The 56,676-nt window shown below is 53.8% G+C and carries 48 protein-coding genes, 16 pseudogenes and 1 other annotated feature; of the genes and pseudogenes, 26 read left to right on the forward strand and 38 right to left on the reverse strand.

From position 1 onward, the window contains the following. From AC4ANK_RS28555 to AC4ANK_RS28565, 3 genes are all read left to right on the forward strand, one after another. A partial coding sequence (locus AC4ANK_RS28555; protein WP_080719000.1) for a replication protein A occupies positions 1-441 on the forward strand: 441 nt, incomplete at its 5' end. 233 nt (positions 442-674) lie between these two features. Continuing rightward, positions 675-956, forward strand: coding sequence for a hypothetical protein (locus tag AC4ANK_RS28560; RefSeq protein ID WP_015062535.1), 282 nt, complete (start codon positions 675-677; stop codon positions 954-956). Then, positions 937-2,166, forward strand: coding sequence for an IS91 family transposase (locus tag AC4ANK_RS28565; protein WP_460383579.1), 1,230 nt, complete (start codon positions 937-939; stop codon positions 2,164-2,166). The genes AC4ANK_RS28560 and AC4ANK_RS28565 overlap by 20 nt, the downstream gene beginning before the upstream one ends. Positions 2,167-2,457: 291 nt before the next feature. Here the strand turns inward: AC4ANK_RS28565 and AC4ANK_RS28570 are convergent, their stop codons facing one another. From AC4ANK_RS28570 to AC4ANK_RS28630, 13 genes and pseudogenes are all read right to left on the reverse strand, one after another. Further along, a complete protein-coding gene (locus AC4ANK_RS28570; protein ID WP_489980879.1) occupies positions 2,458-3,111 on the reverse strand; it encodes a pentapeptide repeat-containing protein in 654 nt (217 codons plus the stop codon). After that, positions 3,071-3,793, reverse strand: a complete 723-nt coding sequence (locus AC4ANK_RS28575; protein ID WP_054082463.1) for an ATP-binding cassette domain-containing protein — start codon at positions 3,791-3,793, stop codon at positions 3,071-3,073. Before AC4ANK_RS28575 ends, AC4ANK_RS28570 begins: the two co-directional genes overlap by 41 nt. After that, positions 3,790-4,515 (reverse strand): hypothetical protein, encoded by a 726-nt coding sequence (locus tag AC4ANK_RS28580; protein ID WP_004661047.1) that lies wholly within the window; start codon positions 4,513-4,515, stop codon positions 3,790-3,792. Before AC4ANK_RS28580 ends, AC4ANK_RS28575 begins: the two co-directional genes overlap by 4 nt. Positions 4,516-4,562: 47 nt before the next feature. Beyond that, positions 4,563-5,765 (reverse strand): YcaO-like family protein, encoded by a 1,203-nt coding sequence (locus AC4ANK_RS28585; protein WP_235658850.1) that lies wholly within the window; start codon positions 5,763-5,765, stop codon positions 4,563-4,565. Between the two features lies 1 nt (position 5,766). Further along, positions 5,767-6,570 carry a SagB/ThcOx family dehydrogenase gene (locus AC4ANK_RS28590; RefSeq protein ID WP_460385258.1) on the reverse strand — a complete coding sequence of 268 codons (804 nt, stop codon included), beginning with the start codon at positions 6,568-6,570 and terminating at the stop codon, positions 5,767-5,769. A 3-nt stretch (positions 6,571-6,573) separates the two neighbouring features. Further along, positions 6,574-7,455, reverse strand: a complete 882-nt coding sequence (locus tag AC4ANK_RS28595; RefSeq protein WP_058886746.1) for an McbB family protein — start codon at positions 7,453-7,455, stop codon at positions 6,574-6,576. Positions 7,456-7,536: 81 nt separating this feature from the next. Then, the gene (locus AC4ANK_RS28600; RefSeq protein WP_128650807.1) at positions 7,537-7,737 is read right to left on the reverse strand and encodes a microcin B-related gyrase-targeting bacteriocin; all 201 of its coding nucleotides are present in this window, start codon (positions 7,735-7,737) and stop codon (positions 7,537-7,539) included. Between the two features lie 290 nt (positions 7,738-8,027). Then, the gene (locus tag AC4ANK_RS28605; protein ID WP_460385259.1) at positions 8,028-8,264 is read right to left on the reverse strand and encodes a hypothetical protein; all 237 of its coding nucleotides are present in this window, start codon (positions 8,262-8,264) and stop codon (positions 8,028-8,030) included. Next, positions 8,239-8,355 (reverse strand): annotated as a pseudogene (locus AC4ANK_RS28610) (IS30 family transposase); the annotation flags it as partial. The gene AC4ANK_RS28605 and the pseudogene AC4ANK_RS28610, both read right to left, overlap by 26 nt. 43 nt (positions 8,356-8,398) lie before the next feature. Next, positions 8,399-8,632 (reverse strand): annotated as a pseudogene (locus AC4ANK_RS28615) (Tn3 family transposase); the annotation flags it as partial. Positions 8,633-9,072: 440 nt separating this feature from the next. Then, positions 9,073-9,882, reverse strand: coding sequence for an IS21-like element ISPsy4 family helper ATPase IstB (gene istB / locus AC4ANK_RS28620; protein WP_460383631.1), 810 nt, complete (start codon positions 9,880-9,882; stop codon positions 9,073-9,075). Then, the gene (gene istA, locus AC4ANK_RS28625; protein ID WP_002551322.1) at positions 9,879-10,901 is read right to left on the reverse strand and encodes an IS21-like element ISPsy4 family transposase; all 1,023 of its coding nucleotides are present in this window, start codon (positions 10,899-10,901) and stop codon (positions 9,879-9,881) included. Before istA (AC4ANK_RS28625) ends, istB (AC4ANK_RS28620) begins: the two co-directional genes overlap by 4 nt. Before the next feature lie 135 nt (positions 10,902-11,036). Next, positions 11,037-11,342 carry a hypothetical protein gene (locus AC4ANK_RS28630; protein ID WP_460385273.1) on the reverse strand — a complete coding sequence of 102 codons (306 nt, stop codon included), beginning with the start codon at positions 11,340-11,342 and terminating at the stop codon, positions 11,037-11,039. A gap of 160 nt (positions 11,343-11,502) precedes the next feature. Between AC4ANK_RS28630 and hopBM1 the strand changes: the two genes are divergently transcribed. The 8 genes from hopBM1 to AC4ANK_RS28670 all read left to right on the forward strand — a co-directional run bounded on the left by hopBM1 (position 11,503) and on the right by AC4ANK_RS28670 (position 16,968). After that, positions 11,503-11,976 (forward strand): type III secretion system effector HopBM1, encoded by a 474-nt coding sequence (hopBM1, locus tag AC4ANK_RS28635; RefSeq protein WP_074800939.1) that lies wholly within the window; start codon positions 11,503-11,505, stop codon positions 11,974-11,976. Between the two features lie 226 nt (positions 11,977-12,202). Further along, entirely contained in the window at positions 12,203-12,529 is a 327-nt protein-coding gene (locus AC4ANK_RS28640) for an FCD domain-containing protein (protein WP_327160907.1), read from the forward strand. A gap of 34 nt (positions 12,530-12,563) precedes the next feature. Next, complete coding sequence (locus AC4ANK_RS28645) at positions 12,564-13,352, forward strand: amino acid ABC transporter ATP-binding protein (protein ID WP_002556064.1); 789 nt, start codon at positions 12,564-12,566, stop codon at positions 13,350-13,352. Between the two features lie 21 nt (positions 13,353-13,373). Further along, positions 13,374-14,288: an aminotransferase class IV gene (locus AC4ANK_RS28650; protein WP_002556065.1), complete on the forward strand. Its 915-nt coding sequence runs from the start codon at positions 13,374-13,376 to the stop codon at positions 14,286-14,288. Between the two features lie 26 nt (positions 14,289-14,314). After that, entirely contained in the window at positions 14,315-15,151 is an 837-nt protein-coding gene (locus AC4ANK_RS28655) for a transporter substrate-binding domain-containing protein (RefSeq protein ID WP_002556066.1), read from the forward strand. 64 nt (positions 15,152-15,215) lie between these two features. Then, the gene (locus AC4ANK_RS28660) at positions 15,216-15,878 is read left to right on the forward strand and encodes an amino acid ABC transporter permease (RefSeq protein ID WP_031598554.1); all 663 of its coding nucleotides are present in this window, start codon (positions 15,216-15,218) and stop codon (positions 15,876-15,878) included. 11 nt (positions 15,879-15,889) lie between these two features. Further along, positions 15,890-16,555, forward strand: coding sequence for an amino acid ABC transporter permease (locus AC4ANK_RS28665; RefSeq protein WP_031598555.1), 666 nt, complete (start codon positions 15,890-15,892; stop codon positions 16,553-16,555). A 14-nt stretch (positions 16,556-16,569) separates the two neighbouring features. Continuing rightward, positions 16,570-16,968 carry a chloride channel protein gene (locus AC4ANK_RS28670; RefSeq protein ID WP_141232798.1) on the forward strand — a complete coding sequence of 133 codons (399 nt, stop codon included), beginning with the start codon at positions 16,570-16,572 and terminating at the stop codon, positions 16,966-16,968. Positions 16,969-17,140: 172 nt separating this feature from the next. Here the strand turns inward: AC4ANK_RS28670 and AC4ANK_RS28675 are convergent. The 5 genes and pseudogenes from AC4ANK_RS28675 to AC4ANK_RS28695 form a co-directional block, all read right to left on the reverse strand. Beyond that, positions 17,141-17,443: pseudogene (locus tag AC4ANK_RS28675) on the reverse strand (transposase); the annotation flags it as partial. Positions 17,444-17,474: 31 nt separating this feature from the next. Then, positions 17,475-18,224: an IS5 family transposase gene (locus AC4ANK_RS28680; RefSeq protein ID WP_460382697.1), complete on the reverse strand. Its 750-nt coding sequence runs from the start codon at positions 18,222-18,224 to the stop codon at positions 17,475-17,477. A 284-nt stretch (positions 18,225-18,508) separates the two neighbouring features. Next, positions 18,509-19,222 carry a YecA/YgfB family protein gene (locus AC4ANK_RS28685; protein ID WP_002556089.1) on the reverse strand — a complete coding sequence of 238 codons (714 nt, stop codon included), beginning with the start codon at positions 19,220-19,222 and terminating at the stop codon, positions 18,509-18,511. Next, a complete protein-coding gene (locus AC4ANK_RS28690) occupies positions 19,173-22,214 on the reverse strand; it encodes a Tn3 family transposase (RefSeq protein ID WP_460385260.1) in 3,042 nt (1,013 codons plus the stop codon). The genes AC4ANK_RS28685 and AC4ANK_RS28690 overlap by 50 nt, the downstream gene beginning before the upstream one ends. 4 nt (positions 22,215-22,218) lie before the next feature. Continuing rightward, a pseudogene (locus AC4ANK_RS28695) lies at positions 22,219-22,793 on the reverse strand (recombinase family protein). Between the two features lie 350 nt (positions 22,794-23,143). Between AC4ANK_RS28695 and AC4ANK_RS28700 the strand changes: the two are divergent. Beyond that, a pseudogene (locus tag AC4ANK_RS28700) lies at positions 23,144-23,255 on the forward strand (IS5/IS1182 family transposase); the annotation flags it as partial. Between the two features lie 195 nt (positions 23,256-23,450). Here the strand turns inward: AC4ANK_RS28700 and AC4ANK_RS28705 are convergent. Both AC4ANK_RS28705 and AC4ANK_RS28710 read right to left on the reverse strand, forming a co-directional pair. Next, entirely contained in the window at positions 23,451-24,680 is a 1,230-nt protein-coding gene (locus AC4ANK_RS28705; RefSeq protein WP_460385261.1) for an IS91 family transposase, read from the reverse strand. Positions 24,681-25,286: 606 nt separating this feature from the next. After that, a protein-coding gene (locus AC4ANK_RS28710) for an IS3-like element IS51 family transposase (protein ID WP_095178853.1) occupies positions 25,287-26,509 on the reverse strand; the annotation gives its coding sequence in 2 pieces (ribosomal slippage) (positions 25,287-26,224 and positions 26,224-26,509; 1,224 coding nt in all). Further along, positions 26,115-26,231 (reverse strand) — a sequence feature (AL1L pseudoknot). (Overlaps the previous gene by 117 nt.) 62 nt (positions 26,510-26,571) lie before the next feature. On the opposite strand from AC4ANK_RS28710, the pseudogene AC4ANK_RS28715 reads away from it, so the two are divergent. After that, positions 26,572-26,673, forward strand: a pseudogene (locus AC4ANK_RS28715) (IS5/IS1182 family transposase); the annotation flags it as partial. A 104-nt stretch (positions 26,674-26,777) separates the two neighbouring features. Here AC4ANK_RS28715 and AC4ANK_RS28720 read toward each other — a convergent pair. Together AC4ANK_RS28720 and dapC are read right to left on the reverse strand one after the other, a co-directional pair. Further along, complete coding sequence (locus AC4ANK_RS28720) at positions 26,778-28,070, reverse strand: M20 family metallopeptidase (RefSeq protein WP_031598640.1); 1,293 nt, start codon at positions 28,068-28,070, stop codon at positions 26,778-26,780. A gap of 511 nt (positions 28,071-28,581) precedes the next feature. Continuing rightward, positions 28,582-29,784: a succinyldiaminopimelate transaminase gene (gene dapC, locus AC4ANK_RS28725; RefSeq protein ID WP_002556162.1), complete on the reverse strand. Its 1,203-nt coding sequence runs from the start codon at positions 29,782-29,784 to the stop codon at positions 28,582-28,584. A 184-nt stretch (positions 29,785-29,968) separates the two neighbouring features. Between dapC and dapE the strand changes: the two genes are divergently transcribed. The 5 genes and pseudogenes from dapE to AC4ANK_RS28750 form a co-directional block, all read left to right on the forward strand. Then, complete coding sequence (dapE, locus tag AC4ANK_RS28730; RefSeq protein WP_460385271.1) at positions 29,969-31,114, forward strand: succinyl-diaminopimelate desuccinylase; 1,146 nt, start codon at positions 29,969-29,971, stop codon at positions 31,112-31,114. Positions 31,115-31,703: 589 nt separating this feature from the next. Beyond that, a pseudogene (locus tag AC4ANK_RS28735) lies at positions 31,704-32,015 on the forward strand (IS66 family transposase); the annotation flags it as partial. Between the two features lie 99 nt (positions 32,016-32,114). Beyond that, a pseudogene (locus AC4ANK_RS28740) lies at positions 32,115-32,456 on the forward strand (tyrosine-type recombinase/integrase); the annotation flags it as partial. Between the two features lie 178 nt (positions 32,457-32,634). Beyond that, positions 32,635-33,099, forward strand: coding sequence for a DUF6392 family protein (locus AC4ANK_RS28745; protein WP_069710459.1), 465 nt, complete (start codon positions 32,635-32,637; stop codon positions 33,097-33,099). A 517-nt stretch (positions 33,100-33,616) separates the two neighbouring features. Then, positions 33,617-33,751 (forward strand): annotated as a pseudogene (locus tag AC4ANK_RS28750) (IS5/IS1182 family transposase); the annotation flags it as partial. Positions 33,752-33,830: 79 nt separating this feature from the next. On the opposite strand, the pseudogene AC4ANK_RS28755 reads toward AC4ANK_RS28750, so the two are convergent. Continuing rightward, positions 33,831-34,151, reverse strand: a pseudogene (locus tag AC4ANK_RS28755) (AAA family ATPase); the annotation flags it as partial. Positions 34,152-34,345: 194 nt separating this feature from the next. Here AC4ANK_RS28755 and istA (AC4ANK_RS28760) point away from each other — a divergent pair. Then, positions 34,346-35,860, forward strand: coding sequence for an IS21 family transposase (gene istA, locus AC4ANK_RS28760; RefSeq protein ID WP_054082386.1), 1,515 nt, complete (start codon positions 34,346-34,348; stop codon positions 35,858-35,860). Between the two features lie 20 nt (positions 35,861-35,880). Beyond that, positions 35,881-36,636, forward strand: coding sequence for an IS21-like element ISPsy14 family helper ATPase IstB (gene istB / locus AC4ANK_RS28765; protein WP_460383337.1), 756 nt, complete (start codon positions 35,881-35,883; stop codon positions 36,634-36,636). A gap of 104 nt (positions 36,637-36,740) precedes the next feature. Here the strand turns inward: istB (AC4ANK_RS28765) and AC4ANK_RS28770 are convergent. From AC4ANK_RS28770 to AC4ANK_RS28805, 8 genes and pseudogenes are all read right to left on the reverse strand, one after another. Then, a pseudogene (locus AC4ANK_RS28770) lies at positions 36,741-36,941 on the reverse strand (P-loop nucleotide/nucleoside kinase family protein); the annotation flags it as partial. A gap of 41 nt (positions 36,942-36,982) precedes the next feature. Then, positions 36,983-37,954, reverse strand: a pseudogene (locus AC4ANK_RS28775) (methyl-accepting chemotaxis protein); the annotation flags it as partial. 62 nt (positions 37,955-38,016) lie between these two features. Beyond that, on the reverse strand, positions 38,017-39,276 hold the full coding sequence (locus tag AC4ANK_RS28780) for an IS256-like element ISPsy17 family transposase (protein ID WP_054082596.1): 1,260 nt from the start codon (positions 39,274-39,276) through the stop codon (positions 38,017-38,019). 21 nt (positions 39,277-39,297) lie between these two features. Continuing rightward, positions 39,298-39,978, reverse strand: coding sequence for a hypothetical protein (locus AC4ANK_RS28785; protein ID WP_460385262.1), 681 nt, complete (start codon positions 39,976-39,978; stop codon positions 39,298-39,300). A 183-nt stretch (positions 39,979-40,161) separates the two neighbouring features. Then, a complete protein-coding gene (locus tag AC4ANK_RS28790; RefSeq protein WP_031598751.1) occupies positions 40,162-40,782 on the reverse strand; it encodes a recombinase family protein in 621 nt (206 codons plus the stop codon). A gap of 385 nt (positions 40,783-41,167) precedes the next feature. Beyond that, on the reverse strand, positions 41,168-41,488 hold the full coding sequence (locus tag AC4ANK_RS28795) for a type II toxin-antitoxin system YafQ family toxin (RefSeq protein WP_015060653.1): 321 nt from the start codon (positions 41,486-41,488) through the stop codon (positions 41,168-41,170). Continuing rightward, entirely contained in the window at positions 41,415-41,744 is a 330-nt protein-coding gene (locus tag AC4ANK_RS28800) for a type II toxin-antitoxin system RelB/DinJ family antitoxin (RefSeq protein WP_031598753.1), read from the reverse strand. The genes AC4ANK_RS28795 and AC4ANK_RS28800 overlap by 74 nt, the downstream gene beginning before the upstream one ends. Positions 41,745-42,098: 354 nt before the next feature. Beyond that, entirely contained in the window at positions 42,099-43,328 is a 1,230-nt protein-coding gene (locus AC4ANK_RS28805) for an IS91 family transposase (protein WP_460385263.1), read from the reverse strand. Positions 43,329-43,659: 331 nt separating this feature from the next. Here AC4ANK_RS28805 and AC4ANK_RS28810 point away from each other — a divergent pair, with 331 nt between their 5' ends. The 6 genes and pseudogenes from AC4ANK_RS28810 to AC4ANK_RS28835 all read left to right on the forward strand — a co-directional run. Beyond that, positions 43,660-45,177: an IS4 family transposase gene (locus AC4ANK_RS28810; RefSeq protein ID WP_460385264.1), complete on the forward strand. Its 1,518-nt coding sequence runs from the start codon at positions 43,660-43,662 to the stop codon at positions 45,175-45,177. 50 nt (positions 45,178-45,227) lie between these two features. Beyond that, positions 45,228-46,901 (forward strand): tryptophan 2-monooxygenase, encoded by a 1,674-nt coding sequence (gene iaaM, locus AC4ANK_RS28815; protein ID WP_002556046.1) that lies wholly within the window; start codon positions 45,228-45,230, stop codon positions 46,899-46,901. A gap of 42 nt (positions 46,902-46,943) precedes the next feature. After that, positions 46,944-48,284 carry an amidase family protein gene (locus tag AC4ANK_RS28820; protein ID WP_460385265.1) on the forward strand — a complete coding sequence of 447 codons (1,341 nt, stop codon included), beginning with the start codon at positions 46,944-46,946 and terminating at the stop codon, positions 48,282-48,284. Between the two features lie 407 nt (positions 48,285-48,691). Then, positions 48,692-49,534 (forward strand): XopAF/AvrXv3 family type III secretion system effector, encoded by an 843-nt coding sequence (gene xopAF, locus AC4ANK_RS28825; RefSeq protein ID WP_002556048.1) that lies wholly within the window; start codon positions 48,692-48,694, stop codon positions 49,532-49,534. Positions 49,535-49,850: 316 nt separating this feature from the next. After that, positions 49,851-50,447: a recombinase family protein gene (locus tag AC4ANK_RS28830; protein WP_015060659.1), complete on the forward strand. Its 597-nt coding sequence runs from the start codon at positions 49,851-49,853 to the stop codon at positions 50,445-50,447. Next, positions 50,437-50,949 (forward strand): annotated as a pseudogene (locus AC4ANK_RS28835) (DUF4158 domain-containing protein); the annotation flags it as partial. The gene AC4ANK_RS28830 and the pseudogene AC4ANK_RS28835, both read left to right, overlap by 11 nt. 99 nt (positions 50,950-51,048) lie before the next feature. Here the strand turns inward: AC4ANK_RS28835 and AC4ANK_RS28840 are convergent. The 7 genes and pseudogenes from AC4ANK_RS28840 to AC4ANK_RS28870 form a co-directional block, all read right to left on the reverse strand. Beyond that, positions 51,049-51,132 (reverse strand): annotated as a pseudogene (locus AC4ANK_RS28840) (Tn3 family transposase); the annotation flags it as partial. Positions 51,133-51,182: 50 nt separating this feature from the next. Then, the gene (gene istB / locus AC4ANK_RS28845; protein ID WP_460383172.1) at positions 51,183-51,992 is read right to left on the reverse strand and encodes an IS21-like element ISPsy4 family helper ATPase IstB; all 810 of its coding nucleotides are present in this window, start codon (positions 51,990-51,992) and stop codon (positions 51,183-51,185) included. Next, positions 51,989-53,011 carry an IS21-like element ISPsy4 family transposase gene (istA, locus tag AC4ANK_RS28850; protein WP_460383174.1) on the reverse strand — a complete coding sequence of 341 codons (1,023 nt, stop codon included), beginning with the start codon at positions 53,009-53,011 and terminating at the stop codon, positions 51,989-51,991. The genes istB (AC4ANK_RS28845) and istA (AC4ANK_RS28850) overlap by 4 nt, the downstream gene beginning before the upstream one ends. A gap of 85 nt (positions 53,012-53,096) precedes the next feature. After that, a pseudogene (locus AC4ANK_RS28855) lies at positions 53,097-53,288 on the reverse strand (Tn3 family transposase); the annotation flags it as partial. A 188-nt stretch (positions 53,289-53,476) separates the two neighbouring features. Next, positions 53,477-54,349 (reverse strand): hypothetical protein, encoded by an 873-nt coding sequence (locus AC4ANK_RS28860; protein WP_460385266.1) that lies wholly within the window; start codon positions 54,347-54,349, stop codon positions 53,477-53,479. Positions 54,350-54,527: 178 nt separating this feature from the next. Next, positions 54,528-55,757 carry an IS91 family transposase gene (locus AC4ANK_RS28865; protein WP_460385267.1) on the reverse strand — a complete coding sequence of 410 codons (1,230 nt, stop codon included), beginning with the start codon at positions 55,755-55,757 and terminating at the stop codon, positions 54,528-54,530. A 347-nt stretch (positions 55,758-56,104) separates the two neighbouring features. Then, positions 56,105-56,377: pseudogene (locus tag AC4ANK_RS28870) on the reverse strand (hypothetical protein); the annotation flags it as partial. Positions 56,378-56,676: the final 299 nt, after the last annotated feature.

The raw sequence follows: 56,676 nt of genomic DNA on the forward strand, positions 1-56,676 counted from the left end.
ATGCAGCTCGATGGCAGCTTGTCGCTCACCGAACGGCAGAGCCTGGCGGCCAAGCGCACTAATGAGCTGCGGCAAAAAGCCACAGAATCGAAGATACGGGGCGCGTGCCGGCAGCTTCAAGACCAGGGCAAGGCACTGGTACGTGCTGCGATTGCAACGCTCGCCGGCGTATCGGTGAGAACGGTGGCCAGCTACGCGCACATCCTCACGGAAGTCTCCCGACCGGCCAGTGTGAGTGTTCTGAGGGGCAGCAGTAAGGCTATGTCCGTGCCTCCTCGGCAGGATCGTTCACCCGCTAACCCACCCGTTCAGGCCCCTGTAGGTCAGCCTGCTGATGGCCGCGCCTCGGGTGTGCAATCCGGTGTACATCAGATATCTGCGGTCCCGGAGGGGCTGCAAGCTCGAGAGCCCTTAAGAAGAGAACATGAGGATGGTTCATGATGGGGAGTGAGCGTATGAATTCAGTGCGGGCAGCGACGGCTTTGCGTGCTGCTGGTCGGCTTGAGTTGACGTGTTGAGGCGCTGAGTCGTTAACTGTACGTCCATACAGTTAACTCTGTTCTCAGCCAGGTTCGCACCATGAACTGGGCAGCCTGCGGCTGCAAATTGTGGGATTTTGAAATCGGTTATCATAGCCAAAATTGAGTCGATCCCTCCTCAGCACAGGCTTACACATGGCGTCAGAGACAAAAAAACGTAAACGGGCAAGCCGGGCAAAAGCCAAGGCAAAGCAGACCCGTCTCCAACGCGCCGGGCATACCACCTTCGTTCCCGATACCGAATTTTTCTTCGATGTCGATCCTTTGGGTGATGTCGATCTTTGTAGTTGCTGCCAGACAGCGTATCTGAACGACAGGTTTCCCGACGCTTCTTGCGTAAGCGTTTCGATGAGAGAAGGGCCAGGCGGATTCGCCATCACCGCCGTCATTCACCACGATGAGGAGCCATCCTGCTGACGTGGCCTCTGCACCGCCTGCTTACAAACCTCGACCGCTCAAAAACCTCTTCACGGCCAACGGCTGCTGGGCAGATTTGCTGGAGGCCGGCGGTCTGCGCCAAATCGAAGTGGAGTCGATCAGCAAAATGCTCGCCTGCGGCACCTCGATACTGGGCGTCAAACACTACACCTGTGGCAATGAGCATTGCCCACACGTCAAATACCTGTGCAACACCTGCCATTGCCGGGCCTGTCCTTCCTGCGGCAAAAAGTCCACCGACCAGTGGATCGCCGTGCAAAACAACCGTCTGCCCGACTGCCCCTGGCAGCATCTGGTGTTCACGCTGCCCGACACGCTATGGTCCCTGTTCTTCTACAACCGCTGGCTGCTCGATGCGCTGTTTCGGCTGGCGGCCGATAACCTGCTCTACACCGCCAAGCGGCGCGGTTTGCACGTCGGGATTTTCGGTGCGCTGCACACCTATGGCCGGCGGCTCAACTGGCATCCCCACGTCCACCTGTCGGTGACCGCGGGCGGCCTGGATGAGCAGGGCGTCTGGAAAAATCTGTCGTTCCACAAAGAGGCCCTGCGGCGGCGCTGGATGTGGCTGGTGCGCGATTACCTGCTGGGACAGCCGCTTTCGCAACTGACGATGCCGCCGCAGCTGGCCCACATCCTCTGTGAAAGCGACTGGCGCCGTCTGATACTGACCGCTGGTGGCCAGCACTGGCACATCCACTTGTCGAAGAAGACGGAAAACGGGCGAAAGACCGTCAATTACCTGGGCCGCTACCTGAAAAAACCGCCGATCTCGGGCAGTCGTCTGGCGCATTACACCTCCGGAGCCACGTTGAGCTTCACCTACCTGGATCACCGCACGCAGACCTATCAGCAGGAAACGCTGAGCCAGGCCGACATGCTGCGCCGGGTGGTGCAGCACATCCCGGAAAAGCATTTCCGGATGATCCGGTATTTTGGTTTTCTGGCCAATCGGGTCTGCGGGCAGTACCTGCCAAAGGTCTATGAAGCACTGAAGATGGCGACGCCAGGACCGGTATCAAAGCTGTATTTTGCGCCGATGGCCAAAGCCTTTCTAAACGTCGATCCGTTCCGCTGCGTGCTGTGTGGCGCGCGGATGGTATACACGGCAGCGATCAGCGGGCTGACGGTGCAGGGACTGGTCCTCAACGCTCAGGCGATCGCGCAGATGAGGTACGTGAAGCCCTGACAGGGGGAAGGTGCGTCCGCACCTAGGCTCAGCGGTAAAATAAACTGTGTTAATGCGGATTTATAGGGGTTTTCACTGCATAAGTAAGGCATCAGCGTCTTCCTACCCATCGCTATGAAGGCATGACGCCTCCTTCCATAGCGTCAGCTTGATGCATAGGCATTTTGAAATTCCTATGCATGGACGCAAATTCAAAAATTGCTGCGGATCCAACTCGCCAACGATGCACTGACCATCAGGAAATTGCGCTTAACTGACTTCCTTGTTCCATTGCTCCCCAGACCCCTTCTTCTATCGAATAGTGAGTTGATATTTGTGCAGGAGCGCCAGTGCGCCATCAACCGACATAATTGCATGGGTGATGTCATTGTTCTCCGGGGAGATACTGAAGTTTATGGTGTCACTCATATCCGCATAATGGAATTTGCACTCTTCGAACTGGGTGTGGCAAAGGTCGCTGCCGCAAAATGACGAGCGAGTGAGATCGCATTTTTGGAAAAATGCATCACGAAGGAAGCATTCGACACATTCCAGACCTACAAGGTTGCGATTGGTGAAAACGTTGTAGTCGAGCCTGCTTTTATGGAATGCGAGCTTTAATGGTGAGGCGGCTTCATTCCAATCGAGGCCAAGCAGCTTGCACTCATTAAACCGTACATCAATAAACTGTGAGCGCCCCAAGGTGACATTGCTTGCATCGCATCCAATAAACTCACACGAATCGAATTGGCACTTGTGCAGTTTTGCACCGGAGAAATTGCACTTAATAAACTTGCAAGAGGAAAAACTCCAGTCCGCTATCTTTTTATCCGAAAGGTCCAGTTCGCAAAATTCTCGTTGTTCGAGGTGACGAATTCGCTTCATGCGCGCGTTTTTATCCTTTGAATAATTCTTCATGGTATGATTAATTTTCTTCCAGTACCGTGGCCTTGATGAAGGCTTCATCAGGTGAGCTTGATTGGTATCGCGTCAAGAAATCCTGCATGCCATTAAATCGTTGCATGCCAGATTTCTGGAGAAAATAAAAGTAATCGGTGTTGGCTCCGATTTCGTCCAGAATGTGCGAAGAAACGATAATGGTGCAGCCAATATTCTTCATTTCCTTGATGAGCTGCCAAATGAGATAGCGATACTGCACATCTACGCCTGCGGTCGGCTCATCAAGGATAAAGAGCGACTTTTTGCAAAGAGCGAGCATGGCGGCGGTGGCTAACCAACGTTTCTCACCATAACTGCATATGCCCGACCGATGCTCTTTAATTTCTTCGTAGCGCCGGTGCATGGCTTTCGGCCACAAACGGTTCAGGCATAGAGAGGACTGTACTGCCGTAAGACCCTGGAAACAGGCCATCATTTCCATCACTTCGCTGATGCGTAACGCCGGGGGGAACGTAACAACCTGGGGCAGATATGCGATGTCATCCGCCTCGACGGTGATGAGCAATTCACCGCTCGTGGGCGTAAGCGAACCGCAAATCAGGTCAAACAATGTGGTTTTGCCCGCCCCATTTTCGCCTAAGAGCCCAATGATGCAGCCACGCTGAAAGGAGAACGAGAGACTATTTAACACGGTTTTCTTAGCATACTTGAAGGTTAGGTCGTCCCCACTGATCACAATGGATTTCATTGTCTGCTCCATATCGGGTTTGTTCTCATGCGGACTGCGCCGATGCCACCCAGCGCGATCAGGAGTGAAATTGTCCCTATTGATTCTACTGCGTGCACACCATTGCCAGACATAAACTTCGTAGCAATGGAGAGTGGGTTAAAGAGGTTGAGATAGGAAAGAGTAGGGATATTTGCCTTTAAACCGGCAATGCTGAATATGAGCATCGTCATGAACACAATGGAGATGCCCGAATTCGCATTCGTGAATGTGATCGGGAGCACCGAGATAAACTGCGCGCTCCATATAAACGTGATCATGATGATCATAAAGGGAAACGCGAGGCTTGTCAGGGCGCCTATAGAGTTCACGCCAAAGGCAGTGGTCGTTAAAAATATGAAGATGACGAAATAGGAAAATGAAAGCACGAGAGAGGCGTTTATTTGCGATGATAAAAAAAGCATCTTGGCTTTTTTGCCTTGAATAAACGACTTCATAAATCCGCTTTCACGCCGTCCGACGAGGTACATGGAGAAACCGAAGAGGGTAACGGAAAGCGCCAGGTAGCTCAGATACCAAGAGGCTTGAGCCTCATACCATTCAGGAGAGGCGGTATTGGTGCTGAGCGAATCAAGGTTGAGAAACACGAAGAGCAGCGGCGGAGCAATCAGCGACCAGAACAGCGCAAGAGGTTCTCGTATCTGCTCAATAATGAACAAACGACTTAATTTGTAAGTATTCACTATCCAATTTTTCAATTTTTATCCCGTTATCTGTTATGAAGTGTTGGCTACGGAAAGGGGACCATGTGCGTACTTCGATCCGAATAGACTACGGGGAACTCAGCAGCAATGGCATTTTTGTGGTTCAGTGGGCTCGAACAATCCATGTGGATGAAAAAATCCGGACTGAACACACGCACAAACCAGACCAGCGCCCCATTCAACGATTCGCTCTTTGCATAGAAGAAGACATTTTTTGTGATGGTGAGTAGATGTCTTTCAAGGTCAGAACGAATGATTTCTGGCTGTGCCAAAAAGTCGGGCATGAAAATTTCATGAAGTGGCTCTTCCTCCGTCATGAGAGTAAACGTTGCGCGCTTGTTGCATTCCCAGAAGTGCCGATGATAACTGTCATCAATATCATTGATATCATATCCACCAACCTTAAAATAGTGCAGAAAAGCGAAGCTTTGCCAGAGCTCAACTATAGATTTATCAATTGCCGAAGTTGCGGAAAATCCATAGCTGAGGCCGGTACAGTATTGAACAGTAAGCGCCTCGTCATCTGCCCCGTATAAGCTCATCACGGCATAGCCAGGAAAGCCGGGGATGGTGATTTCGTAGAGCTTTAACGATCCTGTTTTCCGAAGCTTCTGTATTAACACCCTGGTATCTTGGTTAAGACCCTCCAACTCGTCGGTAATGACAATTTCCTGCTTCACCTGTTTGGTCATCCAATACCGAAGCAGGCATTGTCTTTCGATGAGTTCTTTGATTGCTCCATCAATCGCGGACTCAAGGCGAAGATGCACCGCGCAGCCAGTCGTGTCTCGGTTCGGGAGATACCCTTGATCACTCTGAAGGTTATAATTCGACAATGAAATAAAGACTGTGGGCGCATAGCAAGGCCAATGGGAAAACAAGTTAAATACCTCATTGCACGAGAACTGATGCGATGCGATTGAGGGCCTGAGCGCTACCTGTGCAGTCTGTCGAAGCGCCGCGATATAGGCATCCGCTGCGTCGGGGGGCATCATTTCGGAAATAGTGCGCCGTTGTTCTGGGACAACTTCATTATAGAAGTGCCGTCGTTCCATGAATTCACCGACAGTGCCGCAAATAGCCTCTCGCGGCGTGCCGACTGCACTTGTGGGTGCGACCCGGTGATGATCAAAGGCTTGCGCAAGCGCTGGCAACCCGCGTGCTATTTGCGGTGTCAACATAAAGTTTGAAGGCCAATTCGATCCGCTGGGTTGAGTTATATTGATCATTTTAGTTATTCGCATTGCCAAAGAATTGTACAACCAACGGAGCCATGTGCCGCATATCAATACCGATAGTTTTGGCCACCTGGAAGTCAGTGAATCCCGCCCAAACTCGGCTGCGCAGACCAAGCGCCTGGGCATTGAGATCAGCTGTTTGATACATTGACCCGGCCTCCATGAGCGCAAGCCGATAGCCGCGCGTGCGATATTTAAAGAGCGCACGTTCAAAGAGCATTGCATAGACCAGTGCGAAATGCGGTTGCCCCAGAAGCCCAGTATCTCCACCAGAAAGATTGCTCAGGATAATATCAGGTGCATGAAGGGTCATTGCTTCCAAGTGCCTGGATAAAGGTAAAAGATGCAAGATATTTTCTTTTGTAGGCCAATTATCCACATTGTTGGAAACTCGGCAAACAAAGACTTCTATGGGATAGAGCGCCCCACCTGAAGGATAAGGACGCTTTCGGCTTTCGCTGCTTCTCGCGCAAAAACTATTTGTCATGAGCTGATCAATGACGGAAAACTCCAGTACCGATGCATCATCAAAAAACTCTGCCGACTCGTCTCGAAGTAGTGCGGTACGTGCACTCGTCAACTGTGCAGAAGGCTTTATGCCCGGCCAGATGGAGAGTTCCGACTCAATCATTTCAGCTAATGCTTTATCTGGAGCACTTGATAAGTAGCAGCGTGGAGCAGTGCCTGGAAACAGTGAGTAATTGCTTCGGGAGTGAAACTCGATAACGTGATCGTATATTTCTTGGTCTGAGAATCGCCCGATCTCAAAGGGTGAGATTTCGATAGTTTTCCCCATGAGTCACCATACCCCTTTCGTGCAGCTGCAACTATGCCAATGAGGGATGGGTTCGCTCGATACATTGCAGCGAATCACGTCGGCGCTGATGGCCGAGATAAAACTATCAAGATGGACCCGGTTGATGGGGATGCCGACAAGTTGCTGAACTCGTCGGCGCAGAATCTGAGCAGAAAAATGCCGGTCACAATCAGTCAGGGGGATGCTCGGAGGTATTGTCTTTTCATGGTTGCTTAACAGCTCGACCACTTGGTGCCAGGAACTCTTGTTGTTACCAAAACTCCGTCGTTCTCGACTGCGCCATCGCTCAAAATGGCAAAAATGGCAGGGGCTGCCAATTGATGGCATGAAGAGTCCGTCAATTTTGAACTCATGCCGAAAATAGTATGCCTGGATGAAACCGATGTTATTGAGGTTACTGCAAGAATCATAGATATCTCGTATGACCTGAGACGAATAGTTTTCAAGAGCAACAACAATGAGTGTTCTGTCTTGGAAGGCTTCATTGGGGATGCTGTCAGGCGTGCACAGTGTGGAAATATTCACTCCATCGGCGATGAGGGAGGACTGGAGCGCTGCTGTGGCTGCCCCCAGGTCACTTATCAGGGCGCATGTTGAAAAAGGTCTGTTCTCTTCTTCATGCGCAGACGCTGACTCTAGTATTCCCGTGTGCTGAAGAAATTTTACGCCTTTCTCTGGCTCAATTTCTGCGGCGCGAAGGGAGGCATTGAGTTCGCATTTCTTAAAATACTGGGCTTTGTCTCCAGCGAGAACTGTTAAGAAGCGAATCATCTTTTCTTCTATAACACGTACCGAAGCGTGAGGAGCTAGGAGTAACGTGCCACCGACACCGCCGGTGAGCCCGAAAGGTCTAATGAAGTACATTTTAGTCCTTTGATATATTGGTCGTTACTCCTTTTAAAAGAGTAACGACTGCTGCAGGTAACCTAGTTTTTAAATAGGTTTTTACACATGGTCGGGAGCGCTTGGACCACTGCCACCACTGCCACCATTACCACCACTGCAACCACCGCCGCCGCACCCACCGCACCCACCGCCTTGTCCGCCGCAGCTTCCGCCGAGGCTTGTATGGGGGCGATCAAATGAGCTTCTTTGTCCATCGACAGCGACAACTTCACCGAACTCGGAGATGTAGTCATTCTCCATTGCTTGACTCCTTTTCTGAACGTTAGTTGGTATGTTGGCGAATCAAATTGCCACTACTATGCAAATAGTTTGCATTATGAAAGGCCGGAGCGAAGCTACCGCAATTTGATGACCGCTGCAAGCAGCTGTCTTGTCTATTTGGCACTTGTCTACGGTTATCGTATTTCAAAATTTAATCAATGGACCCGGCGCCACGCTGACTTGAGCTTTATTCTCACACTGTCGATTTCGTCTTCATCGTCAAGCTTTGAAGTGGCAATCACGCGTACTACACGGATTCTGTAGGTTTTTTAAACATCGCTCTTCGATATCTCGAGTGCCTCGCCCTCCTGAGCGCCTATCTCGCGGAAGTATTTCGTCATGTAGGTGATGTGATATTCGTTACGTGTACCGCTCTCGTCATGCAGTTTGTTGTTGTAGGGGTTCGCGAAGTCCAACGGATCGAAAACGTACGTTAGCAGCGACAACAATGGGCGGTTGCAGGTGCAGAGTGCAACAAGGTCATTGAATTGAAGTGGGAGCTTCATGATACATGCCCATCACCTCTGTAATGACTTCAATCGGGCATTTGAACCCGAAGCGCTTACGAGGCCGAATGTTCATCTGATAAGAAATAGCTGTAGCGGCCTGGGGTTGTAAGCCGGAACCGCCGAAATTTCCGTCACCCCAGTTCCAGTCCCGCCAAAAGCGTATCCAGATCGATAAGTTTGCCGTCGGTCTGGAAGGTGTAATGTCCGTTCAGCAGGATGTGCCGCCACGCCGCCGACGACATCTGCGTGATCAACGCCTGTGCCTTGGTATTGTTAGCCGCCTCGTACTTCGTCAGCAGCCGAGACAGGATGGCGGAGTTGTAGAAGATGATCGCGTTGGCGATCAGCCGAGCGCACTGGTTACTTGTAGCGGCCTGCAATCGAAATGGTCTCGACCTGCAATCATCGCATTTTTCGACCGGGATTAATTGCGTCTATCCGAGCCAGCAGACCGAGATTATTTGCGAATGAACCTGCATTCATCTGATCCGACCTGCAATCGACCGTCATGAACCGGAATTGACTGCGAGTGAGCGCACGCTGTTTCTGTCTCATTCGAGTACACCCTTGCGGGACGCGTGTCTGAGGCGTTTTTTATGTCTCAATAGGGTTGATTTTCATTTTTGATATAGTACTTTCACAAAATCTAGAGCCTAAAGAGACAAAAGCGCTATTGGGGTAGAGGACTGAATCTTGTGTCCGCCACTATGGTGCTCTGGAACTCAGGGTTTGGGAGTAACGAAACAGAATGTGCACTTGTCAACGCCAACTAAAAAGTGACCCCCTTCCGTGCTAAATCGCCAACTTAGTTTTGACCCCCCTCGGGTTCATATTTTCGAGCCGGTTCGGCCCGAGAAGATTTGGTTCCTGCTTTGCGCTTGTCCTTGAGTCGATAGCTTTCACCTGTCATCTGCACGATATGGGCATGATGTAACAGCCTGTCCAGCATGGCCGCTGTCAGTGTTTGATCATCCGCAAAGGTTCCGGCCCACTGGGTAAACGGCAAGTTACTCGTGAGGATCAGGCTGCCTTGCTCGTAGCGCTTGGCGACAACATTGAAGAACAGGTTGGCTTCATCACGACCAAACGGCAGGTAGCCGATTTCATCGATGACCAACAACCCAGGGGCCATCACCACACGACTGAAGTATTCCTTGAGCCGTTCCTGGCGGTGCGCAGCGGTCAGTTGCAGCATCAAGTCAGCCGCAGTGACGAAGCGGGTTTTGATACCGGCCATCACTGCCCGGTAGGCCAGGGCGATGGCCAGGTGGCTCTTGCCTACACCACTAGGCCCCAGGAACACGATGTTCTCGGTACGCCCAACAAAACTCAATGCTGCCAGCTCCTGGAGCTGTGCCCGGGGGACGCCGGTGGCAAACGCGAAGTCGTATTGCTCCAGCGTTTTCACGGCGGGCAGCGCGGCAGTTTTCAGCAGGGCCTGTCGAGAGCGTTCACTTCGGGCATCGGTCTCGGCAGCCAGCAGCTTTTCGAGGAAGTCGGCAAAGCTGTCTTCGCCGCTTGCTGCTTGTTGGGCAAGGTGCGGCCAGTCCACCCCGACGCGCTCAAGCTTTAGCCCCTTGCATAGTTCTGTCAGGCGAGCATGTTGAAGGTTCATGCTCTCACCTCCAGCAGTTGCTCATAAACCGACAGCGGATGCTGCAAGCTCTCGTACGGCAGGACCCGTCCCAGGCGTAGGCCTTGGGCGGGTTGTGGGCGCAGGCTCTGTGTTGGCAGTGGTAATAGTACCTGCTGCTCTTGGGCCAGACGTACCGCCGGTTGAACACCCGTCGTGCCGTGAATCCGCTGATGAGCGACTTCGTCGAGCCATTGGCCGATATGTGCGTTGGCCGTCACCACATCCAGCGTCAGACCCGCACTCTTGAGCGTAGCGGCCAACGGGGTAATGAAACTGCCCTTCAGATACCCGTTGAAGCGCTCAACCTTGCCCTTGGTCTGGGCACGGTAAGGGCGGCAGACCTTGGGAATAAAACCAAACTCATCGGCCAGCGCAGCCAATCGGGGATGCCAACGGTGCTGGCCCTCCCCAAAAGCATCTCGCTCGGTGATGATGGTTCCGGCGTTATCAAACAATGCCTGCTCGGGCACGCCGCCAAAGTAAGCGAACGCCTCCCGAAGCCCTGTCAGCCAGGCTTCGCTGTCCTCTCGCTCGGAGAAACGGACAAAGCTTGCTCGACTAAAACCAAGTGTCGCCACGAACGCCTTAAGCGGCTGACGGCCTCGTCGAATGGTGGTGAAGTCCACCTGTATCTGCTTGCCGGGCAGTGTCTCGAAACGTACCACCGGCTCTTCTGCCTTACGTTTGAAGGGGCGAATATAAGCCTTCAGACGACTGACGCCGCCGCTGTACCCCAATGCCGTGATCTCACGCAGCAGGACGGTCGCCGGAATCCAGTGTGGGCGCGCCGCCTCAATACGCTCGTGCAGGTAGTCCTTGAAGGGGTCGATTTTGCACGGACGTGCGGGTCTCACCTTGTCACTGGGTAGCGACCGGGCCTTTCGCAGGTACTTGCGCACGGTGTTACGCGAAATACCCAGCTCACGGGCGATGAATTTGATGCCATGGCCCTGACGGGCCAACACTTTAATTTCCACAGACTGCTCCTGGGTCAACATATTGGCAGCTCAAAGCCGCCAGTTTTACCCAGGGGGGTCAATTCTAGGTTGGCGTTAGGGGGTCATTTTTACAGTGGCGGTGACATACACGGCAGCGATCAGCGGGCTGACGGTGCAGGGACTGGTCCTCAACGCTCAGGCGATCGCGCAGATGAGGTACGTGAAGCCCTGACAGGGGTTGTAAGCCGGAATCCCAGAAATTTCCGTCATGGGCGAGAAGCCAGTACTGGTGCGGATTGACGCCAAACAGTTATTTTCCGGCTGCGACGTCGCCAAGCCGAAAACTGTTTGATTGAGCGGCCAAAACATGTACGGAAAACCGTGTCGGATAGCAAAAGCAGCCGTAAACCGCTCTGGTGACGTTTTCCGACGGAATTTTCCGGGGTTCCGGCTTACACCCCCAATAATGGGCCTCATGGCAAAGCTCAAATCGATGTTCATTGCTCCCCGGCCCTCATATTTCCCCGCAGGCTGGGAACTGCCGGCTGGTGCGGCTCCACTAACACTTCCGTGCTCTCTACAAGCAATCGTATTTTTTGGTTTACGTATAGAGCCTAGTCATTCATTCTATTTATAAGAACCAGACAAGAGGACAAGTGCTATGAACAGGCTTCACAAGACCAGTCTGCTGGCGGCTATATTGACCGCATCCCCCTGCATTATGGCAGCTAACGCTCATGCTATGAGTTGTCCTGTCCCGCAAAGCGTGAAGTACGTTAATGGTATCTATATTGCGCCGGAAACGTTTGCTGGTTGGGAGGGGAACTGGGTTTCTCAACCACACAAGAAACACTCCATTAAAGAGTTTTCCACTGCTTTATATCTTTCAGTGGATAAAAGTCAGAAGGGAGGAACATTGACTAACTGTAGTTATTCACTAAGCGGAGATAATGGCGTAATAGATCTTGAGTATCGAAAAGCAGGAAATGAGAATAGACTAAAGACACTTATCGTTTCCATTGAAGGTCAGCACAATTGGATTAAAGAGCGTGGCGCGGTTGGAATTCAAGGATATGAATGTACAAAGTCAGCATCTGAGTGTCAGTTCGTTCCGCTGCGGCTAAACGAGGACTGATGAGTTTATGCATGGGGATTTTAAGATGCCTATGCATCAAGTTGACGTTATGAAGAAGGCGTCATGTCTTCATAGCCCCCTTCGAGGAGATGTGCCCAATACTGGTTAGCGGTGAAGAGGTTTTTGAGCGGTCGAGGTGCGTAGGCTGGACTCATCTGAAGCAGCAGCGGTGGGTAAGCAGGCTTCATGATGATCAATAACGGGCATCATGACAAAGCTCAAATCAATGTTTCTGCTGCTAAGGGTTTGCATAATGGCCGGTAATAAACCTGCTGCTATTAAGGCCGAATTGAGTCTGCATGGGGCTGTTTTTGAAAGCTGCGGTAATACTCTTCTTTTGAATACGTGGAAAAGCCTGTCGGGGCAGCTTCAGCTATATTGGTCTGTACATCAAGAAAGTCATGGTCGCGCCGGGGCCAAGCTTGATGCACACGAAGATTATGTGTCGCTAGCTTGCGGTGAGAGCTTTGAGAAAATGGCGGATGAAATTAAAGATCACGGGCAGCGTGGTTTAGAGAAAGTAGTTGCTTCGCTCAAGGCCCACCAGGGATAGCACCGTTTTAAGTGAATTAAAATAGGTATAAGTCATGTCAGAAACACTGATGAGCATTTCTTGTTTGCACAAGAAGTTCGGGGACCTGCACGTCCTGAAAGGCGTGGATCTTGAAGTTAAAAAAGGCGATAGGATTGCCATCATTGGTGGGAGCGGTTCAGGTAAAAGTACAATGCTACGCTGCCTGAACTTCATGGAGACTCCCACGGCAGGCGTGATAAAACTTGACGGGAAGACCATAGGGAAGCAAGTAGGCCAGGGCGCTAATGGTGAGGTATGGATGTCTTATCCAGAGCAGGATTTGTGTGAGGTCAGGAAAAAAGTTGGTATGGTTTTCCAGCAGTTTAACTTGTTTCCGCATATGACAGTGCTTGAGAATGTCATGGAAGGTCTTATCCAAGTTCGAAAATTGAATATGGACCAAGCACGCGAAATTGCTTTGCGTGAATTAGCGAAGGTTGGTCTGAACGATAAGGTAGATGCATATCCTAGTAGGCTTTCAGGTGGTCAGCAGCAGCGTGTTGCCATCGCCCGCGCTCTGGCAATGGAACCAGAAATTTTGTTATTCGACGAACCAACTTCTTCGCTAGATCCTGAACTGGTAGGTGAAGTGCTGAACGTGATCAATCAGCTGGCAGATGAAGGTCGTACTATGTTGCTTGTTACACACGAGCTGGGGTTTGCTTATCATTTTGCTAATCGTGTAATTTTTTTCGCAGATGGTGCTTTTCACGAGATGGGCACTCCAGAGGAAGTGCTGAAGTTACCTCAGAAAGAAAAAACCCAAGATTTCATCAAGCGTTTCACTGCATTCCATTTTTGACGTAACCTTTAAGGATTTCACATGAGTACCGCTCGCTCGACTACCAGCTCCCAGGGCTATCTGCCTGACAGCCGCAATGAAAACGTGTTGGTTTATTTAAATGGTGAGTTCGTCCCAAAAAACGAAGCTACTGTTTCCGTATTCGATAGTGGCTTTGTGCTTGGTGATGGTGTTTGGGAGGGCCTGCGACTTGTAAAGGGTAAAGTTGTATCCTTTGACTTGCATATAAATCGAATTTTCGAAGGCGCTAAATCTATTGAGTTGGATATAGGCCATACAAAGGAGGAGCTTAAGGCTCTCGTCCTCAAGACATTTGAGGTCAACAGTATGGCTGATGGCGCCCATGTGCGTCTAATGGTTACTCGGGGTAAGAAACATACGCCAAATCAAGATCCCCGTTTTGCGCTGGGTAAAGCAACCATCGTGATCGTGGCAGAATACAAAGTGATCGATAAGAGCAAGAAGACCGGACTTAAACTGTTTACGTCGACTTATCGTTGCAGTGGCCCTGATGTTTTCGATCTGCGTCTTAATTCACACAGTCGCCTGAATTTTATCCAGGCTCTAATACAAGCAATCAATGCCGGTGCGGACGAAGCACTTATGCTGGATCCGCATGGCTTTGTTGCGAGCTGCAACTCAACGAACTTTTTTATAGTGCGTAATGATGAGTTATGGACTTCGACAGGGAAATACAATTTCAACGGTATTACACATAAGAATATCAAGCGCCTTGCCGAAGAGAATGGTATCAAGTTGTTCGTCGGGGATTACACCTTGGCCGAAGTATACACCGCCGATGAAGCTTTTCTCACCGGGACATTGGGTGGAATCACGCCTGTTACGGTTGTAGACGGAAAGGTCATTGGGGAAGGCAATCCTGGCCCACTAACTGCCAAGCTTGCAGAATTGTACGAAAACTACATTAACAGTTAACTAAGCCTAAGTTTCAGGGGGAAACCATGAAAAGTCTCAGTAAGGTAGTTCGTAATTCGGCTTGTGCGGTGTTGGTATGCTGCGCCACTGCATTTCCGCTCATTGCAACGGCTGCGGAAAACACTCTGGACAAGGTCAAGAGCGCTAAGGTACTACGAATAGGTGTGGCGTCTGGCGATCCTTGGTATTACAAGGATCCGATCAGTGGTGAGTGGACCGGTGTCGGCTTCAGAGTCGGCGAGAAAATAGGCGAGGACCTCGGCATAAAAGTCGTACCGGTTGAAACCACCTACGGCAACGCCCCCGCTGCCCTTCAAGCGAACCAAATCGACGTGTTTTTCGTATTGGATGCGACAGAAGAACGCAAAAAAGCGCTGGATTTTCCTACCCAACCGTTGCTCTGGTACAAGCAGGGGGTGCTGGCGAAGGACGGTTTGAAAGCTGATAGCTGGGAAGATCTAAACAAACCGGACGTGCGCATTGGGGTTGCCCTCGGGACTGCTACTGATCGTGATCTGACCAAGCGTTTACCCAATGCCAAGATTGAGCGCTTCGCGAATACTGATGAGACCGTCGCGGCCTTTATGGCGAAACGTGTAGATGCATTCGCCTTCTATCACCCCGTGCTCGCCATCGCGCAGTCCCACATCCATACCGGAAATTTGATTGTTCCAGAGCCTGTTGTCGAAATACCTACTAGCGCAGGCGTTCGAAAAGAAGAAGACCAAGTCTGGGTCAGCTATCTTAATACCGAGATCCAGAAGTTGAATGATTCGGGAGATATCCAGAAAATCTTCGCTGGCTACATGGCTACCAAAGGATTGGACCCAGCTAAAGTACCAAGTGTTATGAAAAGCAACTAAGACGAAATTGGGTGCGGCTTCAGCTGCTCCCAGCTCCAATTATATTTAACGATTTAGGTGTACCATGGACTATCAATGGGACTTTGGCGCGGTTTGGCAGTACCGCGACATGTTTTGGACCGGCATTATAGGAACAGCTCAGTTGGCCGGGTTGGCCATTGGGCTTGGTATCCTAGTAGGCCTCGCTGTAGCATTGATGCGCCTGTCGCCTAAAAGGTATTTGTCTGTACCAGCAACTATCTTCGTGGAGTTTTATCGAAATACGCCACCGTTAGTGCACTTTTTTTGGTTTTTTTATGCTTTGCCGATGGTGGCGGGGATCAACCTATCTCCTTATTGGGCTGCGACCATCGCTCTGGCGACACAATCAGGGGCTTTCTATGGAGAGGTTTTTCGCGGAGGTATCAAATCTATTGAGCGTGGCCAATGGGAGGGAGCAAAAGCAATCGGCATGACGCATTCAAGGGCCCTTTATCGTGTAATCGTTCCTCAGGCAATGCGCAGGATGACCGGTCCATTCATAGAGCGGACATTTGAACTGACTAAAACCACCTCACTTGCGTCCACCCTGGCATACGCAGACATCGTCTACGAAGCAATGCAAGTGAACAGTATCACCTTCCGCCCTCTAGAGGTCTATACGACTGTCGCACTAATCTATTTCGTGTCACTGCTGATGCTGAGTACAGTCTTCCGTTTTGCTGAACACCGCATGGGTAGGTATTGAGGAGTGTCGATATGAATTTTTCTTGGGATATGACCGTAACACTCGCGAGTCTGCCAGTTCTTATGCGCGGGGTATGGATGACTCTTCAACTGTGGATCGTCGCCTTTCCAATTGGCATGGCTATCGGGGCGGCTATGGGATTGGCAAGGACCTCCAACAGCCGGATTTTAAATTGCTTAGCTATCGCATATGTCGAAGTTTTTCGTAACACGCCAGTGCTCATCCAGCTAATTTGGTTTTACTATGCATTGCCCGTACTCACGGGGCAGCAGCTTAGTGCATTTGAAGCCGCTATCCTGGGCCTGACGCTCAACACCTCTGCGTACTGCACGGAGATATACCGTAGCGGCATTCAATCCGTAGCCCGTGGGCAATGGGAGGGGGCTAAGGCAATTGGTATGGCTCAGAGCCAAATCTTGAAACGAATAATTTTCCCGCAGGTCTTCAAGCGGATGCTACCCGCATTTACAAATCGTGGTATCGAGATGGCTAAGATGACGTCCCTTTGCTCGGTCATTGCGGTCCATGAAATCATGTACCAAGGACGTTTGTTGAGTTCTGCATTCTATAAGCCACTGGAAGTATTTACCTGTGTCGCATTGATCTATTTTCTGGTGATTTATCCAGGGAGTTGGCTGTCAGCAAGGCTAGAGAAGAAGTTCGCCAGGTTCGATTGATTGTGGTGTTCAATATGAGCCGGTACGGCCTCTATCTTTTAGCCGTGCCCGTGGGAATTCTCGCAGCAGGCGCCACTTGGTTCTTTAAAACTGCCATTCATTGGCTAAGCGTGTTGCTGTACGGGTCAGCTGAATCCTATGGCGGCTTAGCCACGCAGCAACCGTGGTACTTTCCACTGATCACGGTAGGTCTTGGCGGGTTAGTGGCGGGTGCAATACTTCAGCTAGCAGTGCGTAAAGAGGAAAAGTCGAAGGGACCGACCGATTATCTTGAGGTTATAGACACGGTAGAGGCAAAAATTCCGGTGGGCACTTCGATATTCAGATGCGCTTCATCCTTAATTAGTATAGTTAGCGGCACCTCAATTGGGCGTGAAGGCGCCATGATTCAATTAGCTGCACTTGATGCATAGGAATTTCAAAATGCCTATGCATCAGGCTGACGCTATGACGGAGGCGTCATGCCTTCATAGCGATGCGTAGGAAGACGCTGATGCGTTACTTATGTAGTGAAAATCCCTATCAGTAAGCGTTAATGCAGGTTATTTCACCGCGAAGCCTAGGTGCGGACGCACCTTACCCCTGTCAGGGCTTCACGTACCTCATCTGCGCGATCGCCTGAGCGTTGAGGATCAGTCCCTGCACCGTCAGCCCGCTGAGCGCCGCCGTGTATACCATCCGCGCGCCACACAGCACGCAACGGAACGGATCGACGTTTAGAAAGGCTTTGGCCATCTGCGCAAAATACAGCTTTGGTACCGGTCCTGGCGTCGCCATCTTCAGCGCTTCATAGACCTTCGGCAGGTATTTCCCGCAGACCCGATTGGCCAGAAAACCAAAATACCGGATCATCCGGAAATGCTTTCCCGGGATGTGCTGCACCACCCGGCACCGCGTCAGACTAGGGTCTGTTCCCGTTTCACATTGGCAGCCACAGAAAAGCGCAGGCCATTGCTATGACGCTTTCATAGTTTCTCTTGAGTTTGTCGAACCGAGAAGCCGCCGCCCGGAAATGCTTCAACCGGGCAAAGGCGTTTTCTACGAGATGTCGATTGCGATATAACCCTTTGTCCAGATCTGCGTTCCCTTTCAGAGAATTGCGCTTTCGTGGAATCACCACTTTGCTGCCTTGCTGCTCGACCTGAGCGCGTATCGCTTCAGTGTCGTAGCCCTTGTCCGCAATGATCACTTCTGCATTGGGCATCTTGGCAATCAACGAGGCCGCCTGCGAACAATCATTGGTCTGGCCTCCGGTCACGTCAAATGCAATGGGCAGCCCACAAGCGTCTACAGCCAGGTGAATCTTGCTGGTGTTACCGGCTCGGCTTTTTCCGATGGCCTGGTCCTGCGTGCTGGCAGCACCTGCACTGTGCTGATGAGCCTTTACATAGCTGCCATCAATGAAAACCCACTCCATGTCAGGATCGGTCATCAGCACCTCAAGCACCTTGACCCACTTGCCTGAAGCAGACCAGGCATTGAACCGCTTGTAGACCTTGCTCCAGTTTCCAAACGCTTTCGGCAGGTCTCGCCAAGGGCAACCCACACGCATGCGGTACAGCATGCCTTCAACCGTGGTGCGCAAATCTCGCTTGTTGTAGATCGATTCGTGCAGCAAAATTTCTCGAAGCTTCGGCCAGTGCTCATCACTGAGCATTAATCGGGGCATTGCAGGCTCGTATTGGTGTTGTGTGAGAACTCCAACAATACGGGCCTGTTCTCATAGAGATCAATGGGTTACGTCGAAACGGGAACAGACCCTAGGGCGGTTTACTGTATTTCCTGACGGATCGCCGTCAACTTCTAGGACCTCAACCTGACAGAATTCACGTTAGCGTACGATTTTTTCCGTTTTCTCTATTCGCCCCAGCATCAGACGTAAAGAGGTCCCGTGTAGAAGGGGTCTGGGGAGCAATGGAACAGGGAAGTCAGTTAAGCGCAATTTCCTGATGGTCAGTGCATCGTTGGGGAGTTGGATCCGCAGCAATGCTTGAATTTGCGTCCACTGCTGCACGGACAGGGGGCGTTGCGTCCAATTTTCGGTCCTTCTCTGCGTAGTGGTACATCGAGTGGTGTCTGTGCCAGCGGCCATCGATGAGGCTCGAAGAAGCGATAGATTATCGTCAAACTGGCGATCATCATCTCAATCACTTCTTCACGCTTTTCGTTAGTAACCGACGGTGGTCGCAGCGCTGGATCGGGGTCATTCTCATAGGCCAAGACCATGATGGGGAGCATCGGCCCGCTATGTTCGTCGCTGTCGATCAGGTCACGCCAACTTCCAGGTCGGGCCTGAACTCCGCGCATAAAGCCCAGAGCCCAATCGTTGCCGTAAGTAATGCCATCACCATCCTCCAACAGCACTGGCAAATACACGTCAGGCTCCTCCAGCGTGTGAAGCAATACCGATGCAATCGTATTCCAGTGGCGCATGATGAGCCCCATCATGTCGGTAGCCTGAGCGTTGCTCTCAAAACTGAAATTCTCGCCCCAGATTTGTGGCAGGTACTCGCTGGGAGGCACCATCTCCGGACCACAGATCAGTGCCGCAAAATAGCCGTCAAGCATTTCAATGTTCATGGCCGGTGAGCCAATGGCATCAAGAAAACCAGTCAGCCTATCGAGTTCGGCCTCGGTCAGCGCTTGTTGGAAAGGTGGATGGCTCATGGGTGTTTGTTCCAATAGAGTTGAGTAATTCAGATTCTGATGCTTTCCCAAGTGGGCGCAGTTCTCCGCGTGCGACGGCTTCCGGCACGGAGAATGAGTAGCGCCCAAGCATGTTGATATGCGGCGAAAGCCGCGCCTCGTCTTCGGGGCGCACCGGATAGCCTTCGTGGCGTAACTGCGTGAGTATCGCGTCCATGTACAGGGTGTTCCACAAAACGATCATGTTTACGACCAGGCCGAGCGCACTCAACTGGTCCTCCTGCCCCTCGCGGTAGCGCTGGAACAGTTCGCCGCGCTTGCCGTGGAAGACCTCGCGAGCCAGACTATGGCGACCCTCGCCGAGATTGAGTTGCTGCAGCGTTGCGCGCCTGCGCGACTCGTCGTCAATGAAGTTCAGTGTGTGAATGGTCTTGTCGATGCGACCAATTTCAGCGATGGCCTGGGCCAATCGTGTCGGTCGCTCATCGACCTGCAGGGTGCGCATGATTCCCATCGCTGGCACCAAGCCAAGTTTGAGTGATCCAATCAAACGCAGTACGTCGTCCCAATGCGGTGTAATGCGGTCAAGGTTGACACATTGTTTTGCCAGTGCATTGAGTTCGCCATAGTCGGCTTGCGCATCAACTCGCCAGAACCGCGTGCCACCGATGTCGGCCAAGCGTGGGCTAAACCTATAGCCCAGAAGCCGGAACAGGCCGAACACTACATCGCTATAGGCTCCATTGTCGGTCATGATTTGCGTGGGCTGCAATTCGGTCTGCTGCTCTAGCACGACCGCCAGTAGCACCAGGCTGTCGCGTAAGGTGCCGGGGACGGTAATCGCGTTCAGCCCCGAGTATTGATCGGACAGCAGATTATACCAAGTCACGCCGCGTCCACGATTGAAGTATTTTGGGTTTGGTCCGGCATGCACGGTGCGCACAGGCACCACAAAACGCATGCCATCAGCCGAAGCCACATCGCCGCCGCCCCAAGTGCGGGCCAGTGCGATGCGGTTTTGTGCGGCTACCAGGACGGCATTGCAGGCGGTCAGGGTGTCATCACGCACGTAGTTTTGATCAACCCACAGCAGTCTGTCCCGCCGCAGTGCTGGTGTGTCCTGGCGTACAAACGGTTCGGGGCCAGTGTTGCAGGCTTCGGCCAAGAGCACCGCGCACAGACTGGTGTTTAGATCGGTGGCACGTGCTGTGCGTTCGGTCAGATGCGAGAACGCCTCCATGCAGCCGGTGCGGGCGGTGATCTCCAGTAGGATTTCCGGCAGATCGACGCGCGGCATGCGGGTCTTGATCTCATTACGCAAAGCAATCAGCGACGCCGGTTCCGCCAGTGCTTCCAGAGGGCTAAGCACGAGCTCTATCTTGTCGCCAATCGTTTCAAAGCGAACCGCGTCGTTGTCGGGCAGGCGTTCAGCGACACGCCGATAGGTTTCATCTAGTTCCTGCGCCAACGCGGCTAAGGTGGCCTGCGGTTGCACGCTCAGCTCCAGTGAGCGACAAATGACAGGCCGCGCAGCCTCCCACTCGGTCCCTTCTAATAGGCCCGCGCGCGGGTCGGCATATCGCCAGCTGGAGCTGACAAATACGTCGCGCCGACGAATCGCTACACGCAACTTGGCGAGGACACAGAAGGCAAAGGCTTTAGCATTGATCTTGCCGTCCTCTCCCACGACATGGCGTTGCCACGCCTTGTCCACAATGGTGATGGCTGGATCATGATCTGGCCTCTGATGCAACCATTGCAGTGCCTGTACCAGTGGGCGTGCTGTCGGATTGGCATCGAACTGGATGACACGCAGCAGCGTCGGCAAAAAACGCGTCACAGTCGCCTGTTTGGCCGCCAGTTCGGTGTAAAAAACATCGTCTGGCGGACGCACCAGCGTACCAATATCGTTCAGGGCCTGGCTCAGTTCGTCTTGTCCAATAGCGGCATACACTCGCTCGCGTAATTCGCCGTCTGGCAGACTTGGGTCGAGCAGCATTCGACATGCGCTGGCCAGCGTTGAAGCAGCCCGATCCAAGTCCTTCAACGTACGCTGCCTGGTCTTGCGATCTTCCTTTTGCGCCTTACTAAACAGTTCGCGCAACAACTGGTCGAGCACATCAAGGGCATCGTCATGAGCACTGGCTTCTAGGCTGTGGACAAAAGACACCAGGGTAGCCATGCGCCGTGCGTATGGAAGTCTGGCCACGGCTGAGACTTTGGCTGTGCTGGCAAAGCGTGCCAATGCCCCGATGCGACTGGGCGGCACCTTGGTGTTAGGCAGTTTGATTCCCAGATCACGTATCGTTTCGATGCGCAACAGTGCTTGTACCAGTGCAGGGGCACTCACGCGTACCGGCCCCTTGCGCAATCGATCAAGCCAGGATTGGCGACTGCCCTCGACAGGGTCCAGCAAATCGTCGAGGCGTTGGCGCTGGACATCTGTCACGTCACGCGTCAGCAGCCGCCAAAGGCGCGACTCCATGCGCGACCGCACCTCGGCAACGAACCGCTCCAAAAGGGTGACGCCAGGCAGCAGTACCTTGTGACCGATCAACCAACTGTTGGCATGCTCGAAAAGCACACTCGGACGGTCGGTGCCTGTCCAACACAGGGCGCATAGCCAGCGGCCAAGGTGAAATTGATTGCCGGTGTCTGTGAACTCACTGTAGGCATAGCGTGCGCGAATTTCTGTTGTGTGCTGCCAGCGTTGTCTGGTTCTGCGATAAGCTGCGACGCAATCGGCAAATTCAGGAATATTGAGCTGGGTTGCGAGGGTGCGCAGTACGGCTTCTGGCACGGCCGTTGGGTCTTCCAGAAAGGTGCCAAGAAAGCGCACGGTTGTCAGTTGTAGTGCATAGCCCAGACGACTGCTGTAACGACGTTTGGTGGCGATCCACTCGCGGTCATCATCGTCCAGGTGGAAGTAGCGCGTCAGCTCTTCACTGGAAAGTGTCTCTGGATAGCGAGCGTAGCGTTCCCGTTGTGTGGCGGACAGGAAGCTAACGGGCATGACATCAAACCGGCTGTCGGGCGAGGGTACGATAGACGGTTGGTCGTGAGATCGAGAACAGTTCAGCCAGGTCGCTGATCGAATATTTACTCGTATCGTACATCCGCCGTAGCTCCTTTTGCTGACGATCGGAGAGCTTGGGCTTCTTACCTCTTAGTTTTCCCTTGGCTCGTGCGACGGCCATGCCCTCGCGAGTACGCAGTCGGATCAGATCGGCCTCAAACTCGGCGAAGGTAGCGAGGATGTTGAAAAACAGCTTGCCCATGGGATCAGTCGGGTCATGGATGCTGGACCCAAGCTGTAGTTTCACGCCACGTGCCGCAAGACTGTCGCCGATCGTGCGAGCATCGGGAACAGAGCGGGCGAGCCGATCGAGTTTTGAGACAACGAGGATATCGCCATTGCGCACAGCCGCAAGGGCCTGATCAAGGCCAGGGCGCGCTCTGTTCGTCCCGGTAAACCAGGATCAGTGTAAATACGATCTGGTGCCACACCGAGTTTCAGCAGGGCATCATGCTGTGCAGTAAGGTCCTGTTTGTCGGTCGAACAACGAGCATAGCCAATCAGAGTCTGAGTCATGCCCAAAAATGTAACGTAAAGCCCCCCTTCAACGCAATAAATTTAGTACCAGCTAAATGAGACGCCTAGTGTGGCGTATTTACGGGTCTTGAACGATCGATTGCTTAGCGTCCGTTGAGCGACCCTCTTTCGGACAGCGTATTGAGCGGATTACCGTGAGCTCAGGAGAGTCCTGCGGCTCTTTAAGTCGGTTGGCTGTTCCATTGCTCCCCGGACCCCAGAGTGACCTTTTTATCCTTCAAATAGTAAGCGCTCGCCAAAAGAGGGAATTTTCGACCAGGTGTCTCGAAATTAAAACCGTAGCGTAAATAGGCATTCTCACAATACTCGTCTGGCCGAAGTCACGAAAAATTCTGCTACGAATTGATCCTCAGCAAGCGTAGTTTGCGCACCACTGCTGAAGGCGTGCTGTACCGCATGCGGGTGGGCTGCCTTTGGCGAGACTTGCCTAAGGAGTTTGGAAGTCGGAGCAGTTCATGTATAGGAATTTCAATAATTCCTATACAAGGTAATCCGCCAAAAAAGGTCCCCTCGGCGTGATGCCAACGTGGCGTCGATGGCGGCAAAAAGCTTTTTTTACCCATCACCCACGCCGAAAAATGGATTGAAAGCGACTTTTCTTTACCTTTTCCAGATTTTGGACGCACCTCTCCCGTATCAGGCCGGCACGTACCTCAATTGCGCGATGCTGTGGGCATTGTTGACCAGGCCCTGCACGGTCAGGCCGGCGATGGCTGCGGTGTACACCATCCGCGCTCCGCACAGCACGCAGCTGAACGGATCCCGATGCAAGAACGCTTTACTCATCTGCGCAAAATACAGTTTTGGCGCTTTGCCACGCCTTTCCATGCGTAGCGCCTCATACACCCGGGGTAGCTGTCGGCCACAGACGCGGTTGGCCAGAAATCCAAAATACCGGATCATCCGAAAGTGCTTCTCCGGGATGTGCTGCACCACCCGGCGCAGCATGTCGGTCTGGCTCAGCGTTTCCTGCTGATAGGTCTGCGTGCGGTGATCCAGGTAGGTAAAACTCAAGGTCGCGCTGTTGGTGTAATGGGCCAATCGGCTGCCCGAGATGGGCGGTTTTTTCAGGTAGCGGCCCAGGTAATTGACGGTCTTTCGGCCGTTTTTCGTCTTCTTCGACAAGTGGATGTGCCAGTGCTGGCCACCAGCGGTCAGTATCAGACGGCGCCAGTCGCTTTCACAGTGGATGTGGGCCAGCTGCGGCGGCATCGTCAATTGCGAAAGCGGCTGTCCCAGCAGGTAATCGCGCACCAGCCACATCCAGCGCCGCCGCAGGGCCTCTTTGTGGAACGACAGATTTTTCCAGACGCCCTGCTCATCCAGGCCGCCCGCGGTCACCGACAGGTGGACGTGGGGATGCCAGTTGAGCCGCCGGCCATAGGTGTGCAGCGCACCGAAAATCCCGACGCGCAAACCGCGCCGCTTGGCGGTGTAGATCAGGTTATCGGCCGCCAGACGAAACAGCGCATCGAGCAGCCAGCGGTTGTAGAAGAACAGGGACCACAGCGTGTCGGGCAGCGTGAACACCAGATGCTGCCAGGGGCAGTCGGGCAGACGGTTGTTTTGCACGGCGATCCACTGGTCGGTGGCCTTTTTGCCGCAGGAAGGACAGGCCCGGCAATGGCAGGTGTTGCACAGGTATTTGACGTGCGGGCAATGCTCATTGGCACAGGTGTAGTGTTTGACGCCCAGTATCGAGGTGCCGCAGGCGAGCATTTTGCTGATCGACTCCACTTCGATTTGGCGCAGACCGCCGGCTTCCAGCAAATCTGCCCAGCAGCCGTTGGCCGTGAAGAGGTTTTTGAGCGGTCGAGGTTTGTAAGCAGGCGGTGCAGAGGCCACGTCAGCAGGGCGGCTCCTCATCGTGGTGAATGACGGCGGTGATGGCGAATCCGCCTGGCCCTTCTCTCATCTAAACGCTTACGCAAGAAGCGTCGGGAAACCTGTCGTTCAGATACGTTGTCTGGCAGCAACTACAAAGATCGACATCACCGAAAGGATCGATATCGAAGGAAAAGTCGGTATCGGGCACGAAGGTAGTATGCCCGGCGCGTTGGAGACGGGTCTGCTTTGCCTTGGCTTTTGCCCGGCTCGCCCGTTTACGTTTTTTGGTCTCTGACGCCATGTGTAAGCCTGTGCTGAGGAGGGATCGACTCGATTTCGGCTATGATAACCGATTTCAAAATCCCACAATTTGCAGCCGCAGGCTGCCCAGTTCAATCCCTGGTCTGCTTCAGAAAAGTGGTTCAAGGTGCTTCAGGAACTGATGGCCGAGCCGTGCCGGGAGTGGTTTTTTGTTGGTGGCAGCTATGCCAACACTCACTATCACAGTGCAGGTGCGACAAGTACAAAGGAGTAGTTAACCGGAAAAAGCCGAGTCGGTAACACCTCCAAGACTCCTTTGGCTGTAGTCGCTCGCGGACTGCCAGTTGAACCGCCCCGGGTTTCTCGGAGACCCTTTTGTTTGAGTCATGCCACCTGGGCAGACTCGGTGAGTTGCTGATAATAGATTGCTTCTGCTTCGACCGGTGGAATATGACCGATTGGCTCCAGCAGGCGGCGGTGATTGAACCAGTCCACCCATTTCAGGGTTTCCAGCTCCACCGCCCCCCGTGTGGGCCAAGAGCGTCGATGAATCACTTCAGCCTTGTAAAGACCATTGATGGTCTCAGCCAAAGCATTGTCGTAAGAGTCACCGACACTCCCGACCGATGGCTCAATACCGGCTTCGACAAGACGCTCGGTATAGCGAATGGACACGTACTGCACGCCACGGTCACTGTGGTGAATGAGTCCACCCTGCTTGACTGGGCGACGGGCGTAAAGGGCTTGCTCCAGTGCATCGAGTACAAAATCGGTACGCGCTGAACTGGACACCTTCCAACCGACGATGAATCGGGCAAAGACATCAATGATGAAGGCCACGTAAACAAAACCCTGCCAGGTACTGACGTAGGTAAAGTCCGATACCCATAGGGCGTTCGGGCACTCAGCCACAAACTGACGGTTGACATGATCCTGCGGGCACGGCCTGGCTTGGTCGCTGACCGTCGTCTTGACGGGCTTGCCGCGTACCACGCCTTGCAGGCCCAGCTCTCCCATCAGACGTTGCACCGTACAGCGGGCGACTTGCAGTCCGTCACGCAGCAATTGTCGCCAGACCTTGCGCACGCCATATACCTGGAAGTGCTCATCCCAGACTCGCTGGATGTGCTCACCCAGTTCCTGGTCACGCTGCGCACGCGCTGACTGCTGGCTGGGGTCAGCCTGCTGAGCAGCGTACCGGTAGTACGTCGACGGGGCGATTGGCAACACCTTGCAAATCGGCTCGACCCCGTAAGACTGGCGGTTTTCATCAATAAACGTCTTCATCGTTTGAATGGGCGGTCGAGCTCCGCCTGGGCAAAATAGGCTGAGGCCTTACGCAAGATCTCGTTAGCTTGACGCAACTGACGGTTCTCACGCTCCAAGAGCTTGACTCGCTCACGTTCGACTGTGCTCAGCCCATCACGCTGGCCGCTGTTGCGCTCAGATTGGCGAACCCACAGCCGTAATGTCTCGGGCGTGCAGCCGATCTTGGGGGCAATGGCACTGATGGTGGCCCACTGCGACTCGTACTCAGGAAGGTGTTCGAAAACCATCCTGATGGCCCGCTCACGGACCTCTGGGGAATACTTCGGTAGTTTTTTCATCGCTCCATCCTCTCAAAGGTTGGAGTCTCCGAGAAACCCGGGGCGGTTCAAGTTGCATCTGACTGGTGGAAGGTGTCTTCGCCCGATTGAAGCATTTCTGAGCGATAGCTTCTCGACTCGACAAACTCAAGATAAACTATGAAAGCATCATAGTAACGGCCTGAGTTTCTCTGTGCTGCCTACGTGAAAGCGGGAACAGCACCTAGGTATAGCGTGTTCCTCGCAGGTAAAGTGGATAGCCCAGCACTGAGCTATCCGCTTTATGCCTCTATTCGCTGTAGCGACTCATAAAAATAGCGGCTCGTTTAGTCGCCACGACCAAAGAGCTAAGGTCTATGATTTCGTTTTCAGTGTGTGTCGCATCGCCTGCTGCCCCGAGTCCATCCAGACTGGCGTTGACGAACTTGCTTATGTAAGAGATGTCTGCACCGCCCCTCTCTGCCGAGGGTACTGGCTCCAACGCCGGGCCGGCCAAATCCTGGCTGACTTCGCTGTACTGCTTCAACAGCTCTAGGTTGCCTTTAGTCTCTTCCATGACAGGCATGATCGGTTTGAGTACAAACTCGCTGCTTGTGTTAGCCAGAGGATTGCTGACAATAGCCTTTATCTTCGATTCGGCCAGGGCCTTTTGATCGTCACTAGCGAAACGTAGATCGCCATGAACAAGCGAGGCCGCCGCTACACTGGTCTTTCTGCCAGTGGCAACACCCTTGCCATTCTCTATATATTCACTCGCGCTTGCCCCTCCAAGCGCTATGCCGGGATTGATGGTCAGCCCTGGGGTGTTCGACAGTTGCGATCTTATCTGATCCAGCACGCGCGCAGATTCGTAAATGGCACCGAAGCCTGTTATAGGTTGGAAAATCTTCGCCGAGTGTTGCTCCACGCCCTTACTCGTCAGGAACCACTCGCTAAGGCCTCTGCGGTTGGTTACCAGCTGGTTTGCGGACAAGGCAAATTCAAAACCCAGCGCGACGTCACTTTTCTTGGCCTCATCAGTGAGTACTTTTCTCGATATGTCTGTCGGCCTAGCTGCCAGCTCCTCATCACCGACCAGCACAACGGCGATATTCATGTTTTCCAGCGAACCGTTGGCTTTCAGGGCCTGCAAGGCGTAAAGCATCGTCACCATGCCACCCTTGTCATCAATGACGCCCGGGCCTTTTGCTTTTTTGCCTTCTTCGATGTAAGTGAATTTCTGGAATTTGCTTTCCTCGGGAAAGACGGTGTCCAGATGGCCTATCAGCAACATACGCTTGGGTGATTTGCCCTTGTGAACAGCAACAAGACTTCCCGCGTGGTTCATGCCGGCAGGCAGAGCATGCCATTGCGTCTCAAAACCGAGCTCGTCAAGCTTCTGCTTCATCAAATTGCCAACCTGAGTAACACCCTTCACATTTTCTGTTCCGCTATTAATGTTAACGAGTGTTTCCAGAAAAGATACTTGCTCAGCGTGATGCTGGTCTACGTAGGTGACCAGTTTCTTCTCGTCAGCGGACTGCCCGGCCATAGTGTGCTGCGCAATAAATGCCGCCAGCAGTAGATAATAAGCTTTTTTCATACTCATGCCCTTTGATTGTTTTAACTCAGTATGGTTTCTACAGTTAAGCCTGGAGCGCTACCTGAAAATTGGTATTTTGGTTACCGCTGTCTGACCGATCTTTTTTCCAACCACTCAATTTTAACCTGTCATCAGCTCAACGCGCTTAAATAAAAATTAATACAGGACGTGCACTTTTCAGGCCGGCAAACAGAGTTGATCAGATGTCGATACACCATGATGCCCGAGAGTGATCTGGCGATACCCACATCAAGATACCGTTATGTCTATACTCAACTATTGGGCGTTTTCTTAGTCTGCGCCCAACTGTTTTAGCAGGCTAGCACCGCGCCTTCCAAGGTTGTCAGGCGCTACTATTCATAGCCATGCAGTTATCCCCCTTCAGGAGTGGCTATTCGATAAAGGAGCTCGATTTTTCGATTATTTAAACGGCTAGCCTGAATGAAACCTGTGCGTCTATTCAGGCGTTACAAGATCCGGTTTGCCATTACGTAATCAGAGCAGCGGCCAGTTATAGGCGACGCTGTAGAAGGAAATCCCTGATTCGTTCTGCCGCTTCCACGCATTCAGCCAATGGCGCGACCAGAGCCATTCTTATCCGCTCTGCACCAGGATTAACTCCGTCGACTTCGCGAGACAAGTAAGATCCCGGAATAACCGTTATGTGTGTCTGCTCGAACAGCTCACGACAGAATTCAGCGTCGTCCATCGGGACTTTTGCCCACAGGTAGAAACTGCCATCAGGCTTCTTGACGTCCATGACCGGCGAGAGAATCGCGAGCACCGCGTCGAATTTTTCACGATACAGATCGCGGTTTTCACGTACATGGTCTTCATCTTTCCAAGCGCAAATGCTTGCCAGCTGGCTGTGAACAGGCATGGCGCAACCGTGGTAAGTCCGGTAAAGAAGGAACGCTTTGAGAATATCTGCGTCGCCCGCTACAAAACCCGAACGCAAGCCAGGCAGGTTGGAGCGTTTTGACAAGCTGTGAAACACCACACAGCGTTTGAAATCGCTACGACCAAGCTCAGCACAAGCAGTTAGCAAGCCAGGTGGTGGCGACGTCTCGTCGAAGTATATCTCGCTGTAGCATTCGTCTGCAGCGATGACAAAGTCATGCTCATCGGCAAGAGAAATCAGTTTTTTCAGGGCATCCAAGGGCACCAGTGCACCGGTAGGGTTACCCGGCGAACAGAGAAACAGGAGCTGGCAGCGCTTCCAGATATCTGCCGGTACGCTGTCAAAATCTGGATTGAAGCCGTGACTTTCCAGGCAGGGGAGGTAATGGGGCGTGGCTCCGGCAAGAATCGCTGCGCCTTCGTAGATTTGATAAAACGGATTTGGACTGATGACCAACCCATTGCTATCCCTACGGACAACAGTTTGGGTAAATGCGAAAAGCGCTTCGCGCGTTCCGTTGACCGGCAGGATGTGACGGGCAGGGTCCAACCAGCCTTTTGGTACGTCAAAGCGCTGCTGGCACCAGTCAGCAATGGCCGCACGCAATTCGGGGATCCCCAAGGTCGCAGGGTACACGGACATTTTGTCGAGATTGGCTGCCAACGCCGTTTTGACGAACGCCGGCGAGGGGTGCTTAGGCTCTCCGATGGACAGCGCGATAGGCCTCAGGCTCGCATTTGGCGTAACCCCATTCAACAGGGTGCGCAATTTCTCAAAAGGGTAGGACTGCAACTGAGCTAAAGCGTCGTTCATATCAAGATCTCAATCGTGTTTAATTGCGTAGGCGGTAAAGCTGATGCACAGGACGGTCATGCTGACCGGCCTGCACGTTAGAGCAACCTGCGGCAAAGCTCGAAAGCCCGACCACTGATTCAGCAAGACTATCGAAATATAATGTAATACTATAACCTTGATTTTTCAATCGTTATATGGAGTTTTGCCGTCATGCTCTCACCCACTCTATGAACTTGCCTGCGATTTGATCCGCCGTCCATCGGTCACACCCGTCGACGCTGGCTGCCAGGAATTAATGATGGCGCGCCTTGCTAATGTCGGCTTCGCGCTGGAGCAAATGAGGATTGAAAACGTAGACAATTTCTGGGCATCTCATGGCGGCAACGACGGGCCAGTGCTCTGTTTTGCCGGGCATACAGACGTGGTGCCGACTGGACCGTTGCAAGCCTGGAACATACCTCCATTCGATGCCTTTATCGATGATCAGGGGATGCTTCACGGAAGAGGTGCTGCAGACATGAAAGGCAGCCTGGCGGCCATGTTAGTGGCCGCTGAGCGTTTCGTGGTGGATTACCCTGATCACCGAGGCTCAGTGGCATTTCTGATCACCAGCGATGAAGAAGGCCCCGCCCATCACGGCACCAAAGCGGTGGTCGAACGCTTGGTCGCGCGTCAACAACGGCTGGATTGGTGCATAGTGGGTGAGCCATCCAGCACAACACTGGTGGGTGATATTGTGAAAAACGGGCGACGTGGTTCGCTGGGCGCAACCCTCACTTTGCGAGGAGTCCAGGGGCATGTGGCCTATCCACATCTGGCCAAGAATCCAATTCATCTGTTAGCCCCAGCGCTAGCTGAACTGGTCAGCGAGCATTGGGACAGCGGCAATGCATTTTTTCCGCCTACCAGCTTTCAAGTGTCGAACTTGAACTCAGGTACAGGTGCAACAAACGTGATTCCTGGAGAGCTGGTCGCGGTGTTCAATTTTCGCTTTTCTACCGAATCAACAGTTGAGAGCCTGAAGAGCCGTGTTGCGGAAATCCTCGACAAGCATTCGTTGGATTGGCACATCGACTGGGCTTTATCGGGCCTGCCCTTTCTGACGGAGCCGGGCGCGCTGCTGGATGCTGTTGCATCCAGCATCAAGGCAGTAACCGGGCGTGACACTCAGGCGTCTACCTCCGGTGGCACCTCTGACGGTCGATTTATCGCCACCATGGGCACTCAGGTTGTTGAGCTTGGGCCAGTCAACGCTACGATTCATCAGGTCAACGAATGTATCCTTGCCAGTGATCTTGATGTGCTGACTGAGATCTACTATGAGACCTTGATCAAATTGCTGGCATAAGATTCAAGCGCCGGACATGGTTTGCAACGTAACAGAAAATGGACTTCTGCCCGTCCCACAGGTCTTGAGGGCGATCCTTCACTGATGATAAATCACACATTTTCATGCGCCGGAAAAAGGTGGTAGCGTTTTTGCCTTGCAGCGGCTTGTAGGGCCTGATCGTGGCGATCTAGTGCTAACTCGATCGAGCGATTTGGACCCCCGCCCAGATCCGTACGTGCGGAATTACCGCATGCGGCTCCTGCCTTGGGTACGTGACGCGAAGCGATCCTCAGGATAAGGATGTGCATTTCTGGGTCTTGGTATGTAGAGGTCGGCAAAGCGTCCGTAGCGTGATCATTGAAGCCAATGACGCTGGCTACGACGTTTGAGGGCTTGCCGCCATAGACGGCATACCGCCAGACGAAAACCACCAAGACGTATCAGGTTTCCCGGCACCGCGTGGTAGTTGAAGGTAAGCGTCTGCCAAACACATCTTGTTTGACCACCGCTCTCTGCCTGGCTTCAGGGAATTTTCACCGCAGATACCCCGAGCCCTACGAATGGTTATTATGCCTGTGATTACGCTTCGCTGATCAACGTCCTTTTACGGCGCCGCATACGGCAAGAAAAAGTCGTCCCAGTGATGAAGATGCTGCATGTCTGGATGATCGCCCAGCGTGACCTCGTGCCCGCAGGCTGGGCCATCAGCAGAGCACTCGACTACTTCCTGAAACGCTGGGCAGCGCTGTCGCGCTATCTTGATGACGGGGCCGTACCCATAGATAACAATTGGGCCGAAAACCAAATCAGACTATGGGCTCTTGGTCGCATGAACTGGCTCCTTGCATGCTCGCTACGCAGTGGAAAACGGGCGGCGGCAATCATGAGTCTGATCCAGACTGCTCGGCTGAATGGTCATCGTACTGCTGATCTCTGGGGCAACGCAGATGGTAGATCTCAAGATTGATTGCGGCGTCCGTCCCGCCGTCGCCCAACTTTACGATGTGGCGACTATGCCACGGCGTATCTTTGGTACCTGTCGGAAACAGGTATAGATACCGATCTGAAGGGCCCCCTGTTTCGTACGATTGGGCGCGGCACCAAGCAACTGAGCGCCACGCGGCTGCCGCAGGCCAATGCGCATGCCATGGTGCGCCGCAGGGCCCTGGCAGCAGGGATCAAGACGCAGATCGGCAACCACACGTTTCGTGCAACCGGAATTACAGCTTATTTAAAAAACGGCGGTACCCTGGAAAATGCGGCAGCGATCGCTAACCATACCTCGACGCGGACTACCCAGCTGTATGAACGGCGTCGGGACGACATCAGCCTGGATGAGGTAGAGAGAATTTATCTCTGATCATCTGTAAACGTACCCGCGCATCAGCACCAGCGCCGGCCTTTTTCACTTGATCCATCACATCCCAAGCTTCGGACAGCATTGAATTCGTGCTCCAATACCTGCCGAGCGACTTTTGCCGATGAGATGCCGCAGTACGGGTATCGAAATGACTAAATAGATGTCAAAGGGAGAGGGTATGGACGCAGTAACAATTGGGCGTTGGATTAAAAATCTAGGCCGGCAGCATTCAGAGTTGGTATTAGAAGCAGTCATTCCCGACTTGCCGCTTGCGTGTCTTTTCATAGACGACGACGGACTGCAGATGGAGCCTGAGAACGCTATCGAGCTTCATTTTGACCCACGAACTATGAGGTTCGAAGAGATAAGTTTCATTCTCCATGAGACCGAGCCAAGTCCCTTTGAAACGTACAAGGGCGAGCTGCCTTGGCCTTTTACGATAGATATGGGGAGACGCCAGGTATGGCTTGCAATGGGAGGGGAACCCATCCAAACTTATTCTGGTTGCCCAAGAGACAGTGATATCTACAAGCTTGATCTGAAGTACCACCCCGACGCTATTGTGACATTTCAATACACGGTAAATCACCGAGTAGAGCGATTGACGTTCACGGTGGGTGATCGTGCATTTTGGTTTGGGTGAAGTGGGGGAGCGCTCTAGTTGTAACAACCTGCAATCATCGCGTTTTTCGACCGGAGTTGATTGCGTCTATCTGGCACCGCGAACCAGCATTGACTGCAAACGAACATGCATGCGGCCAATTCGACCTGCAATCTAGCGCAACCGACCAAGGTTAAATGCTACTGAAAAATCCGATGATTTTGGCGTCCATCAACAGTGGTCTTCAGGCTAGCGCTTTTGTCTCTTTAAGCTCTAGATTTTTTGACCGTACTATATCAAAAATGAAAATAAACCCTATTGAGACATTAAAAACGCCTCAGACACGCGTCCCTCAACGGTGTACTCGAATGAGACAGAAACAGCGTGCGCTCACTCGCAGTCAATTCCGGTTCATGACGGTCGATTGCAGGTCGGATCAGATGAATGCAGGTTCATTCGCAAATAATCTCGGTCTGCTGGCTCGGATAGACGCAATTAATCCCGGTCGAAAAATGCGATGATTGCAGGTCGAGACCATTTCGATTGCAGGCCGCTACAGGTAGTGGAGCGAACTCATGCCTGGAATGAGAGGGCTCGGCGACTGATCATGCACCACGATCGCCTTTTTGCGGTAAGCGAGGCCTGGGTTTGGTTGGCCGAGGCAAGAATACTCGCGCGCCGACTCACTACATGATTTTGTCTACACCCTCTAAGGGACATTCTATGAACGCGATTCCTACCCCCGCCAACACACCTTGCCATCTTGGGTGGCGCTATTCGCTGGGCAGAAATCGGTTAACAATCATCGCGACCGCTTTCGCTGAAGAGGTCAGGGCTGTGTCTATGCAAAACGGAGGGTCGTCCCACGACTCGTATTCATGGCTCAGAACAGATTCCCAGGTTGGTGGCGTCAGCCCTGGAATATCAGCCGTCCTTGTTTCTACCCGGCGCTGGTGTTCATTTGTATCGGCGCAAATCACGTGGATATTGGCTAATTGAACACCAGAGCTTGAGGCGATATCGCCCCACTTGATTCGGCTTTCTCTGACGGGGTTGACGCAATCAACGATGACTGTGCTGCCTATATGCGGATTCCACGACTATCCGGACACCCATTCCACCAACATCCGGACACTGATTCCATGCTGATCCGGACACTCATTCCACAAGCATCTGGACACCGATTCCACGGCCATCCGGACACTTTCAGGCAGGCAGCAACGCAGGACTATTCACTACTATCGACCTCTTTTTTCGAAGCGAAGAGGTCGTCGTGGAGCGTTTATCCATGCGTAAAATCCGAGAGGTACTACGCCTAAAGTTCGACGCTGGCCTGTCCGTGCGCAAGATCGCCGCCAGCTTATCCATCGGCCATTCGAGTGCAGGGGATTACCTTTGCCGGTTCGCCGCCAGTGGGCTTCAGTGGCCCATCGATATTTCTGACGCGGAGTTGAATCGACGGCTGTTTCCACCGGCAGTGCCAGTGCCGACCGACCAGCGCCCAATGCCTGACTGGGCATGGGTACACGCGGAGTTGCGCCGCCCCGGCGTCACTTTGGCCTTGCTCTGGCAGGAATATCGACTCGCTCACCCGCAAGGCTTCCAATACAGCTGGTTCTGCGAGCACTACCGCCTTTGGACCGCCAAGGTCGACGTGGTCATGCGCCAGGAGCATCGTGCTGGCGAAAAGCTGTTCGTCGATTACGCCGGGCAAACAGCGCCGGTCATCGACCGACAAACCGGCGAGATCCGTCAGGCTCAGATCTTCGTCGCCGTTCTCGGCGCGTCCAGCTACACCTTTGCCGAGGCCACCTGGTCGCAGAAACTGCCCGACTGGCTGGGCTCGCACGTCCGATGCTTTGCTTTTTTCGGCGGCACAACGCAGATCCTGGTGCCCGATAATCTGCGCAGTGGCGTGACTAAAGCGCACCGTTACGAGCCGGATATCAACCCCAGCTACCGCGATCTGGCCGAGCATTACGGCGTCGCCGTCTTGCCTGCTCGCTCGCGCAAGCCCAAGGACAAAGCCAAGGTCGAAGTCGGCGTGCAAGTGGTCGAACGCTGGATCCTGGCGGTGCTGCGCAACCGCCAGTTCTTCTCGCTTGGCGAACTCAACACAGCCATCGCGCTACTGCTGGATCGCCTCAACCACAAGCCCTTCAAAAAGCTGCCCGGCTCACGCCGGTCAGCCTTCGAGGCCATCGACCAACCGGCCCTGGAAGGCTTGCCGGAACACCCGTACGTCTATGCCGAATGGAAAAAGGTACGCGTCCATATCGACTATCACGTTGAGGTCGATGGCCACTTTTACTCGGTGCCGTACCAGCTGGTGAAGCACCAAGTCGAAGTGCGGCTCACGGCCCAGACCGTCGAGTGCTTCCACGCCAACCAGCGCGTGGCCAGCCACCTTCGCTCGCAGCACAAAGGCCGCCACACCACCCAAACCGAGCACATGCCCAAGAGCCACCGCGAGCACGCCGAATGGACACCGCAACGGCTGATCCGCTGGGCAGAGCAGACCGGGCCTAACACCGCCGGCGTCATCACCTACATCCTCGAACGCCGAATCCATCCGCAACACGGCTTCCGCGCCTGCCTGGGCATCCTGCGCCTGAGCAAACAGCACGGCGAAGCGCGGCTGGAAGCCGCGTGCCAGCGGGCGCTGGCACTGGGCGCATGCAGCTACAAAAGCCTCGAGTCGATCCTGCGCCAAGGGCTGGAGCGCCTGCCGCTGGCCCAGCAAAACCTGCCGCTGCTGCCTGACGAGCACATCAACCTGCGTGGCCCGGGCTACTACCACTGACCTGAGAAAGGAGCTTCGAAATGCTACCGAATCCAACGCTCGACAAGCTACAAACCTTGCGCCTGCACGGCATGATCAAGTCGCTGGGCGAACAACACGCAACGCCTGATATCAATGATCTGAGCTTCGACGAACGCTTCGGTCTGATGGTCGATCGCGAGCTGACCGAGCGCGAAGACGCCCGCCTGACCACCCGCCTCAAAGCCGCGCGGTTGCGCCACAACGCCTGCCTGGAAGACATCGACTACCGCAGCCCGCGTGGCCTGGATAAGGCCTTGATCCTGCAACTGGGCAGCGGCCAATGGCTGCGCGATGGCCTGAACCTGATCATCGGCGGGCCGACGGGCGTAGGTAAAACCTGGCTTGCCTGCGCGCTGGCTCACAAAGCCTGCCGCGACGGTTACAGCGTGCGCTATCTGCGTCTGCCGCGCTTGATGGAAGAACTAGGCCTGGCCCACGGCGATGGCCGCTTCGCCAAATTGATGGCCGGCTACGCCAAGACTGACCTGCTGATCCTGGACGACTGGGGCCTGGCACCGTTTACCGCCGCGCAACGGCGCGACATGCTTGAGCTGCTGGACGACCGCTACGGCAACCGCTCGACGCTGGTGACCAGCCAAATGCCAGTGGACAAATGGCATGCGTTGATCGGCGATCCGACCTTGGGCGATGCGATCCTCGACCGGCTGGTGCATAGCGCTTATCGAATTGAACTGAAGGGTGAATCGATGCGCAGGCGCGCAACGAAATTGACGGCGGCAGGGGCTTCAGACTAACAATGCAAACCTGCGTCGCTGCGCTCCGACTGCCTGTCCGGATAAGCGTGGAACGAGTGTCCGGATGTTGGTGGGCTGAGTGTCCGGATGACGTGGAATTCGCAGCCTATACAGAGATTACTCAGCGCAAGCTCATTAGCGACCATGTAGCCACTGCGCCCCACATCCTGTGCGAGAGCACCAGAGCTTCGAATCGCTTGCTCGATCGCATCGATCCGTAGATACACGGCACCTGTCGTAGCGGCGAGATCCTTGGCGATAGTCGTTTTTCCTGTGCCTGGAAGGCCGCTGAAGACGATTAGCATTCTATGTCCTTCGTTTCATGACTTAGGCCAGTATAGGTACCCTATGTACTCAATCGTGAGATGACGTCATTTAGACCTATAGATAGGCCACTCAGGTTATTACTCGCTTCCTGAGTACGTTTGACGTTGTCCTGATTGGTACTGGCGATAGCCTTGATTTCTACCAAGTTGTGCGTGATGGCTTCAGCCACCGAGGTTTGTTCTTCTGCAGCTGTGGCTATCTGTCGGTTCATATCGCGAATTGCTTCAACAGCAGACGTGATGCGGCGCAACGTTGTGCTGGCGTTATTAACCTGCTCGACGCTTTCTTCGCTGCGAGTCTGACCTCCCTGGATAGCGATAACCGCATCTCTGGCACTGCTTTGCACCGAATCGATGATCTGATTGATTTCTGCGGTAGATACTGCAGTACGCTGGGCCAGAGTTCGTACCTCATCCGCAACTACCGCAAATCCGCGACCGGCTTCACCAGCCCGTGCCGCTTCGATGGCCGCATTGAGCGCCAGCAGGTTGGTTTGTTCAGCAATCCCACGAATCACTTCAAGAACTTTGCCGATCCGCACGCTATCGGTCTCTAGGTGCTGAATCACGTTTGCAGTGTTGCTGATTTCACTGCGCATCAGACTGATAGCTGTCATGGTTGACTGCATCACCTTGTCGCCTTCTTTAGAATAATGATCGGCGTCATCTGCGGCCTTAGCCGCCTGAGCGGCATGCTTGGCGACTTCTTGTGCTGTGGCCGACATTTCGGTCATAGCTGTGGCCACTTGATCGGTACGCTCGAACTGCTCGTGAGTGCCTTGGGCCATTAGAGTCGCAATCGAGTTCAGTTCGCTACCTGCTGCGTCTAGCTCGGAAATGCTGTGTTTGAGGTGCTTGAAGGTATCTGTCAGAAAGTCACGCAAAATATTGGCGGCTATAGCCAACTGACCTACTTCGTCCTGACGTGTAATGCCGACGCGCTCGCCAAACTTGCCTTGGCTTAGCTGCGAGATATAGCTAATCAGCATTTGAGGGAGTATCAGTTTTTTTGTGTTCGGGCTGGTTAGGGCCTGCCGTCAGGCAGGCCCTTGTTTTACCAGCTCGGTCTGGTAAATCGGTCCCCGTACAGGATCGCAAATTGATTCATTGCCACTTTCCAGTCGTGTGCCGCATGACCCCAGTTGGCGGTGATGTTGCGCAACCCAAGCCATATCAGTTTCGTCGCGGCCTCATCGGTCGGGAAGTGCCCTCGAGTCTTGATGATCTTGCGTAACTGGGCATTGATGCTCTCGATGGCATTGGTCGTGTAAACCACTTTGCGGATGCCCGCCGGGAAAACAAAAAACGGTATAACCCGATCCCAGGCGCGACGCCATGCAGCAACCACAGTCGGATACTGCTTGCCCCAGGGGCCCGCTTCAAAGGCGTTAAGCTCTTGCTCAGCCACATCTGCATTGATCGCCTGGTAGATCGGCTTGAGTGCTTTGGCCAGTGCCCGACGTTTATCCCAAGCGGCATAGTCCAAGCTGTTGCGGATCAGATGCACGATGCAGGTTTGCAGCGTCGTGGCAGGAAAAACCGCCCCCAACGCCTCCGGTATTCCTTTGAGGCCATCCGTGACGGCGATCAGAACATCTTCAACGCCACGAGTCTTGAGGTCGTTGAACACCTTCATCCAAAACTTGGCACCCTCGGTGCTCTCGATCCATATACCCAGAATGTCGCGCGTGCCATCAGGTAATACCCCCAGCGCCAGATAAATAGCCTTGTTGCACACTAACCCCTCGTCCCGGATTTTGACCCGTAACGCATCGAAGAAGATCACCGGATACATCGGTTCCAAGGGTCGTTGCTGCCAAGTGCCCACCTCTTCCATGACCGCATCGGTGACTGAGCTGATGAAGTCATGGGACACGTTAGTTCCATACTGCTCAGATAGAAAAGCGCGGATCTCACGCACCGTCATGCCCCGGGCGTACATGGCAATTATCTTGTCGTCGAAGCCTGTAAAACGTCGTTCGTGCTTGGGAATCAGGATCGGGGCGAAGCTACCATCGCGGTCTCTGGGGATATCCAGGCGAAGCGGCCCGTCGTCGGTCAGAACCGTCTTGCTGCTTTTGCCATTACGCTGATTGGTCGACTCCTCAGGGCGCTCCGCGCCCTGAGGGTAACCAAGGTGGTGACCCAGCTCGGCGCCTAGCGCACGCTCGATCAGAGCCTTCTTGAACGCCATGGACGCGTCTTGAATGGCTTCGGCGCTCATCGGGCCTTTAACAAACTGCTCGATCAGCTCTTGGGGAATCGAGGGCAACTCCCTCGCTGTTGCATTGGCGGACTTCTTTTTGGTCGGCATACATGCACCTCTAGCTACATGTTATGCCCGAACACAAAATTTCTGACAGTCTCGCATTTGAATCGGCGCGATCAGGCCACGATTGACCAACAACAATGTGAGCAGCCCAACAAGTACAGCCGAAGCAAGCATGATCACAGTGCCAAACATAATCGTTTGGTCCGCAGCTTTGCTGATAAGTGTCGCCTGTTCGTTACTGTTCTTATGCAGGCTTTCTACCAGTTGACTCATTTGCTCACTGACCGCTCGATCTATTCCTTTTACCACAGCGTCACCGACCATTGGATCACCACCGGCCGCGACAAACGCATCACGTCCTTTGCGATAAGCCAGCCCCAGCGTTTTGTGTTCGCTGATAAGTTTCTGCACTTGGCTCCGTGTCGAGTCCGAAACGCCCTGTACTTTCATAAGCTTGTCAAGAACTTCCTGGACCTGCTTTTCTTCCTTCTCGAATTGTGCCCAGATAGTGTTCAAGTCCGCCGATGCTTTACCGCGCAACAGCACGTTTTTCCATTCTTGGACCTGAATTTTGAATTTCAAATTGGCCTCATCGACCAATTGCGATACCTGTACCGGCCCCTCAAGCAAGCCGCGATAAGATTCTAAGCTATTGGAGAGGAGGTAAAAGCAGATCAGCGCGACCAGCGAAACCACGATCCCTCCCATCATGGCAAGAACCTGAATGCGAAAAGATTTAGCCATTAAAAATACCTCATGAAGGGATTACGGCGGTGCGCAATCTGGAAATTTTTGACCGCCCAGTAGGACGTAACAAGAATTGTTTTTACAATATCTGCTACACATCGGCTTCAGAAGAAAATTCTTAATGAACTTTATGCACACGGACGCCAAATTGCTCGACAAGTGCCTATTGGCCTTAACCGACTAACGTTGCGCCAGCTCGTCGCGGACCTTCATGACGGTCGTAGTTGAACACGCAGCATGCCTCGCTACGGCGCGGATTCCGAGACCCGCAGCCAGCAGCTCACCCACTCGGTTACGCAGTTCTGCGTCTACGGGTCTGCCTTTGTAGACGCCTGAAGCTTTTGCCTTCTCAATCCCTTGTGCCTGGCGCAGTCTTCTTTGCTGATAGTCCTTCCTGGCAATCGCGGCCATCATATCGATCATCATGTAGTTGATGGCCGCCAGCATGCGGTCGGTGAACTCGTCCCCCGACTGGGCCGTCATGCCTTGATGACTGGTAGGCAGATCCACAGAGACGATCCGTATGCCTCGGTTATCGATTGCTGTTTTGAGGGATCGCCAAGCCTGGTCATCCATCCGCGACAGCCGATCGATGCTTTCCACCAGCAGCACGTCACCTCGGCGAGCATCTTTGAGTAGTCGGATTAATTCCGGGCGGTCGGCATGGCTGCCACTGGCATTTTCCATGTAGCACGATGCGATGGCCTTGCCGTAGCCGGAGACAAACGTTTCCAAATAATCGCGCGCTCGACTTGCGTCCTGGTCATCGGTCGATGCTCGAAGGTATGCACGAATGAACATCGGTAGATCTGTCTCATTTTGGGTGTAGTCAAATCATTGTATCAAATTGGGTGTACGTTAAGTGCGCAAAGCTGAAATCTGTTGGGCTGATTTTCGTGTCACTTGGGGTATACCCTATATTGACATTTGTAGTAGCTACAACTGGTGACAAAATAGATTGAGGACGTAACTGAACAAATGTAGCGACAAGTGATGACGAATCTAGCCAAAATCTTAGGCAAGCTGTCATAAACGTCATAAGGCGGCATTGCACCGCACAGATAGGCCTAAAGTGGTTCCGTTGATTGCTAATTCCGACACTGATCGCGAGTCGGCCTGCTCCGGTCTGCTGTCATGGTGCGCTCGCGGGCCATTCCACAGGCATAAAGAAACCGCCGCAGCGGGGTCATTTGAACAGCTCTGCATGAGTGCCTATATCAACAAAAATCACATCTGTTTTCGTAACCTGGTAGACCAGTAAGAAATCTCCTCGGATATGGCATTCTCGGTTACCCGCCCATTCGCCTTGCAATTCGTGATCTAGGTACTGAGCCGGCAACGTATCACCCTCCCAAAGCATTCTCATCACATCCCTGGCTTCGGTCATAGGCTGCCGGCCGGCATCATTGTGCCGCTTCCATGATTTCTTAAATTCAGGCGTGTACGCCGTTCTCTTTGGCAACGGGGCGCGCTTTAGATTTGCTGGTCTTGCGGGCTTCTTTGCCATCTAGATCCTCGAACAATTCGTCAATCGAGTCGAACCGACTGCGGATCTCACGGGCTTGAGCCAAAGCTCGAGCCGTTTTCTCGGAAGGCGCCTTCACTTCAAAAGGGAGCCCCCTGGTTTCCACAACTTGACGAAGAAAGAGACGCATCGCATCGCTCAGGCTCAGGCCGCAAGCGCTCAGCACTGCAGTAGCTCGCTCTTTCAAATCTTCTTCGATGCGGCAACGCACGTCGGTATTTTTCAGTAGTGCTGTCATAATATCACCTTTCAATGCTGTTTGTAGCTACATTGTTACTACGCTAATTCTGGGCCCTTTCGCAAGTAACTACAAGTAATCGCGCATCATTTCTGATCATCGGTCCAACCTGTGAAAGGCCTACAGCGAATTCCCACCGGCGGTGGAGACCGGCTGAATCGCAAGCCTATGTTCATGCATAGGAATTTCAAAATGCCTATGCATGAACCTGACGCTGTGAAGGAGGCGTCATGCCTTCATAGCGATGCGTAGGAAGACGCTGATGCGTTACTTATGCAGTGAAAATCCCTATAAATCCGCATTAACACAGTTTATTTTACCGCTGAGCCTAGGTGCGGACGCACCTTCCCCCTGTCAGGGCTTCACGTACCTCATCTGCGCGATCGCCTGAGCGTTGAGGACCAGTCCCTGCACCGTCAGCCCGCTGATCGCTGCCGTGTATACCATCCGCGCGCCACACAGCACGCAGCGGAACGGATCGACGTTTAGAAAGGCTTTGGCCATCGGCGCAAAATACAGCTTTGGTACCGGTCCTGGCGTCGCCATCTTCAGTGCTTCATACACCTTCGGCAGGTATTTCCCACACACCCGATTGGCCAGAAAACCAAAATACCGGATCATCCGGAAATGCTTTTCCGGGATGTGCTGGACCACCCGGCGCAGCATGTCGGCCTGGCTCAGCGTTTCCTGCTGATAGGTCTGCGTGCGGTGATCCAGGTAGGTAAAACTCAAGGTCGCGCTGTTGGTGTAATGGGCCAATCGGCTGCCCGAGATGGGCGGTTTTTTCAGGTAGCGGCCCAGGTAATTGACGGTCTTTCGGCCGTTTTTCGTCTTCTTCGACAAGTGGATGTGCCAGTGCTGGCCACCAGCGGTCAGTATCAGACGGCGCCAGTCGCTTTCACAGTGGATGTGGGCCAGCTGCGGCGGCATCGTCAATTGCGAAAGCGGCTGTCCCAGCAGGTAATCGCGCACCAGCCACATCCAGCGCCGCCGCAGGGCCTCTTTGTGGAACGACAGATTTTTCCAGACGCCCTGCTCATCCAGGCCGCCCGCGGTCACCGACAGGTGGACGTGGGGATGCCAGTTGAGCCGCCGGCCATAGGTGTGCAGCGCACCGAAAATCCCGACGCGCAAACCGCGCCGCTTGGCGGTGTAGATCAGGTTATCGGCCGCCAGACGAAACAGCGCATCGAGCAGCCAGCGGTTGTAGAAGAACAGGGACCACAGCGTGTCGGGCAGCGTGAACACCAGATGCTGCCAGGGGCAGTCGGGCAGACGGTTGTTTTGCACGGCGATCCACTGGTCGGTGGCCTTTTTGCCGCAGGAAGGACAGGCCCGGCAATGGCAGGTGTTGCACAGGTATTTGACGTGCGGGCAATGCTCATTGCCACAGGTGTAGTGTTTGACGCCCAGTATCGAGGTGCCGCAGGCGAGCATTTTGCTGATCGACTCCACTTCGATTTGGCGCAGACCGCCGGCTTCCAGCAAATCTGCCCAGCAGCCGTTGGCCGTGAAGAGGTTTTTGAGCGGTCGAGGTTTGTAAGCAGGCGGTGCAGAGGCCACGTCAGCAGGGCGGCTCCTCATCGTGGTGAATGACGGCGGTGATGGCGAATCCGCCTGGCCCTTCTCTCATCTAAACGCTTACGCAAGAAGCGTCGGGAAACCTGTCGTTCAGATACGTTGTCTGGCAGCAACTACAAAGATCGACATCACCGAAAGGATCGATATCGAAGGAAAAGTCGGTATCGGGCACGAAGGTAGTATGCCCGGCGCGTTGGAGACGGGTCTGCTTTGCCTTGGCTTTTGCCCGGCTCGCCCGTTTACGTTTTTTGGTCTCTGACGCCATGTGTAAGCCTGTGCTGAGGAGGGATCGACTCGATTTCGGCTATGATAACCGATTTCAAAATCCCACAATTTGCAGCCGCAGGCTGCCCAGTTCTGGACAAAAGTCGGTAAATTATTTCAGCAAACCTGTCAGTCCACGGATTCAGAATGGCAAAAACGCAGGCGTGTGATTGATACCCGGTTGTTGGTCGTATTCATACTGAAGATGGTTTTAAGTAGAAACCTGCAGGGTTATGGCAGCAGCCTGGGCGCACTGTGGGAGTCGTGTGCAGACAAAGGGATCGCTCTGCCCCGTACGGATGCCGTTGCAGCATCTTCCCTGTGTGAGGCCCGGCAGAAGTTGCCAGAAGCCGTTTTCAAAACGCTCTACGACGAACTGATTTCACTGTGGCACGCTCACCGGGACACACCAACCTGGAAAGGGCATCGGGTCTTTGCCATCGACGGATCGAAAATCAATGCGCCCCGCAGTCTGCTGGAATACGGCTATAAAACGCCACGGGAGACGACACGGCATTACCTTTGCGCCATGGTGAGCGGGTTGTACAATTTGCAAGAGCAGTTGATTTTACGATTTCGAGCTGGCACTCATAAAGACGAACGCCGCTGTGTGCCGGAACATCTGGCAAAACTGGAGCGGGGATATCTGGTCATTTTCGACCGGGGTTACTTCAGCTACCAGATCCTGCATCAAGTCTTGGCCAGCGGGCAACACGCCGTATTCCGCCTGCAGCAAGGGACCACTAATTCGCAGGTGGCCGCGTTCTGGGATAGTGACCGCAAGGATGCCATCATCGACTACGTCCCGTCGCCCGCTGTGAAACATGGCCTCAAGAAGCGCGGACCCACTACTGGGTTTCAGCCACTTGCCATCAGATTGGTGAAATGCAGGATCGAGGATGAAACCCATGTGTATGCCACAACCCTGATGAATCAGACCGGTTATCCTGCGGACTGTTTTGCGGACCTGTATCACGGGCGCTGGGGCATCGAAGAGTTGTACAAGGTCTCGAAACAGTTCATTGATGTGAAGGACTTTCATTCGCAAACAGAGCGCGGTGTAAAGCATGATATCTCCGGACACTTCCTGCTGATCAACCTTGCCCGGCTGTTTGAAACAGACACGCGCAACCGACTGCCTTGCGATGACCAGCCAGTGGAATCCAACGCCACGACCTCATGGCCACAAACCGGCAAGACGTTGAAAATCAATTTCAAGCATTGTATGTTTTTGGTGGGACGCCACTTGGAAAATCTGGTGCTGATGCCCGGACGGACTCCTGCGAACTGGCTGGACAAGGCGATGGTGGCAGTGGCCCGAATCAGACAGCGCAAGCGCCCCAGGCGGCAGTACCCGCGGCGCTCCTCCAAGCCCCGCACGCTATGGAATTCGTTTGGAGCACCACCAAAACCTTTACCGAATGCCATTGTCCGGCTTACACCCCCTATACGCAAGCCAGTGCGTGGTCGGCCAGCGCGGTCGTTAGTGCTTATTAATTTTAGAGGACTAGCATGGTTTGAAGGAATGGTTCAGGTGTTTTGGATTTTGGCGGCTGCCGTTAAAAGGTGCTGTTTCAGTTTCATTTAAAGAATCGTAATCCGGGTAGCACGTAAGGTCGAAGAGGGTAGAGTCGCGTTATGTATGACCATTTTAATTCACCCAGTATTGATATTTTGTACGACTACGGTCCCTTTCTGAAAAAATGTGAAATGACGGGAGGCATAGGCAGCTATTCAGCCGGAACGCCCACCCCTCGGGTAGCGATAGTCGGTGCCGGCATCAGTGGGCTGGTCGCTGCAACTGAACTATTACGTGCGGGAGTCAAGGACGTTGTCTTATATGAATCGCGTGATCGAATCGGGGGACGGGTATGGTCTCAAGTTTTCGATCAGACTCGTCCACGTTACATTGCAGAAATGGGTGCGATGCGCTTTCCTCCCAGTGCAACTGGCCTTTTCCACTACCTGAAAAAGTTTGGTATTTCGACGTCGACCACCTTTCCGGATCCTGGTGTGGTGGACACGGAGCTGCATTACCGTGGCAAGCGCTATCACTGGCCAGCGGGCAAAAAGCCGCCCGAATTATTCAGGCGAGTCTATGAGGGGTGGCAGTCTCTATTGTCCGAAGGTTACCTCCTTGAAGGCGGTTCTTTAGTTGCCCCGCTGGACATTACCGCAATGCTGAAGTCGGGTCGTCTGGAAGAGGCAGCGATCGCATGGCAGGGATGGCTCAATGTATTCCGGGATTGTTCATTCTATAACGCGATTGTCTGTATTTTTACTGGCCGCCATCCGCCAGGCGGCGACAGATGGGCTCGTCCTGAAGACTTTGAGCTGTTTGGCTCGCTTGGCATAGGCTCGGGCGGGTTTTTGCCAGTCTTTCAGGCTGGCTTTACGGAAATACTGCGGATGGTTATCAACGGATACCAAAGTGACCAGCGACTGATTCCGGACGGGATATCCAGTCTGGCCGCGAGACTCGCTGATCAGTCGTTTGACGGCAAAGCGTTAAGGGACCGCGTTTGTTTTAGCCGGGTAGGTCGCATTTCCAGAGAAGCTGAAAAAATCATCATCCAGACGGAAGCAGGAGAACAGCGTGTATTTGATCGAGTAATTGTCACTAGCAGTAATCGGGCCATGCAAATGATTCACTGCCTCACGGATAGCGAGAGCTTTCTGAGTCGTGATGTCGCTCGTGCTGTCCGCGAAACCCATCTGACAGGTTCATCGAAGCTTTTCATTCTCACCCGAACCAAATTCTGGATAAAAAACAAGCTTCCCACCACCATCCAGTCGGACGGTCTGGTGCGCGGCGTCTATTGTCTGGATTATCAGCCCGATGAACCTGAGGGGCATGGCGTTGTTCTGCTCAGTTACACGTGGGAAGACGACGCTCAAAAAATGCTGGCGATGCCTGACAAGAAAACGCGTTGCCAGGTACTGGTTGATGACCTTGCTGCGATACACCCGACGTTCGCCAGTTATCTCCTGCCCGTTGATGGGGATTATGAGCGGTATGTATTGCACCATGACTGGCTCACCGATCCCCATTCTGCGGGCGCTTTCAAACTCAATTATCCCGGCGAGGACGTTTACTCGCAGCGATTGTTTTTTCAACCAATGACAGCGAACAGTCCCAATAAAGACACGGGGCTCTATCTGGCTGGCTGCAGTTGCTCTTTTGCCGGAGGGTGGATCGAAGGTGCTGTCCAGACAGCATTGAACAGTGCTTGCGCGGTGCTGCGCAGCACCGGAGGGCAACTGTCAAAAGGCAACCCGCTGGACTGTATCAACGCCTCCTATCGCTATTAACAGTCCTGAGAGCAGCGCTAAGCTAATACGGGTGAAAAGAGCATGCATGAAATAATCACACTTGAATCGCTGTGCCAGGCATTGGCTGATGGCGAGATTGTCGCTGCGGAGCTGCGCGAGCGTGCGCTCGATACTGAGGCCCGCTTGGCCCGTTTGAACTGTTTCATACGTGAGGGTGATGCGGTCAGCCAGTTTGGCGAGGCTGATCATGCAATGAAGGGTACTCCACTCTGGGGAATGCCGGTTTCCTTCAAGGATAATATCTGTGTTCGCGGTTTGCCGTTGACAGCCGGGACGCGAGGAATGTCCGGTTTCGTATCTGATCAGGATGCTGCGATTGTCAGTCAACTCAGAGCCCTCGGGGCTGTGGTCGCTGGCAAGAACAACATGCACGAACTCAGTTTCGGAGTGACCTCCATCAATCCTCATTGGGGAACCGTGGGAAACCCCGTGGCCCCCGGTTATTGTGCCGGAGGTAGTAGTGGTGGAAGTGCCGCCGCAGTGGCAAGTGGAATTGTTCCGCTGTCGGTGGGGACCGACACGGGGGGCTCGATAAGAATACCGGCGGCCTTCTGCGGCATTACGGGCTTCAGACCCACTACTGGACGCTGGTCAACGGCAGGCATTATCCCTGTTTCTCATACAAAGGATTGCGTTGGGTTGCTGACACGAACGGCAGGCGACGCCGGATTTTTGTACGGACTGTTGTCAGGCAAGCAGCAGTCTTTTCCCCTGAGCAGGACGGCCCCCTGTCGAATCGGCCTACCGGTCTCCATGTGGTCCGATCTGGATGGCGAGGTGGAGAGGGCATGCGTGAATGCACTCAGCCTGCTGCGCAAGACAGGGTTCGAGTTTATTGAAATTGATGATGCCGATATTGTCGAACTGAACCAGACACTCACGTTCACCGTTCCGCTTTACGAATTCTTTGCCGACCTTGCTCAGTCATTGCTCTCCTTGGGCTGGAAGCACGGTATCCATCATATTTTTGCACAGGTTGATGATGCCAACGTGAAAGGCATCATCAATCACCACCTTGGGGAGGGCGCTATAAAACCGGCTCACTATTTGAGTTCACTGCAAAATGGCGAGCTGTTGAAAAGAAAAATGGATGAGCTATTTGCTCGTCATAATATCGAGCTCCTGGGGTACCCCACGGTACCTTGCCGGGTACCTCATCTGGATCATGCTGACCGACCAGAGTTTTTCAGTCAGGCAATTCGCAATACCGACCTGGCCAGCAATGCGATGCTCCCCTCCATTACTATTCCTGTCGGGCCAGAAGGGCGATTGCCGGTCGGCTTGAGCTTTGATGCTCTAAGAGGGCGAGACGCACTTTTGCTGAGCAGAGTCAGTGCCATAGAGCAGGTATTAGAACGTTGAGGGGGTTGTAAGCCGGAATCCCAGAAATTTCCGTCACCCAGTGCCAAGTCCAACCACGAGTACATCCAGGCGGCGGTCTCGACGAAAGCGACAGACCTTATGCATAGGAATTTCAAAATGCCTATGCATCAAGATGGAACTTTTTCTTGCCCGCTACCACCCATTTTTGTTTTGCAGGTTCAGTTTCCTGCAAGCCCGTAAGCGGAGAAAATCAGCATATGGTGGGTATCAGCAGAGCAGGGTCATCTGGCGCTTATTTTGGTGGGTACACAGATCCGCCACGAATGCATCTAGGCGGCGGTTTAGGCGAGAGCGAAGACTTGACAGCGCAACTATTTCTGCATCGAAATTCACTATGAGCTACAGATGATCTAAGAGTTTAACCCTATTCTAAAGAGATAATTGTTATGGGACTATGTATTTCAAGACCGTCTAGTAGTAGCTATCGTGAAAACTTGGAAACTTCTGCAAGTTCTCCGAACACCAGGCCTACTTTTGGTCATCAACCCGCGTCTACGAGCTACAGAGCATCAGACGAGATGAATGAACGTCCTGCAAAGTTTTCTCATTTTCAACTTGCACGACGTGGTGGAAATTATACCCTTAAAATGGTTTCTTTAGACGCTTATCAAGCAGAAAGACGGCACAGTGGCAATGCAATAAAGGATCGCAGTGAATCTACATTCCCGTGGGTCCGTGTCTATCACTCTAAAACAGGTTTGGATTACAGCTTTCAGATCGACAGAACCACTACTGTCAAAGTGGCGGGGTTCAACGGCCTTACACCCAACGACGAAGGGACTCGGCATCTATACAGTGCTGGCACGAGTCAAATAAACATGCCTGTTGTCACAGATAACATGACTGCTTGTATTGCTGTTGCTTGTGCTGCAGAAAACGTGGATGCTGACACGGGTGAACGTATGCGGGGCGCGCAGGTCCGCGTATTCCATCTGCTCCCTTTTTGTCACGAAGACCTTGTGCCAGAAGAGGTTTTAGCGTCTATACGCGATTATCTGCAAAATGCCAGAGCACAGGGTCTGACAATGCGTGTCGCCATGCATGGTGGGGATAGAGAGGGTGATTTTTCAGTTAGCACGGCGGATGCATTGAAACAGCTATTTGCAGATGAAGGGATTCCTCTAGAGTTCGACGAGACCTGCGCAAACAGAACTTCTGACACTCTGCTGGGCGCTGTTATTTTAGATGACAACTCGACTCACTTTATAAAACATTTGGTGACTGGCTAACTAAACCAACACTAGGTGTAACCTTAAAATGAAAAATCCCCAACCTGCAATCAGCGCGGTTTTTGACCAGGATTAATTGCGACTGACCAGATGGGGCAACCAGCATTAACTGCGAATAAACCTGTATTGAACCGCGCTGAAGCGGTAAATCCAACGATCGTATCACCGGCCACCATCTGGCTGTCGTAAAACAAGTGTTTTACGACAGCACTGATGCACCTGGCGAATATGATCGTGCAGACGCTCTAGAAATGTGCGGAAAACTCTGTCGCATTCCGCTACCATACGGAAACCTATTCTTGATGGTTATTCGTCTATGTTGGTTGGGTACATGCGCGTGTCGTCGGACTCAGACAGGCAAAACACTGACTTACAACGCGATGCGCTGCTCAGTGCCGGCATCGATGCACGACACCTGTTTGAGGATTACGTCTCCGGCACGAAGGATAACCGCACGGGTTTGGCTCAAGCGCTCCAATTCGTTCGCCCCGGCGACGTACTTGTGGTCTGGAAGCTGGATCGGCTCGGTCGCTCGCTGTCGCATCTGCTCAGCATCGTGACCTCGCTCCGGGACAAACAGGTGGCGTTCCGCTCGCTGACCGAGGGCATGGATACCACCACGGCGTCTGGCGAGCTGCTTTTTCATGTGTTCGGTGCGCTCGCGCAATACGAACGCGCGCTGATCCAGGAGCGCGTCGTCGCGGGTCTGGCCGCCGCCCGGCGGCGCGGTCGCATTGGCGGACGGCCGCAGGCGATCACCGGTGAGAAGCTGGATGCCATCGTTGCTGCGCTGAACGATGGCATCTCTAAGGCCGCCGTGTGCCGTAACTTCGGTGTTAAGCGCACCACCTTGATCGAAACCCTGGCGCGTGTCGGTAGGCAAGGTTACGGAAGAGTTGCTGATGATCCATAAGAACAAGCTGATCAGTGTCCTGTCCGACGCCGAACAGGAAGCCCTATACGGGTTGCCGGATTTCGACGACGGTCAGCGACTTGAATTTCTATCGTTATCGGAAACCGAACTGGCGTTCGCCGGCAATCGTCCCAGCCTACCTGCCCAAGTCTACTGCTTTTTGCAGATCGGTTACTTCAAGGCCAAGCATGCCTTCTTCCGCTTCGACTGGAACGAGGTCGAGGACGATTGCACTTTCGTGTTGAGCCGCTATTTCCACGGCGAGACGTTCGAGCGCAAGCCGATCACCAAACATGAGCATTACACCCAGCGCGAAGGGGTCTCCGAGCTGTTCGGCTATCGGCTTTGGACGGCCGACTTCCTGCCGCAGCTTGGGCAGCAGGCCACGCAAGCCGCAAGGCGTGACATGACGCCAGGGTTCGTGGCCGCCGAGCTGATCGTCTGGCTCAACGAGCACAAGATCATCCGGCCCGGCTACACCACCCTGCAAGAGCTGGTCAGCGGGGGTCGCCTCAGAAAACGGATTTTAAAGTACGCTAAGCGATTTCAGTCGTCGTAATGGCCGGAATCTTCCTCCACCCACCTTGACGGTGCTGCGTCACAGGTAATCACCAGTTAGGTTGATGTGCTCCCAGCCCAGCGGCGACAGGTACTGCAGCAGCGATTCATCGACAGCGGTGCCATGTCTGTCAACGCCAACTAAAAAGTGACCCCCTTCCGTGCTAAATCGCCAACTTAGTTTTGACCCCCCTCGGGTTCATATTTTCGAGCCGGTTCGGCCCGAGACGATTTGATTCCTGCTTTGCGCTTGTCCTTGAGTCGATAGCTTTCACCTGTCATCTGCACGATATGGGCATGATGTAACAGCCTGTCCAGCATGGCCGCTGTCAGTGTTTGATCATCCGCAAAGGTTCCGGCCCACTGGGTAAACGGCAAGTTACTCGTGAGGATCAGGCTGCCTTGCTCGTAGCGCTTGGCGACAACATTGAAGAACAGGTTGGCTTCATCACGACCAAACGGCAGGTAACCGATTTCATCGATGACCAACAACCCGGGGGCCATCACCACACGACTGAAGTATTCCTTGAGCCGTTCCTGGCGGTGCGCAGCGGTCAGTTGCAGCATCAAGTCAGCCGCAGTGACGAAGCGGGTTTTGATACCGGCCATCACTGCCCGGTAGGCCAGGGCGATGGCCAGGTGGCTCTTGCCTACACCACTAGGCCCCAGGAACACGATGTTCTCGGTACGCCCAACAAAACTCAATGCTGCCAGCTCCTGGAGCTGTGCCCGGGGGACGCCGGTGGCAAACGCGAAGTCGTATTGCTCCAGCGTTTTCACGGCGGGCAGCGCGGCAGTTTTCAGCAGGGCCTGTCGAGAGCGTTCACTTCGGGCATCGGTCTCGGCAGCCAGCAGCTTTTCGAGGAAGTCGGCAAAGCTGTCTTCGCCGCTTGCTGCTTGTTGGGCAAGGTGCGGCCAGTCCACCCCGACGCGCTCAAGCTTTAGCCCCTTGCATAGTTCTGTCAGGCGAGCATGTTGAAGGTTCATGCTCTCACCTCCAGCAGTTGCTCATAAACCGACAGCGGATGCTGCAAGCTCTCGTACGGCAGGACCCGCCCCAGGCGTAGGCCTTGGGCGGGTTGTGGGCGCAGGCTCTGTGTTGGCAGTGGTAATAGTACCTGCTGCTCTTCGGCCAGACGTACCGCTGGTTGAACACCCGTCGTGCCGTGAATCCGCTGATGAGCGACTTCGTCGAGCCATTGGCCGATATGTGCGTTGGCCGTCACCACATCCAGCGTCAGACCCGCACTCTTGAGCGTAGCGGCCAACGGGGTAATGAAACTGCCCTTCAGATACCCGTTGAAGCGCTCAACCTTGCCCTTGGTCTGGGCACGGTAAGGGCGGCAGACCTTGGGAATAAAACCAAACTCATCGGCCAGCGCAGCCAATCGGGGATGCCAACGGTGCAGGCCCTCCCCAAAAGCGTCTCGCTCGGTGATGATGGTTCCGGCGTTATCAAACAATGCCTGCTCGGGCACGCCGCCAAAGTAAGCGAACGCCTCCCGAAGCCCTGTCAGCCAGGCTTCGCTGTCCTCTCGCTCGGAGAAACGGACAAAGCTTGCTCGACTAAAACCAAGTGTCGCCACGAACGCCTTAAGCGGCTGACGGCCTCGTCGAATGGTGGTGAAGTCCACCTGCATCTGCTTGCCGGGCAGAGTTTCGAAACGTACCACCGGCTCTTCTGCCTTACGTTTGAAGGGGCGAATATAAGCCTTCAGACGACTGACGCCGCCGCTGTACCCCAATGCCGTGATCTCACGCAGCAGGACGGTCGCCGGAATCCAGTGCGGGCGCGCTGCCTCAATACGCTCATGCAGGTAGTCCTTGAAGGGGTCGATTTTGCACGGACGTGCGGGTCTCACCTTGTCACTGGGTAGCGACCGGGCCTTTCGCAGGTACTTGCGCACGGTGTTACGCGAAATACCCAGCTCACGGGCGATGAATTTGATGCCATGGCCCTGACGGGCCAATACTTTAATTTCCACAGACTGCTCCTGGGTCAACATATTGGCAGCTCAAAGCCGCCAGTTTTACCCAGGGGGTCAATTCTAGGTTGGCGTTAGGGGGTCATTTTTACAGTGGCGGTGACACATGTCCGCGTAATGCGTTTGCGGACCGCTCCAGGTAAACCGTGTTCCACAGCACTATTGCAGCAGTCACCAAGTTGAGGCCGCTGGCACGGTAGCGTTGCTGTTCGAAGCTACGGTCTCGGATTTCGCCCAGCCGGTTAAAGAAGACAGCCCTGGCCAGCGCATTGCGCGCTTCGCCCTTGTTCAGTCCTGCAATCATGCTAGCTATGTCGTCATTTGGCCGGGTCAGTTCCCCCCAAGCAAGTTCCCTAATCTATGCCATAGCCGCTGAAGCAACATTAATCTGCGCGCAGAGCTTTCACTGATGGAGAAATCCAGCTTTAGCGGCAACAGCGCGGGGAAATTCTGACCATTACGACGAGTGAAATCGCTTAGCGTACTTTAAAATCCGTTTTCTGAGGCGACCCCTGGTTGAGGTGTCGGAAACAGACGCTCTTCCACCTCATTGACTATTTGCGCAGCCATCGCCGTGAGGTGGTCCAGGTCATCGACCAACTTAGGCGAGTTTTCGACTTGCTTGTAAGCGGCGACGATGCTGGCTTTGAACGCTTCGCGGTAGCTGTCGTTTTCCATGTAAGCCGTCAGCAGGGCAGCCGCTTCCGGGGTCTTGTCATTCGTCGCAATGATCCAGATGGCGTGGTCCTCACCTCGCAAGCCCATGACCGTATCTGACGCTCTGACATCCGCTTCGGACATCGGGAAATCACGACGCCATTGCGCTTCAAGCCGGACCAGCTCGCTGGGGCTCTGCAAGTCCGGGTCGTTGACCCGTGCTGGTTTCGCGGCGTCAGGACTCACCGGCGCTGGGCTGGTGGACGCGGTCGGACTCACCGGCTCGGGCGCAGCGTCTGAAGGCGTTGGCACGTTGGCCCGCGCTTCAGACGTTGCCGTTGCTGCAACATCCGCAGCGGGTTGCGCACGCTGCGCCTGCCACTGTGCAAACGCCTGGTCGCCCTTGGGCTCGCCACGTTCTGGAATGCCCAGGGTGATCGCCACCGTCTCCACGAATGCAATGCGCTCCGGTTCTGGCACGGTGTCCAGCTGGGCGGCCAGCGCCTGGCTAACCTGCTCGGCGGTTTTGCCTTCTCCATACAGCGCTTCGATGGACACCGTAACGCCCATCCGATCCGCCTGGTCCCGCACGTCCCGTGTGGCGTCATCAACGTGCCGAGGCAAGTCGGTGGCAGGACCAATGCTCTGCCCACCGCGTTCGATGTCCAGCTCTGCACGACGAGCCGCAAGGCTTTGGTTCATGCATAGGAATTTCAAAATGCCTATGCATCAAGCTGACGCTATGAAGGAGGCGTCATGCCTTCATAGCGATGCGTAGTAAGACGCAGATGCGTTACTTATGCAGTGAAAATCCCTATCAAAAAGCGTTAATACAGGTTATTTCACCGCGAAGCCTAGGTGCGGACGCACCTTCCCCCTGTCAGGGCTTCACGTACCTCATCTGCGCGATCGCCTGAGCGTTGAGGACCAGTCCCTGCACCGTCAGCCCGCTGATTGCCGCCGTGTATACCATCCGTGCGCCACACAGCACGCAACGGAACGGATCGACGTTTAGAAAGGCTTTGGCCATCTGCGCAAAATACAGCTTTGGTACCGGTCCTGGCGTCGCCATCTTCAGTGCTTCATAGACCTTCGGCAGGTATTTCCCACACACCCGATTGGCCAGAAAACCAAAATACCGGATCATCCGGAAATGCTTTTCCGGGATGTGCTGCACCACCCGGCGCAGCATGTCGGCCTGGCTCAGCGTTTCCTGCTGATAGGTCTGCGTGCGGTGATCCAGGTAGGTAAAGCTCAACGTGGCTCCGGAGGTGTAATGCGCCAGACGACTGCCCGAGATGGGCGGTTTTTTCAGGTAGCGGCCCAGGTAATTGACGGTCTTTCGGCCGTTTTCCGTCTTCTTCGACAAGTGGATGTGCCAGTGCTGGCCGCCAGCGGTCAGTATCAGACGGCGCCAGTCGCTTTCACAGAGGATGTGGGCCAGCGGCGGCGGCATCGTCAGTTGCGAAAGCGGCTGTCCCAGCAGGTAATCGCGCACCAGCCACATCCAGCGCCGCCGCAGGGCCTCTTTGTGGAACGACAGATTTTTCCAGACGTCCTGCTCATCCAGGCCGCCCGCGGTCACCGACAGGTGGACGTGGGGATGCCAGTTGAGCCGCCGGCCATAGGTGTGCAGCGCCCCGAAAATCCCGACGCGCAAACCGCGCCGTTTGGCGGTGTAGATCAGGTTATCGGCCGCCAGCCGAAACAGCGCATCGAGCAGCCAGCGGTTGTAGAAGAACAGGGGCCACAGCGTGTCGGGCAGCGTGAACACCAGATGCTGCCAGGGGCAGTCGGGCAGACGGTTGTTTTGCACGGCGATCCACTGGTCGGTGGCCTTTTTGCCGCAGGAGGGACAGGCCCGGCAATGGCAGGTGTTGCACAGGTATTTGACGTGCGGGCAATGCTCATTGGCACAGGTGTAGTGTTTGACGCCCAGTATCGAGGTGCCGCAGGCGAGCATTTTGCTGATCGACTCCACTTCGATGTGGCGCAGACCGCCGGCTTCCAGCAAATCTGCCCAGCAGCCGTTGGCCGTGAAGAGGTTTTTGAGCGGTCGAGGTTTGTAAGCAGGCGGTGCAGAGGCCACGTCAGCAGGGCGGCTCCTCATCGTGGTGAATGACGGCGGTGATGGCGAATCCGCCTGGCCCTTCTCTCATCTAAACGCTTACGCAAGAAGCGTCGGGAAACCTGTCGTTCAGATACGTTGTCTGGCAGCAACTACAAAGATCGACATCACCGAAAGGATCGATATCGAAGGAAAAGTCGGTATCGGGCACGAAGGTAGTATGCCCGGCGCGTTGGAGACGGGTCTGCTTTGCCTTGGCTTTTGCCCGGCTCGCCCGTTTACGTTTTTTGGTCTCTGACGCCATGTGTAAGCCTGTGCTGAGGAGGGATCGACTCAATTTTGGCTATGATAACCGATTTCAAAATCCCACAATTTGCAGCCGCAGGCTGCCCAGTTCCGTCTTCCTCGTCCTCCTCCTGGTACAGATGGTCGCAATCCAGAATCTCCTCCTGGTTGCGACTGTCCCAGGTGAACGTGTGCATCACTGGGCAGTAGCAACGCACCGTCACGGCTTCGGGCCGATCCGGCTTGCCGGTGATCTGCCACATCGCTGACGGACAGGTCTTGCACGCCATCGGCAGGTTCGGCAGTGCGTCGCCCCGTAGTTTCAGAAGGACTTCGCTGGTGATCTCTCTGTCGTTGCCCGGTGTGTACGTTGTCATGGGATTCTCCATAAGTTTGATAGAACCTGGCTTCGCGTTCGGCCAGTAGCCGAACACGATCTTCAGGTGATGCTTCGGAATACTGTTTGCGAAACTTGGGGGTGGCCTTGTTGACGTATTTGATTTCCCTCGCTCGCTGCGGCCAGGCAAGCAAGCGCTCCCGAATAACACTGGCTTCAAGCGGTGGTTTCTTCAGTTCACGCCTGACAATAAAGTCATCCTGAAAGATGGTGTCTTTCAGGTTCGTGCCCTTTGCGTCACCCGGCAATTTGACCGAAATGTATTCAGTGTCCTTACCT

The organism is Pseudomonas sp. Pmew2, assembly GCF_058129885.1.

Excerpts from the sequence above, each read along its gene's own strand:
- AC4ANK_RS28565 (WP_460383579.1), top strand. The coding sequence starts at position 937 with ATGAGGAGCCATCCTGCTGACGTGGCCTCTGCACCGCCTGCTTACAAA.
- dapC (WP_002556162.1), bottom strand. The coding sequence starts at position 29,784 with ATGAACGACGCTTTAGCTCAGTTGCAGTCCTACCCTTTTGAGAAATTG.
- AC4ANK_RS28590 (WP_460385258.1), bottom strand. The coding sequence starts at position 6,570 with ATGGGGAAAACTATCGAAATCTCACCCTTTGAGATCGGGCGATTCTCA.
- AC4ANK_RS28860 (WP_460385266.1), bottom strand. The coding sequence starts at position 54,349 with ATGAACCAAAGCCTTGCGGCTCGTCGTGCAGAGCTGGACATCGAACGC.
- AC4ANK_RS28830 (WP_015060659.1), top strand. The coding sequence starts at position 49,851 with ATGTTGGTTGGGTACATGCGCGTGTCGTCGGACTCAGACAGGCAAAAC.
- AC4ANK_RS28650 (WP_002556065.1), top strand. The coding sequence starts at position 13,374 with ATGAGTACCGCTCGCTCGACTACCAGCTCCCAGGGCTATCTGCCTGAC.
- AC4ANK_RS28690 (WP_460385260.1), bottom strand. The coding sequence starts at position 22,214 with ATGCCCGTTAGCTTCCTGTCCGCCACACAACGGGAACGCTACGCTCGC.
- AC4ANK_RS28705 (WP_460385261.1), bottom strand. The coding sequence starts at position 24,680 with ATGAGGAGCCGCCCTGCTGACGTGGCCTCTGCACCGCCTGCTTACAAA.
- AC4ANK_RS28600 (WP_128650807.1), bottom strand. The coding sequence starts at position 7,737 with ATGGAGAATGACTACATCTCCGAGTTCGGTGAAGTTGTCGCTGTCGAT.
- AC4ANK_RS28575 (WP_054082463.1), bottom strand. The coding sequence starts at position 3,793 with ATGAAATCCATTGTGATCAGTGGGGACGACCTAACCTTCAAGTATGCT.
- xopAF (WP_002556048.1), top strand. The coding sequence starts at position 48,692 with ATGGGACTATGTATTTCAAGACCGTCTAGTAGTAGCTATCGTGAAAAC.
- AC4ANK_RS28820 (WP_460385265.1), top strand. The coding sequence starts at position 46,944 with ATGCATGAAATAATCACACTTGAATCGCTGTGCCAGGCATTGGCTGAT.
- istA (WP_054082386.1), top strand. The coding sequence starts at position 34,346 with ATGCGTAAAATCCGAGAGGTACTACGCCTAAAGTTCGACGCTGGCCTG.
- istA (WP_002551322.1), bottom strand. The coding sequence starts at position 10,901 with ATGTTGACCCAGGAGCAGTCTGTGGAAATTAAAGTGTTGGCCCGTCAG.
- AC4ANK_RS28640 (WP_327160907.1), top strand. The coding sequence starts at position 12,203 with ATGTTTCTGCTGCTAAGGGTTTGCATAATGGCCGGTAATAAACCTGCT.
- AC4ANK_RS28785 (WP_460385262.1), bottom strand. The coding sequence starts at position 39,978 with ATGGCTAAATCTTTTCGCATTCAGGTTCTTGCCATGATGGGAGGGATC.
- AC4ANK_RS28795 (WP_015060653.1), bottom strand. The coding sequence starts at position 41,488 with ATGGCAAAGAAGCCCGCAAGACCAGCAAATCTAAAGCGCGCCCCGTTG.
- AC4ANK_RS28570 (WP_489980879.1), bottom strand. The coding sequence starts at position 3,111 with ATGAAGCCTTCATCAAGGCCACGGTACTGGAAGAAAATTAATCATACC.
- AC4ANK_RS28660 (WP_031598554.1), top strand. The coding sequence starts at position 15,216 with ATGGACTATCAATGGGACTTTGGCGCGGTTTGGCAGTACCGCGACATG.
- hopBM1 (WP_074800939.1), top strand. The coding sequence starts at position 11,503 with ATGAACAGGCTTCACAAGACCAGTCTGCTGGCGGCTATATTGACCGCA.
- AC4ANK_RS28670 (WP_141232798.1), top strand. The coding sequence starts at position 16,570 with ATGAGCCGGTACGGCCTCTATCTTTTAGCCGTGCCCGTGGGAATTCTC.
- AC4ANK_RS28630 (WP_460385273.1), bottom strand. The coding sequence starts at position 11,342 with ATGAACATCGATTTGAGCTTTGCCATGAGGCCCATTATTGGGGGTGTA.
- AC4ANK_RS28560 (WP_015062535.1), top strand. The coding sequence starts at position 675 with ATGGCGTCAGAGACAAAAAAACGTAAACGGGCAAGCCGGGCAAAAGCC.
- AC4ANK_RS28790 (WP_031598751.1), bottom strand. The coding sequence starts at position 40,782 with ATGTTCATTCGTGCATACCTTCGAGCATCGACCGATGACCAGGACGCA.
- AC4ANK_RS28780 (WP_054082596.1), bottom strand. The coding sequence starts at position 39,276 with ATGCCGACCAAAAAGAAGTCCGCCAATGCAACAGCGAGGGAGTTGCCC.
- istB (WP_460383337.1), top strand. The coding sequence starts at position 35,881 with ATGCTACCGAATCCAACGCTCGACAAGCTACAAACCTTGCGCCTGCAC.
- AC4ANK_RS28645 (WP_002556064.1), top strand. The coding sequence starts at position 12,564 with ATGTCAGAAACACTGATGAGCATTTCTTGTTTGCACAAGAAGTTCGGG.
- istA (WP_460383174.1), bottom strand. The coding sequence starts at position 53,011 with ATGTTGACCCAGGAGCAGTCTGTGGAAATTAAAGTATTGGCCCGTCAG.
- AC4ANK_RS28680 (WP_460382697.1), bottom strand. The coding sequence starts at position 18,224 with ATGCCCCGATTAATGCTCAGTGATGAGCACTGGCCGAAGCTTCGAGAA.
- AC4ANK_RS28745 (WP_069710459.1), top strand. The coding sequence starts at position 32,635 with ATGGACGCAGTAACAATTGGGCGTTGGATTAAAAATCTAGGCCGGCAG.
- AC4ANK_RS28595 (WP_058886746.1), bottom strand. The coding sequence starts at position 7,455 with ATGTACTTCATTAGACCTTTCGGGCTCACCGGCGGTGTCGGTGGCACG.
- istB (WP_460383172.1), bottom strand. The coding sequence starts at position 51,992 with ATGAACCTTCAACATGCTCGCCTGACAGAACTATGCAAGGGGCTAAAG.
- AC4ANK_RS28720 (WP_031598640.1), bottom strand. The coding sequence starts at position 28,070 with ATGAAAAAAGCTTATTATCTACTGCTGGCGGCATTTATTGCGCAGCAC.
- AC4ANK_RS28865 (WP_460385267.1), bottom strand. The coding sequence starts at position 55,757 with ATGAGGAGCCGCCCTGCTGACGTGGCCTCTGCACCGCCTGCTTACAAA.
- istB (WP_460383631.1), bottom strand. The coding sequence starts at position 9,882 with ATGAACCTTCAACATGCTCGCCTGACAGAACTATGCAAGGGGCTAAAG.
- AC4ANK_RS28800 (WP_031598753.1), bottom strand. The coding sequence starts at position 41,744 with ATGACAGCACTACTGAAAAATACCGACGTGCGTTGCCGCATCGAAGAA.
- AC4ANK_RS28605 (WP_460385259.1), bottom strand. The coding sequence starts at position 8,264 with ATGAAGCTCCCACTTCAATTCAATGACCTTGTTGCACTCTGCACCTGC.
- AC4ANK_RS28655 (WP_002556066.1), top strand. The coding sequence starts at position 14,315 with ATGAAAAGTCTCAGTAAGGTAGTTCGTAATTCGGCTTGTGCGGTGTTG.
- AC4ANK_RS28665 (WP_031598555.1), top strand. The coding sequence starts at position 15,890 with ATGAATTTTTCTTGGGATATGACCGTAACACTCGCGAGTCTGCCAGTT.
- iaaM (WP_002556046.1), top strand. The coding sequence starts at position 45,228 with ATGTATGACCATTTTAATTCACCCAGTATTGATATTTTGTACGACTAC.
- AC4ANK_RS28585 (WP_235658850.1), bottom strand. The coding sequence starts at position 5,765 with ATGATCAATATAACTCAACCCAGCGGATCGAATTGGCCTTCAAACTTT.
- AC4ANK_RS28805 (WP_460385263.1), bottom strand. The coding sequence starts at position 43,328 with ATGAGGAGCCGCCCTGCTGACGTGGCCTCTGCACCGCCTGCTTACAAA.
- AC4ANK_RS28685 (WP_002556089.1), bottom strand. The coding sequence starts at position 19,222 with ATGAGCCATCCACCTTTCCAACAAGCGCTGACCGAGGCCGAACTCGAT.